At 61.6% G+C, this 56,895-nt stretch carries 49 protein-coding genes, 1 tRNA gene, 1 other RNA gene and 1 pseudogene (2 of these 52 running past the window's edge); 35 read left to right on the top strand and 17 right to left on the bottom strand.

Going from position 1 to position 56,895, the window contains the following annotated elements:
- On the bottom strand, positions 1-415 hold the 5' portion of the coding sequence (locus AWT76_RS08730; RefSeq protein ID WP_072246003.1) for a hypothetical protein. Its footprint begins 200 nt before the window's first position; the window shows 415 of its 615 coding nt (coding positions 1-415); the start codon lies at positions 413-415; its stop codon lies beyond the left edge, outside the window.
- A 148-nt stretch (positions 416-563) separates the two neighbouring features.
- Here AWT76_RS08730 and AWT76_RS08725 point away from each other — a divergent pair, with 148 nt between their 5' ends.
- The gene (locus AWT76_RS08725) at positions 564-986 is read left to right on the top strand and encodes a MarR family winged helix-turn-helix transcriptional regulator (RefSeq protein ID WP_072246002.1); all 423 of its coding nucleotides are present in this window, start codon (positions 564-566) and stop codon (positions 984-986) included.
- 51 nt (positions 987-1,037) lie between these two features.
- On the opposite strand, the gene AWT76_RS16725 is transcribed toward AWT76_RS08725, so the two are convergent.
- The gene (locus tag AWT76_RS16725; protein ID WP_141655917.1) at positions 1,038-1,688 is read right to left on the bottom strand and encodes a hypothetical protein; all 651 of its coding nucleotides are present in this window, start codon (positions 1,686-1,688) and stop codon (positions 1,038-1,040) included.
- Between the two features lie 164 nt (positions 1,689-1,852).
- Between AWT76_RS16725 and AWT76_RS08720 the strand changes: the two genes are divergently transcribed.
- Positions 1,853-3,079, top strand: coding sequence for an IS256 family transposase (locus AWT76_RS08720; protein WP_072245038.1), 1,227 nt, complete (start codon positions 1,853-1,855; stop codon positions 3,077-3,079).
- A 3,384-nt stretch (positions 3,080-6,463) separates the two neighbouring features.
- On the opposite strand, the gene AWT76_RS08715 is transcribed toward AWT76_RS08720, so the two are convergent.
- From AWT76_RS08715 to AWT76_RS08705, 3 genes are read right to left on the bottom strand one after another with little or no spacing between them, the layout of a single operon-like run.
- The gene (locus AWT76_RS08715) at positions 6,464-7,933 is read right to left on the bottom strand and encodes a class I SAM-dependent DNA methyltransferase (protein ID WP_072246001.1); all 1,470 of its coding nucleotides are present in this window, start codon (positions 7,931-7,933) and stop codon (positions 6,464-6,466) included.
- Positions 7,930-9,255 (bottom strand): restriction endonuclease subunit S, encoded by a 1,326-nt coding sequence (locus AWT76_RS08710; protein ID WP_072246000.1) that lies wholly within the window; start codon positions 9,253-9,255, stop codon positions 7,930-7,932. Before AWT76_RS08710 ends, AWT76_RS08715 begins: the two co-directional genes overlap by 4 nt.
- Complete coding sequence (locus tag AWT76_RS08705; protein ID WP_218055476.1) at positions 9,252-12,092, bottom strand: type I restriction endonuclease subunit R; 2,841 nt, start codon at positions 12,090-12,092, stop codon at positions 9,252-9,254. The genes AWT76_RS08710 and AWT76_RS08705 overlap by 4 nt, the downstream gene beginning before the upstream one ends.
- A 323-nt stretch (positions 12,093-12,415) precedes the next feature.
- On the opposite strand from AWT76_RS08705, the gene AWT76_RS08700 reads away from it, so the two are divergent.
- Complete coding sequence (locus tag AWT76_RS08700) at positions 12,416-12,709, top strand: hypothetical protein (RefSeq protein ID WP_072245999.1); 294 nt, start codon at positions 12,416-12,418, stop codon at positions 12,707-12,709.
- Positions 12,699-14,168, top strand: coding sequence for a relaxase/mobilization nuclease domain-containing protein (locus AWT76_RS16720; RefSeq protein WP_141655916.1), 1,470 nt, complete (start codon positions 12,699-12,701; stop codon positions 14,166-14,168). Before AWT76_RS08700 ends, AWT76_RS16720 begins: the two co-directional genes overlap by 11 nt.
- Before the next feature lie 7 nt (positions 14,169-14,175).
- Here AWT76_RS16720 and AWT76_RS08680 read toward each other — a convergent pair whose 3' ends face one another.
- Entirely contained in the window at positions 14,176-15,258 is a 1,083-nt protein-coding gene (locus AWT76_RS08680; RefSeq protein ID WP_072247603.1) for a site-specific integrase, read from the bottom strand.
- A gap of 111 nt (positions 15,259-15,369) precedes the next feature.
- Between AWT76_RS08680 and dusA the strand changes: the two genes are divergently transcribed.
- Positions 15,370-16,377 carry a tRNA dihydrouridine(20/20a) synthase DusA gene (gene dusA / locus AWT76_RS08675; RefSeq protein WP_072245995.1) on the top strand — a complete coding sequence of 336 codons (1,008 nt, stop codon included), beginning with the start codon at positions 15,370-15,372 and terminating at the stop codon, positions 16,375-16,377.
- On the opposite strand, the gene AWT76_RS08670 is transcribed toward dusA, so the two are convergent.
- Positions 16,374-17,582, bottom strand: a complete 1,209-nt coding sequence (locus tag AWT76_RS08670) for a lytic murein transglycosylase (RefSeq protein WP_072245994.1) — start codon at positions 17,580-17,582, stop codon at positions 16,374-16,376. The genes dusA and AWT76_RS08670 overlap by 4 nt on opposite strands.
- Positions 17,583-17,698: 116 nt before the next feature.
- Here AWT76_RS08670 and AWT76_RS08665 point away from each other — a divergent pair, with 116 nt between their 5' ends.
- Complete coding sequence (locus AWT76_RS08665; RefSeq protein ID WP_072245993.1) at positions 17,699-18,934, top strand: lytic murein transglycosylase; 1,236 nt, start codon at positions 17,699-17,701, stop codon at positions 18,932-18,934.
- 27 nt (positions 18,935-18,961) lie between these two features.
- On the opposite strand, the gene AWT76_RS08660 is transcribed toward AWT76_RS08665, so the two are convergent.
- A complete protein-coding gene (locus AWT76_RS08660) occupies positions 18,962-19,678 on the bottom strand; it encodes a DUF3592 domain-containing protein (protein ID WP_072245992.1) in 717 nt (238 codons plus the stop codon).
- A 128-nt stretch (positions 19,679-19,806) separates the two neighbouring features.
- Here AWT76_RS08660 and AWT76_RS08655 point away from each other — a divergent pair, with 128 nt between their 5' ends.
- Positions 19,807-22,914 (top strand): valine--tRNA ligase, encoded by a 3,108-nt coding sequence (locus AWT76_RS08655; protein ID WP_072245991.1) that lies wholly within the window; start codon positions 19,807-19,809, stop codon positions 22,912-22,914.
- Here the strand turns inward: AWT76_RS08655 and AWT76_RS08650 are convergent.
- The gene (locus AWT76_RS08650; RefSeq protein ID WP_072247602.1) at positions 22,911-23,477 is read right to left on the bottom strand and encodes a MarR family winged helix-turn-helix transcriptional regulator; all 567 of its coding nucleotides are present in this window, start codon (positions 23,475-23,477) and stop codon (positions 22,911-22,913) included. The two genes, AWT76_RS08655 and AWT76_RS08650, sit on opposite strands and share 4 nt — an antisense overlap.
- Positions 23,478-23,576: 99 nt before the next feature.
- On the opposite strand from AWT76_RS08650, the gene AWT76_RS08645 reads away from it, so the two are divergent.
- Positions 23,577-24,437: an RNA polymerase factor sigma-32 gene (locus AWT76_RS08645; RefSeq protein ID WP_072245990.1), complete on the top strand. Its 861-nt coding sequence runs from the start codon at positions 23,577-23,579 to the stop codon at positions 24,435-24,437.
- Positions 24,438-24,487: 50 nt separating this feature from the next.
- Complete coding sequence (locus tag AWT76_RS17140; RefSeq protein ID WP_072245989.1) at positions 24,488-24,844, top strand: VanZ family protein; 357 nt, start codon at positions 24,488-24,490, stop codon at positions 24,842-24,844.
- Here AWT76_RS17140 and AWT76_RS08635 read toward each other — a convergent pair.
- Positions 24,821-25,693, bottom strand: coding sequence for a DUF2125 domain-containing protein (locus AWT76_RS08635; protein ID WP_072245988.1), 873 nt, complete (start codon positions 25,691-25,693; stop codon positions 24,821-24,823). The two genes, AWT76_RS17140 and AWT76_RS08635, sit on opposite strands and share 24 nt — an antisense overlap.
- Before the next feature lie 65 nt (positions 25,694-25,758).
- Here AWT76_RS08635 and AWT76_RS08630 point away from each other — a divergent pair, with 65 nt between their 5' ends.
- Together AWT76_RS08630 and AWT76_RS08625 are read left to right on the top strand one after the other, a co-directional pair.
- The gene (locus AWT76_RS08630; RefSeq protein ID WP_072245987.1) at positions 25,759-26,307 is read left to right on the top strand and encodes a gamma-glutamylcyclotransferase; all 549 of its coding nucleotides are present in this window, start codon (positions 25,759-25,761) and stop codon (positions 26,305-26,307) included.
- Between the two features lie 314 nt (positions 26,308-26,621).
- Complete coding sequence (locus AWT76_RS08625) at positions 26,622-27,152, top strand: hypothetical protein (protein ID WP_141655915.1); 531 nt, start codon at positions 26,622-26,624, stop codon at positions 27,150-27,152.
- 406 nt (positions 27,153-27,558) lie between these two features.
- Here AWT76_RS08625 and AWT76_RS08620 read toward each other — a convergent pair whose 3' ends face one another.
- Positions 27,559-28,353 carry an inositol monophosphatase family protein gene (locus AWT76_RS08620; protein ID WP_072245985.1) on the bottom strand — a complete coding sequence of 265 codons (795 nt, stop codon included), beginning with the start codon at positions 28,351-28,353 and terminating at the stop codon, positions 27,559-27,561.
- A 62-nt stretch (positions 28,354-28,415) separates the two neighbouring features.
- A complete protein-coding gene (locus AWT76_RS08615) occupies positions 28,416-29,504 on the bottom strand; it encodes an ABC transporter ATP-binding protein (RefSeq protein ID WP_218055475.1) in 1,089 nt (362 codons plus the stop codon).
- A gap of 130 nt (positions 29,505-29,634) precedes the next feature.
- Here AWT76_RS08615 and deoC point away from each other — a divergent pair, with 130 nt between their 5' ends.
- The gene (gene deoC / locus AWT76_RS08610; RefSeq protein WP_082700151.1) at positions 29,635-30,600 is read left to right on the top strand and encodes a deoxyribose-phosphate aldolase; all 966 of its coding nucleotides are present in this window, start codon (positions 29,635-29,637) and stop codon (positions 30,598-30,600) included.
- Between the two features lie 9 nt (positions 30,601-30,609).
- Positions 30,610-32,892, top strand: a complete 2,283-nt coding sequence (locus AWT76_RS08605; protein ID WP_072247599.1) for an aldehyde dehydrogenase family protein — start codon at positions 30,610-30,612, stop codon at positions 32,890-32,892.
- A gap of 35 nt (positions 32,893-32,927) precedes the next feature.
- Here the strand turns inward: AWT76_RS08605 and AWT76_RS08600 are convergent, their stop codons facing one another.
- On the bottom strand, positions 32,928-33,662 hold the full coding sequence (locus AWT76_RS08600; protein ID WP_072245984.1) for a dienelactone hydrolase family protein: 735 nt from the start codon (positions 33,660-33,662) through the stop codon (positions 32,928-32,930).
- 177 nt (positions 33,663-33,839) lie between these two features.
- Complete coding sequence (locus tag AWT76_RS08595; RefSeq protein WP_072245983.1) at positions 33,840-34,460, bottom strand: GcrA family cell cycle regulator; 621 nt, start codon at positions 34,458-34,460, stop codon at positions 33,840-33,842.
- 132 nt (positions 34,461-34,592) lie between these two features.
- On the opposite strand from AWT76_RS08595, the gene AWT76_RS08590 reads away from it, so the two are divergent.
- Positions 34,593-35,396, top strand: a complete 804-nt coding sequence (locus tag AWT76_RS08590) for an ABC transporter permease (RefSeq protein ID WP_072247598.1) — start codon at positions 34,593-34,595, stop codon at positions 35,394-35,396.
- A 55-nt stretch (positions 35,397-35,451) separates the two neighbouring features.
- Positions 35,452-35,850: a c-type cytochrome gene (locus AWT76_RS08585; RefSeq protein WP_072245982.1), complete on the top strand. Its 399-nt coding sequence runs from the start codon at positions 35,452-35,454 to the stop codon at positions 35,848-35,850.
- Between the two features lie 53 nt (positions 35,851-35,903).
- Here AWT76_RS08585 and ggt read toward each other — a convergent pair whose 3' ends face one another.
- Together ggt and ffs are read right to left on the bottom strand one after the other, a co-directional pair.
- Positions 35,904-37,697: a gamma-glutamyltransferase gene (gene ggt / locus AWT76_RS08580; RefSeq protein ID WP_072245981.1), complete on the bottom strand. Its 1,794-nt coding sequence runs from the start codon at positions 37,695-37,697 to the stop codon at positions 35,904-35,906.
- Between the two features lie 95 nt (positions 37,698-37,792).
- Positions 37,793-37,891, bottom strand: an RNA gene (ffs, locus tag AWT76_RS08575) — signal recognition particle sRNA small type.
- A 97-nt stretch (positions 37,892-37,988) separates the two neighbouring features.
- Here ffs and AWT76_RS08570 point away from each other — a divergent pair.
- A complete protein-coding gene (locus AWT76_RS08570; RefSeq protein WP_072245980.1) occupies positions 37,989-38,624 on the top strand; it encodes a TetR/AcrR family transcriptional regulator in 636 nt (211 codons plus the stop codon).
- 78 nt (positions 38,625-38,702) lie between these two features.
- On the opposite strand, the gene AWT76_RS08565 is transcribed toward AWT76_RS08570, so the two are convergent.
- Positions 38,703-38,777, bottom strand: a tRNA-Thr gene (locus AWT76_RS08565).
- Between the two features lie 85 nt (positions 38,778-38,862).
- Between AWT76_RS08565 and AWT76_RS08560 the strand changes: the two genes are divergently transcribed.
- From AWT76_RS08560 to AWT76_RS08470, 19 genes and pseudogenes are all read left to right on the top strand, one after another.
- Positions 38,863-39,045 (top strand): hypothetical protein, encoded by a 183-nt coding sequence (locus tag AWT76_RS08560; protein WP_072245979.1) that lies wholly within the window; start codon positions 38,863-38,865, stop codon positions 39,043-39,045.
- Positions 39,046-39,058: 13 nt separating this feature from the next.
- Entirely contained in the window at positions 39,059-40,327 is a 1,269-nt protein-coding gene (murA, locus tag AWT76_RS08555) for a UDP-N-acetylglucosamine 1-carboxyvinyltransferase (protein ID WP_072245978.1), read from the top strand.
- Positions 40,324-40,803: a DUF2948 family protein gene (locus AWT76_RS08550; RefSeq protein ID WP_072245977.1), complete on the top strand. Its 480-nt coding sequence runs from the start codon at positions 40,324-40,326 to the stop codon at positions 40,801-40,803. The genes murA and AWT76_RS08550 overlap by 4 nt, the downstream gene beginning before the upstream one ends.
- Before the next feature lie 8 nt (positions 40,804-40,811).
- A complete protein-coding gene (gene hisD / locus AWT76_RS08545; protein WP_072245976.1) occupies positions 40,812-42,113 on the top strand; it encodes a histidinol dehydrogenase in 1,302 nt (433 codons plus the stop codon).
- A gap of 114 nt (positions 42,114-42,227) precedes the next feature.
- A pseudogene (locus AWT76_RS08540) lies at positions 42,228-42,911 on the top strand (haloacid dehalogenase type II).
- A gap of 1 nt (position 42,912) precedes the next feature.
- On the top strand, positions 42,913-43,731 hold the full coding sequence (locus AWT76_RS08535) for an alpha/beta fold hydrolase (RefSeq protein WP_072245975.1): 819 nt from the start codon (positions 42,913-42,915) through the stop codon (positions 43,729-43,731).
- Positions 43,710-44,702: a threonine ammonia-lyase gene (locus AWT76_RS08530; RefSeq protein ID WP_072245974.1), complete on the top strand. Its 993-nt coding sequence runs from the start codon at positions 43,710-43,712 to the stop codon at positions 44,700-44,702. The genes AWT76_RS08535 and AWT76_RS08530 overlap by 22 nt, the downstream gene beginning before the upstream one ends.
- Positions 44,683-45,528, top strand: coding sequence for a 3-oxoadipate enol-lactonase (gene pcaD / locus AWT76_RS08525; RefSeq protein WP_072245973.1), 846 nt, complete (start codon positions 44,683-44,685; stop codon positions 45,526-45,528). The genes AWT76_RS08530 and pcaD overlap by 20 nt, the downstream gene beginning before the upstream one ends.
- A gap of 60 nt (positions 45,529-45,588) precedes the next feature.
- Positions 45,589-47,325 carry a DNA polymerase III subunit gamma/tau gene (locus tag AWT76_RS08520; protein WP_072245972.1) on the top strand — a complete coding sequence of 579 codons (1,737 nt, stop codon included), beginning with the start codon at positions 45,589-45,591 and terminating at the stop codon, positions 47,323-47,325.
- Entirely contained in the window at positions 47,322-47,999 is a 678-nt protein-coding gene (locus AWT76_RS08515; protein ID WP_072245971.1) for a hypothetical protein, read from the top strand. Before AWT76_RS08520 ends, AWT76_RS08515 begins: the two co-directional genes overlap by 4 nt.
- 2 nt (positions 48,000-48,001) lie before the next feature.
- Complete coding sequence (locus tag AWT76_RS08510; protein ID WP_072245970.1) at positions 48,002-48,592, top strand: hypothetical protein; 591 nt, start codon at positions 48,002-48,004, stop codon at positions 48,590-48,592.
- 22 nt (positions 48,593-48,614) lie between these two features.
- Entirely contained in the window at positions 48,615-48,959 is a 345-nt protein-coding gene (locus tag AWT76_RS08505) for a YbaB/EbfC family nucleoid-associated protein (protein WP_072245969.1), read from the top strand.
- 6 nt (positions 48,960-48,965) lie between these two features.
- Positions 48,966-49,565, top strand: coding sequence for a recombination mediator RecR (gene recR, locus AWT76_RS08500; RefSeq protein WP_072245968.1), 600 nt, complete (start codon positions 48,966-48,968; stop codon positions 49,563-49,565).
- A gap of 99 nt (positions 49,566-49,664) precedes the next feature.
- Positions 49,665-51,572, top strand: a complete 1,908-nt coding sequence (locus AWT76_RS08495; protein WP_176699372.1) for a glycosyltransferase — start codon at positions 49,665-49,667, stop codon at positions 51,570-51,572.
- Between the two features lie 104 nt (positions 51,573-51,676).
- On the top strand, positions 51,677-52,321 hold the full coding sequence (locus AWT76_RS08490; protein WP_072247596.1) for a hypothetical protein: 645 nt from the start codon (positions 51,677-51,679) through the stop codon (positions 52,319-52,321).
- A 52-nt stretch (positions 52,322-52,373) separates the two neighbouring features.
- A complete protein-coding gene (ade, locus tag AWT76_RS08485; RefSeq protein ID WP_072245967.1) occupies positions 52,374-54,062 on the top strand; it encodes an adenine deaminase in 1,689 nt (562 codons plus the stop codon).
- Between the two features lie 112 nt (positions 54,063-54,174).
- Positions 54,175-55,437, top strand: a complete 1,263-nt coding sequence (fabF, locus tag AWT76_RS08480) for a beta-ketoacyl-ACP synthase II (RefSeq protein ID WP_072245966.1) — start codon at positions 54,175-54,177, stop codon at positions 55,435-55,437.
- A complete protein-coding gene (gene mltG, locus AWT76_RS08475) occupies positions 55,437-56,591 on the top strand; it encodes an endolytic transglycosylase MltG (RefSeq protein ID WP_072245965.1) in 1,155 nt (384 codons plus the stop codon). The genes fabF and mltG overlap by 1 nt, the downstream gene beginning before the upstream one ends.
- A 21-nt stretch (positions 56,592-56,612) precedes the next feature.
- A protein-coding gene (locus AWT76_RS08470; RefSeq protein ID WP_072245964.1) for a TrgA family protein crosses the window boundary here: on the top strand, positions 56,613-56,895 show its 5' portion. 185 nt of this gene lie beyond the right edge of the window; 283 of the gene's 468 nt are visible here — the first part of the coding sequence; its start codon is at positions 56,613-56,615; its stop codon lies beyond the right edge, outside the window.

The following is a 56,895-nucleotide window of genomic DNA, read 5'->3' as shown; positions in this document are numbered from 1 at the left end:
CAATGTCGAACGCATCCGCACCGTAGCGGCATGTGCCGTTGGGATCACCGGAGTTTCCACGGGTCATGCGGAAGTGGTATTTGCCGTCACGGCCAGGGCCGACGGTGGTTTTTGTCTGCAGCCGGATCAGGTGCTGGCCGACCGTGAAGATATGGTCAAACTGCGCTCCCGCAGGCGCAGTGACAGGATGCAAACCCCGCCGAGCCGCCCACGACGACACCAACGCCTCCCCCGCATTGCCAATCTCGGGGGCATGACGGCAGACATCAGCAGATGACAGGTTAGGAAAACGATTGAGGGTCATGAAGCTGTTGCCGAGACTGGCGGCAAGATCGGTGCGGTCAGCAGAGGGTTGGATCGGGTTGCGGGTATGAATGAGCGGCAGGGTGAGTTGGTGGGTGTTGTGCAGGGGCATATCTTTGTCCTTATGGGCTAGTATGCTAGCAATATGAGGGCAAAGCTTTGCACTTCAATAGCATGCTAGTAACTTTTCCAGAAATAACGTATCTTTCCTTGAAGATTGAGGAATCATACCGATCTCTCAGGGCTGAAAGAGGGTGACCATGTCTCGTGAACACGATTTTCTGACCAGGGTCGTGTTGCCGGCGGCCCGCATTGCAACCCGTGAAATCGCGGCTGCCCTCGCTCCCTTGGGGCTCGCTCCGGCACAATTCGCAATGCTTGATCTGCTGGGCCGTGAAGGTGATATGCGCCCTGCTCAGATCGCCCGTCGTCTGGACATCGAAACCTCAACCACCACGAATACCCTCAGCCGAACCGAACGGGATGGCTGGATAGAGCGCAGGACTGACCCCAATAACAGCCGGATGGTTACCATTTCCTTGTCGCCGAAGGGGCGTGCGATCCTGACAGACGCCCGCACTGTCGTTCAGATCGTGGAGGATAAAGCTGTCAACGGCGCTGATGAGGCGGACCTCAAGACAACAAAGGCTGTCCTGATCAAAGCTATGGGAAACCTGAAGTAGACGGTTGCACCGTCGAGCAAACAGGCTAGTCAACGAGTTGGTTAAACGCGATCATTCAAATCGCTGTTCGCGATCCTCATCTCTTTGTCTGTCCCGTATCCGTTCACGTTCGATTTCCATAGCCAGCCGATTTGATGTAGATCTTGCGGCGTCAGATATATCTTGCCTCACATGCAGAGAAAGTTCTGCAATGGCATCAGCTCTTGGTTGCATCGTATCGGCACGGCTTCCGGTCCATCCTGAAGGTGTTACACGATCTGCATATGCGTGCAGGACAGGCTCGGGATCCGGTGCGGCCTCAAGAAACGTAACTGCAGATGTCGTTAAGAAATAGCCATTTTCGTTGGCATCCGCCTTTTCCCAAAGCATGATGCCCGAAGCGACCAAGCCCCAAATCTCCGGTGTGTTCCGTTGTTGGCACCACGCAATCAAGTCGGTCACGTCAATTTTTGAAAGCGGGCTACGCCGAATTCCACCGTGACGAATGAAAAAAGAGCGTCGATTCTGCTGTTCTTCTGTCCCCTGAAAAACGCGGTTGAGAAATGCCTGAGGCATTAACCCTGCCGTCGTCTCGATTGCTTTCTCAAACGAGTTACTGTAGCCGTAATGTCTGTCAACATCAGAAAAAATGGCATCCAACCATTCAGTCTTTTGTGTTTCATTGCCATCGAAGCAAAGTGCTGCATTGATGACCTTTTCCATGCGGTAGTCTTTGTTGCCACCGGGATCGCTGTCTTTTGACAACAGTGAAATGGTTGCTGCTTTCGGTCGTGTCTCGGAGTTGGTGGAAATTCGAGGGCGGCGTAATCTCCGGGTGAACTGACACCCACCCAACCGGCGGCTGCAACCGCCAGGGAGATCACGCCATGAACCAGATTACCGACACTGCGAGCTTTGCGCTACTGGCCCATGAGGCCGGGTTTGACCCGATCGAGGATCGGTTGCGGGCGAACGTCCGTGCGACCATCGAAGCCGTGTTCGAGGAGGAGCTTGCCAGCTTCCTCGGCCGTCTTCGCTATGACCGGGGCGATGGAGTCACGAAAGGGTATCGCCACGGGCACCGAGAACGGCAACTCACCGGCACCTTCGGGACTGAGACGGTCATCGTGCCTCGCGCCCGCGTTGCAGATGAGACAGGCAAGGTAACGGAGTGGCGGTCGAAAGCGCTGCCCCGATACCAGCGGCTGACGAAGAAGGCCGAGGCCCTCATCGCAGCGGTCTATCTCGCAGGTACGAACACCCGGCGCGTCAAGCGAGCGCTGTTCGGGCTGTTCGAGGGTGCCGTCAGCAAGGACGTGGTCAGCCGTGCCTGGCGCAAGGTGAAGGTCGACTGGGACGCCTGGTCCGCGCGTAACTTGGCCGACGAGGATATCGTCCGGCTGATCCTCGATGGCACCGTGATCAAGACCCGGCTGGACCGGAAAGCCACGAACATCTCGGTGCTGGCCGCAATCGGGGTGCGCCGCGATGGTCAGAAGGTGCTGCTTTCCATCAGGAATATGGGCGGGGAGAGCAAGGCCGCATGGCGGCAGTTCCTCGATGACCTCGATGCACGGGGCTTGAAGCGGCCCGAATTCGTGATCGTCGACGGCGCCCCGGGACTGGAGGCCGCCCTCGTGGCGCTGTGGGGCGAGGACCTGCCGATCCAGCGCTGCACGGTTCACAAGCATCGCAACCTCCTGGCCCATGCCCCGAAGCACCTCCACGACGAGTTGACCGAGGACTACCGCGACATGATCTATGCCGACACCGCGGCCGAGATTGAGACGCGCCGAAAGGCCTTCCTGCGCAAATGGCGGCTAAAGTGCCGTGCGGTCGCTGACAGTCTGGAGGAAGCCGGAGATCGGCTCTTCACCTTCACCCGCCTCGACCCGTCACAATGGAAATCGGCCCGGACCACCAACGCCATCGAGCGCCTGAACGGGGAATTCCGCCGCCGCATCAAGACCCAGACCGTGCTGCCCTGCGCAGAGACCGTGCCCATGCTGCTCTGGGCGCTGCTCGCCTCCGGCCAGATCCAGATGCGCAAGGTCGATGGCTGGGAAACCTTGTCTCAGCCCCTCGAACCCATGCCTCTTGACCTCGCCGCCTGAGAAACCGAAAGATCACATGCCCGGAGATGGCCGCCAGGAAATTTCCACAGCATTCGCGACACGACCCTGCTTTCAGTCCAAGTTTTCTAAATTCTAATCCTAATACATCTTCCGTGGAGTTTTTACCGTGCAGCTTCATACTCAATGCTTCGAGCAATGTTTCATCGCCGTTTGCCTTGGATAGCAATTTCTGTGCAAGCTCCAGCAAACGTTCGGACGGTAAGTGTGCGTAGTTGTCCCTCCAAAGAATAGGTCCAAACATCCAAGTCCCTACCTCTTGGTTATCGAGTAAGGCCATGCATCGATCCAGATCTGCCTCCGTAAAGCTATTTGACGGGTGAAGGGCAACAAGGACCGTCCGCAGTTCCGAATGGGCTGCGCATTCATCCAAGAGTTCTTTCGAAAGCGTATAATCTTGAGCAGCAACCTCTTCTATAAAGCCGCCAATCACCGAAAAGTCGTGGTGTGAACCGGTTGTGCGGGCAAGTTGTTCCAGTAAGTCTTTCCAGCTTTCACGGAAATTGTGCGAGCCCTTCGCAAGGCCTTTTCCGAATGCCCTGCGATAGGGCATCCATTCGGTAGAAAATAATTCAGAACCCAAATCATTGAGTTTATGGTCTGACGTTGCAAAACTCTCTCCCAAATCTATTGCCTTTGCGGCCAATCGATTTTCGGCATCCCGATACTTGTTATCGCTGCTGTCGTCGAACGCATCATCCAGTGTCCAGCAGTCATGACCTTTGCCCAGAACGTATGTTTTGATCTTTGCAATCAGGTCATGAGGTTCCAGGTCACGATCCAGATCGGCGAGGCTTCGTGGGAGTGGCTCTGGCTCAGCTTCGTCCTTTTGATTTCTGTAATCGAAGTAGATGATTGACCGAACGGCCTTCCAGCCTTCGCCCCATGGCATGTGATCATTGATTACCCGTGCCGCTTCGACCAATTTTTCCCTCATTGCTTCATGATGCCAAAGACCGCGAAACTCATTTGCCAAAACCCGTCTTGCACGTGTTTTCATGTCTTGGTCATCTGAATTTGCAAGTCGCACCGCCAGATTGACGAAAGACGTCCGCCAATCGACGAGCTGGTCATGGTTCGGACAGTAGCCATAGTCCCTGGGGCGTGCCCCGAACTCGTTGAGCCCAGAGCCTGTCCATGAAGGGCCGTCCAACGCCGTGGAGAGTAACTTGATACCCAACGAACGCCGCCTGATATCCTGAGAGCCAAGGCAATCCTCAACCACTGCAAGGCGCTGCCCCAATGAAGCATGGGTGCCAGACAGATAGGGCTGGAAGAATCCTGAAATCTTGCTCCTGACTGCGTCATAGTTGTTATTTTCATCCTCATGATCAGCAATGCAGATCAAAAGTGATACACAGCGATCGAAGGCGTGTGGTTCGTATGCCAAGGATTTAAGCAGGTTTAAGATCGTGGTCCTTCGAGGGTTATGCCTTGGCTCCATTCCCCGAAAATCTGGCGCGGTAAGTTCGGCTTCAATCCGATCAAGCAGCGCATCTGGTGCGACTGGTCCGACATAGTCCAGTATCCGCGATCCGTTCTCATCAAGCTGTGAAATATGCCCAAGCAGATTGCCTGGCTGTAGCCATGCCTCCACAATCTCCTTGGCCACAGGATGATCATGCATAAGGCCAAGCCTGTGAGCGAACGACATCAGAAGCCGACCATTCCCGGGGGCTTCAAACGTCGACCTAAGGTTTGTTACGGGGACACTTCCAAGCGCCGTGCGGGCCAATCTGTTCGCTACTGCGTGCGGTAGGATCGCCCTCCAGTGCGCTCTTTTCTGCACTATGTGCCGGTCTGCCAGTTTGTTCACGGCTCGGAAAAGTTGCCCCTTGCTGTGTCCTGAAATCGAACCCAGGACTTCGAGCTCGTTCCGACCTACCTCAGGATCAGACACCGAGAACGAATATACAAGCGACAGAGTTTCGGCCTGTTCACGTAGATCGCCATCTTCGCCCTTGCGTTGCTGAAAAAGACGATTGAACAGCTCTTCGTCAGAAAGATCAGCCAGACTTTCACCTTGTTCGACCCTTTCAGCAATGGCCAACGCTACCCTTGCATTACCGTCGGAAAATTCGGCAACGCGCCGAGCGTTGCCTTGTCCAATACTGGGAAAACGCCTCAGGAGCAGTTCCTCGGCGACTTCAGGCCCAATAGCCTCGATATGAATCACCTCGGTGGTTTGGGGCTTGTCGTCCCTGATATCGTATTCGACCGTGATCAGACTTACATTGCCACTTGCAGCCGATACTTTGCTCGCCAACGCTGAATGCAGGTCGGACGGACAGTTGTCGAGAATCATTATGGCACGGCGCCCCTCTGCAATCAGACGGTCAAGCATTGCGGATGCTGAGGGATCAGGGTTTTGTCCAGTATCCACATAGACAGCAATTGTCCTGTCCAGTGGATCAACGCCCACGGTTTCGTCGAAAAGAGCCTGAACAATCCGTGTTTTGCCAACGCCTGAAAGCCCTGTGATCCGGGTCGCCTTTTTTGAAGTGCGAATGAGACGCCGCATAGGCTCAATTGCGTCTTCGATTGAGAGTTTCTGCCCCCGTTCGGTTGGCAGATGAACAGCGACGCCCGGAGCAGAAATGAGTGTATCAGGTGATCCCTTTGGAGGATTGCTCCATGCACCGTATGGTTGCCAGCCGGAATAACCCTGTCCGAGCTTTCCTTTCACCCAAAGTAAAACTGATGGATGTTGTCGTAGCCATTGGGCCAACTTCGAACGGTCGAAGAAATCGAGGTGTATATTGTTCGCATTCGGATCATTCGCGACAACCGCTCGCATTTCATCCAGGCGGTCCTTTTTCATTGGTGGTGAGCAATCGTCAGCGAGGCTTACGATAACATAGCCGCCCCTGATCTTTGCCTGGTTCGATATCGTCGAAGTAAGTTCGCCGTTTTTCATCATCTCCGCAGTGATCGCGGACTTCGGCATCGAGTCCTTTTTGGACTGGAGGATCGTATCTGGACGGCAAAGGAAACCAGTGTTCAGCTCAGGCGTGTCAACCTGCACATGGATGTCGATACCTTCATCCCGAGCCTTGATGGAGCCCGACCAACTTACATTCGCCGGGCTATGGCCTTGTGCCGCAACTTCAGCCTCCGCAAGTCGCGCAATCAGCTCTTCCAAAAGAACATCAGACAGCCGTAGCAGGTCATCTTTCTCAATATCAAAAATCGCCATTGCAGAGCCTCGATGCAACATGTTGACAAAAAAGTACTATAATTCGCAATATTTAGTAATACAATACTTCCCGAGCATAGCGACAATAACTTGGGTAGACCCATTCTCTTTTTTTCGGATACGGGATCCATGCAACCACCATCTATGGTGTCGGCGGCCCCAACCCAGCCTCACCCCCGCAATTCCCCCAACACCGACCGCAAGCTCGCCAACCCCGCCTCCAGCCCCTCGATGATCTCCTCCGCCAGATCATCCGGCTCGGGCAGGTTGTCCAAGTCCGTCAGGCTCTTGTCCTTCAGCCAGAACAGATCAAGGCTGGCCTTGTCCCGGGCCAGAAGTTCCTCCCGGGTAAAGGATCGCCACCGTCCCTCAAGATTGTCCTCGCCCCATGTGGCCACCCGCTCAAACCGGTTATCCGGATTATAAAGCCGCACGAATTCGGCGAGGTCCTCTTGCCGCAGGGGTTTTTTCTTCAACGTGTGATGCACATTCGTGCGGTAATCGAAATACCACACCTCCCGGGTCTGGGGGTCCTTGGACGCAGGGCGGTTGTCGAAAAAGATCACGTTCGCCTTGACCCCTTGGGCATAAAAAATCCCCGTGGGCAGGCGCAGGATCGTGTGCAGGTCGCAGGTCTGCAATAGCTTGCGCCGGATTACCTCGCCCGCGCCGCCCTCGAACAGCACGTTATCGGGCACCACCACCGCCGCCCGCCCCGTGGTTTTCAGCATCGCCCGGATGTGCTGGACGAAATTCAACTGTTTGTTCGACGTGGTCGCCCAGAAATCCTGCCGGTTATAGGTCAGCTCGCCCTCGGCCTCGCCTTCATCCGTGGTGAAGGTCATGGAGGATTTCTTGCCAAAGGGCGGGTTGGCCAGAACGTAATCGAAGGTCTGGGACGGTGGGGCGATCAAGGCATCTGCGGGGGAAATCGGGCTGTCGCCCACCATATCCCCGATATTGTGCAAAAACATGTTCATCAGGGCCAGACGGCGGGTGCCGGCCACGATCTCATTCCCGAAAAACGTCGCTTCTTTCAGAAAAACCTTTTGTTCCCGGTCCATCGGGCGGGCGACAAGGTAATCATAGGCCGACAGGAAAAACCCGCCCGTCCCGCAGGCGGGGTCGGCGATGGTGCGGCCGGGTTCGGGGGCCATGCAGTCCACCATGGCCCGGATCAGGGCGCGGGGGGTGAAATACTGACCCGCGCCGGATTTCGTATCCTCGGCGTTGCGCTCCAGCAGGCCTTCGTAAATGTCGCCCTTCACATCGGCGTCGAGGAGGGTCCAGCTTTCTTCATCCACCAGCGCGATCAGGCGGGACAGCTTCGCGGGGTCCTGGATCTTGTTCTGCGCCTTGGTGAAAATCTGGCCAAGGATACCGGGGCGGGTGCCCAGTTCGCGCAGGGTGTCGATATAATGCACCTCCAGCTCGGCCCCTTTCAGGCTGCGCAAGGCGGCCCAACCATAGCCCGAAGGGATGCCCACATCGCGGTTGCGGGGCGGGCGGGATACCTCATCCGCCATTTTCAGGAAGATCAGGAAAGTCAGTTGTTCCAGATAATCACCATAGCCCACCCCGTCATCACGCAGGGTGTTGCAGAAATTCCAAACCTTCTGGACGATAGGGGCGCTGGTCATGCTTTGGTCTTTCGGCGGGGTGTGGGGGTGGTGTCGCGCAGGCGGGTAAGCAGGGCGCTGGCGGGTTCGTCCGAGGGGTCTTGCGGGACAAGCTGGCCCGAGAAGGCCTTTTTCAGGATGGATTGCCGCAGGGCGACAATCTTTACCTTCTCGTCAGTCAGTGCATCGACGAGATTATCTGCATTAGATAGCAAAGCATCAACTCGCTCAATTACGGCATCTTGTTCTTGTAAGGTTGGTAGTGGAATTTGAACATTTCGGATATTTTCAAGATTAAGGCCAGGTTTACCCGCGCCATAAGCAGCGGCGTTTAATTGCCGCCTTCCCCCTGTTTCTGACAATAAAAACAGGTAAAGAAATTCAGGACGCAGTCGCCCGCTCGGCCTGCAAAGGGCCACATGCTGGCTGACATACGCCAATCCAAGATCGTTTTTGACTAAACCTGACTTCGTTACGTTTGCACCGGTAATGGTCACCAGAACATCGCCCAGTTGAACACGTGTTCTTGTCCCTTCCTTTGCCGATTTTGGCAGACGAACGAAAGCAATATCAGACAAGTCTAGCCTGTCATGTTTAAGGTTTTGCGCCCGAATGAACGTATCGCCCTTATCAGAGTAGTAGTCTGCCCATCCGCGTGAACCCGAAGTCAAGAAAACAAGTTCATCCCCAAGGCGCACAACTGGCCACCCTTCATTTTTGGAACGGGCGGTCAGGCGGCCCTGAAAGGCGGCTTTCAGCAGGGATTGGCGGTAAAGCTTCAACTGCGCCTGCGCCCGCGTCAGGCTGTCCTGCCCTGCATCCAGTTCGGAAAACAGGGCCTCGATTTTCGCAACGATCCGGTGTTGTTCAGGGAGGGGGGGGAGAGGAATTTCAAATTCCATCAGCGCCGGAAGCTCGATGCTGTGGACCGTTGTTCCGTCCTTCACGCATTCATTCAGGATCGCCCGCTCAAAAGCCTTGAGGGCGAGCCGGATAAATTCAGATGACAGGCCGGATGACGGCGCCAAGGCCTTGAGGTCTTGGTTCACTGTGACCTCGACCGCATTGACAGCAGCCGGAAAACTATGAGCCAGTATGCCTGACCGTGTTACGATCAGGATTGATCCGGGCGGGACAAGATTGGCCGCCGATCCCGCTACGGCTTGCGGCGTGATCCTGTCAATGGTTGTGGTGATCGTGTTTGTTTTCATATCCTTGGGAGATACCCAAGGTATTGATCCGCCCCAGAACTCTGGCCGGGCTTTGGACGGCGTTCCGCCCCCCTGCCATTTCCCGAGATCGCGCAACTGGACGCTTATCCACCCTTCCGGCAATTCCGTCATGCCGACAGCGCCTCATTCATCTCGTCCATCACGGCCCCATATCCTTCGCCGAACAGGGCATACATGCGCCCCAGCCCCCCTTGGGCGTCAAAGGGGGCAAAGTCCAGATCCTCGGCCTCTATCCGGATACTCGTGGCGATATGGTCGCGGATCAGGCGCAGCCAGTCCATCTGGGGGTCGGTGAATTTTTCGCCCGCGCCGGAATGGCGGCGCAAGACCCAGTTCTGGAAATTGCGGCGCACGCGGTCCTCATTCGGGGTCAGCTGCTCATCCAGCCCCGCCACCCGACGGATCAGGGCGACAAGCTGGGTCAATTCGCTGATGGGGGTTGTGCCGGTGAAATCATCCAGATGCGCATAAGCCCGCCAGACATAGGCCGGGGCCAGACGCGGGCGGTCAGATTTCAGGGCGGCCAGCGTTTCCTTGATCATGGCATAGGTGATCTGACTGCGCCGTGCGGGCTGGGTGAAATAGATGCTCAGCGCCTCGATCCGGTCGCGGTTGTCTTCCATCCAGTCGGTGAATTCCCTGGCGATGGCCTGGGCGTTTTCGGTCGCATCCCCCGCCCAGCCGATATTTGTGACGGTATCAAGCGTGTCATGGTCGATGATCTGTTCATGGTCGCGGCGGATGGTATCCAGCATCGTGATCAGTTCGCCGGTAAAGACATTCGCGGCATCCCTGACCAATGTGTCACGGGCGGCATCCATGGCGGCGTCATCCGGGGCGGGGTTGCCAGTGGTCTGGATGGCGAGGGCTTCGATCCGGTCGCCGTCGATGGCATCGAACAGGTCACGGACGATGGTTTGCAGGGGTTTTCCGGCCTTGTCGGCAATGCGGGCCTGTTCGGCGGGGCCGAGTTGCTTGTCCAGCCGCGACAGGCGGGATGCGAGGGAGGACACGGTGTCTTCGTCCGTGGCGCCCATCATCACCTCGTATGCCAGATCCTTGAACGGGATCGAGGGTTTGGTGTCGAGCGGTTGGCTGGCGGTCTTGACCGAGCGGGTGACACCCACGGCATCGACAATCACATAATGGGTTTTCGCATGGGCAGACGGGGTGACCTTTTTCAGGTCATCGGGTTTGACCACACGGGTGCCGCGGCCCTTCATCTGTTCAAAGTAATTGGCGGATTTCACATCCCGCATGAACAGCAGGCATTCCAGCGGCTTCACATCGGTGCCCGTGGCGATCATGTCCACGGTCACGGCGATACGGGGGTAATATTCGTTGCGGAATTGTTGCAGGACAGACTTGGGGTCTTGCTTGTCGGTCTTTTGGGTCTGGTTCGTGATTTTCTTGCAGAACTGATTGCTTTCCCCGAATTCCTGCCGGACGATCTGGATGATGTCATCGGCATGGCTGTCGGTTTTCGCGAAGATCAGGGTTTTGGGAACCTCGGTGCGGTTCGGGAAGATCTCTGGCAGTTTGTCGCGGAAGGCGCGGATCACGGTGCGGATCTGGTCGGGCACCATGACAGAGCGGTCGATTTGGGTGGCGGCGTAGATCAGGTCTTCGTCCTGCGCCTCCCAGCGCTTCTTGCGGGTCTGGCGTTCGCGTTTTTCCACCATCTGACGGGCGGCAACCTTGCCGCCTGCGGCGGTGACCTTGGTGTCGATCAGGTAGACCTCGTTGCCGACATTGACGCCATCGGCCACGGCCCGTTCATGGGTGTATTCGCTGACCACGTTTTTCTGGAAGAACCCATAGGTGCGGGCGTCGGGCGTCGCGGTCAGGCCGACCAAGAAGCTGTCGAAATATTCGATCACCTGCCGCCACAGATTGTAAATGGAGCGATGACATTCATCGATGATGACCACATCAAAGAATTCCGGCGGGACCTTGGGGTTATTGGCAACCGGGAGCGGCTCCTTGCGGCTGTGCATGCGTTCGGCGGGATGTTCGTCTTCGGCGCCTTCGGGCAGGTCTTCGCCCTTCAGGATCGAATACATCCGCTGGATGGTGGAAATTATCACCTCGGCATGGGGTGAGATGTGGGACGAGGACAGGCGCTGGACGGTGTAAAGCTCGGTGAATTTCCGGCTGTCGTCATTCGGGACAAATGCCATGAATTCCTGTTCGGCCTGCTCCCCGAGGTTCTTGGTGTCGACGAGGAACAGCACCCGCCTTGCGCCGGCATGTTTGAGCAGGCGGTAAACCTGGGTGATCGCGGTGAAGGTCTTGCCCGATCCGGTGGCCATCTGGACCAAGGCACGGGGGCGATCCTGCTTGAGCGAGGCTTCCAGATTGGTGATCGCGGTGATCTGACACTCGCGCAGACCGTCGGTGATCAGGGCTGGTAGGTCTTGCAGGGCCGTCCGGAATGAGCGGGGTTGCCTCGACCATTCAAGGAGGGTCTGGGGCTGGTGAAAGGTGAACACCTCTCGCGACCGGGGCTTGGGGTCACGGCAATCGGTGAAGCGGGTGATTGCGCCTGTGGCCTCATAGACGAAGGGCAGGGGTTCGGGGTTTTTCACCCATTTCAGCTGCGCGGTCGCATAGCTGGAAGATTGGGTCTCGACCGTTGTCAGCCGTTCGCCCCAGGCGTCCGGTTTCGCCTCGACCACGCCCAAGGCACGTTTGTCCGCAAACAGGGCATAGTCGGCAGGGCCGATGCTGGTCTGATACTCCCGGACAGCGATGCCGGTGCCTGCCGTGTGTGAGATCTCGGACGTTCCCTGCACGACCCAACCCGCAGCCCGCAAGCGGGCATCAATCTGATCGCGAGCGATCTGTTCCGGGGTCTGGTTGGGGTCGGGCAAGGGGCACTCATCGGAAAACTCGGCGTGTCGATATTCTTGCAGGATTACCATGACTTGTGCAACCAGAGAGGTCATCCGGGACGGCGCATACGGGTTCTGCTTCGATTGCTCCTTGGTGTGTACTTGGTTGGCAATCGGCTTTTGTCTGACGGATGATTTGACTGAAACTGGAAATCCGCGCCAATTCACCGCCCAAAGCACTTATTGCGTTTAATTATCGTTCAACTTCAGAAGGGCGGCCTTTGATTATTTCGGGGTTTTCCTGATACCCGAACATAAAGAGAGAGTGCTGCAAACTCTGATATTTCGAGGCGATCCGACAACATTGTGGATAACCGGTCGAAGAAAATTCGGGCGTTGCTATATGCAAGTGCAAGGATGGAAATACGAGGCCTTGCATGAGCAAAACAAGTTATTCTGTGCGACTGACGGAAGAGCAGAATTTGGTGTTGCAACGCCGAATGCGCAACCTTGGTTATCAAAAAGCCGCTCCGTTTTTGACGGATGCAGCCCTGGGGCATCTGGGCCGGGACGCGGCGGATGGTGACCTTGGATGGCGCCATGATGTGCTTGAACGGCTGAATGATATTCTTGCGGCTCAAGATGACCTGACTGTCCGGAAAAAGCTTTTGGATGTGGCAAGGCGGATCGAGCGGGCCGTGGATGCAGGCGGCGACCCAGATGCGGATTGATCTGCGACAGGCGCAGAACACAGTAACGGTTGCGGACTACCTGCAAAATGGCGGCGTGTTGATTGGGGGCTCTATTCTGGCTGATCGGCCAAGCCGGATCGTTGAACACCTGCGCAATCATCATGAAAAGGTCGGGGCGTCGAGCGATAACAAAATCTGGCATATGACTGTCAGCCTTGCCCCCGGGCAATTCCTGTCACAAGAAAAATGGAAAACGGCGATCCGGGAAATCGGACGGCGAATCGGCGCCCCGCTGCATGTGCTGCCTTATTTGATCTATCGTCACGTTAATGCTGCGCATGATCACGCCCATATCCTTTTCAGTTCATGGACGTATTTCCGACATAAAATAACGCCCGTTCTGCCAAGGGACGTCTTTACGCTTGGCAACCGAATTGCAAACCGTGTCGGCCTGCCACAACCCTTTGACGATACCTCCGGCGGCCCCGTGAAAATCCTGGCGCCGATCCGCTCTGGCAAATCCGATGACATCAGGACGATGGCTGCCGCCCAAGCGGGGGCTGCGGTCAACGATGTGATGGCCCAGGACAAGCCTCATGGGCTGGATCGCCTGAAGGCTGGTTTGAAAAGCCGCGATGTTGTCGCAACACTGCGCAAGCATGACAAAGGCCCCGATGGCATGGCCTTCACGCTTAGCATTCCCACCCCCGGAATGGCCAAGTTGCACAAACGTAAAGTGTCAATTTCTGGCGGGCGCATCGGGTCGCAATTCACCCTTCGCGGCCTCGAGCGCCGGATCGTGATGCTGAGGTACCTGTCCGACTTGCCAGCACTCCTGATGCTGCGCCACCTGTTCCCCAATAATGCCGAACAAATCATGCAAGAGATCGAAAGGAAGAAAGACGATGACCACACCCGAAAACCAAGCGGAGGCGGAAGCCATCGAGGCCCTGTGGCAATTGGTGGATCGATTGAGGGCAATAGCCGACAGTCTGGACCCGATCTCAGCGGAACTGAACAAGGTTCCGAGCGGCGCAGGCGCATTGATGATGAAGCTGTTCGCACAGTTGGACGACATCCAGACACTCGGAACGGACACCCAAGTGTCTATCAAGAACCTCTTGAAAATGCACCAGCCGCAGGACGACCGGGTCTTGAAGCTAGAGCGGATGGTAACCCAGCTTCACCAGCGTCTGATGGCGACGGTCGCCTCCGACTAATTGATGTGATCGCACGGCTGGGTGACATCGAAACGCTCACGAAAGAGCGCACCCAACTGCGGCTGATGCCGGGGGGCGGATTTCAGGTGGAAATGATGAGCATCCCGGCGGTGGTATTCGATGGTCACAAAGCAAGACCCGCATCACCAGAGTTCGCGGGGATTGCGAAAGGCTTGGCAAAGGGTATCGGTTTGCCCACTGCCCAAGAGTACATTGAACTGGAGGCCGATCAGATGGACAGTGAGGGGCCACCCGCCACGGACGGCCCTGATTTTTGACCCCGCCTCACTCTGCCTCAAGCTTATCCCACCATGCCCAACCCGCGAATTTGTCGCCCGACATGCGCAGGTGCGAATAGCGTTTCAGGGATTGCCAGCTGCGATGGCCGGACACAGCGGCGACTTGCGGAATGGTGCAGCCCATCTCGAACAACCGGGAAATCCCTTCGTGTCGCAGGTCATGAAAATGGAGGTCTTCGATTTCCAGAAACTTGCAGGCTCGGGTGAATCGGGTGCTGATCGTGTCTGAGTTATAAGGAAAGATCCTGCCGCTTCGGCCAGGCTGTAGCTGCATGACCCTCAGGGCTTCAGGCGTGACCTCGCATAAAACATCGTTACCCTTCTTCTGCCCGGGGTGCTTCATGTCCCGCACCATCTGGCGCATCTCGTCCTCGTTAAAATCCTCCCATGTGATAAGGGTGATCTCTTCCTGGCGCCTTGCTGAAAAGATCGCAAAAGCCATGATCCGGTGCATCGGCAAGGTACGGGAAACGCGGGCGCTGGCCTCTGCAAAATGGGTCATCAGAGCGTCAATTTCGGCAAGTGTCGGGCGTCGGTCACGGCAGTTGGATTTGCCAGCCAGGTCCAACTGACGACAAGCGGTAACCCCATCTTCAACGACATTCCGATCCAGATCATAGCCCCACGCCGTGCGCCCCATCGACAGAGCCGCACTCAGGTGACTTAGATAATTCTGAACGGTAGACGGGCTGCGCCCACCACGGCGCAGGCCGCGGGCAAAATCCACGATATGTTTCGGCTGAAGATCTGACGTCGGGATATCCGAGATCAAGTGACTTTCGCAGATTGAACGAAGCACTTGCGTCTTCGTCCGCCCCATCCCTCCCTCTTTCTCGAGGATATAATCCTTGATGACGTCACCCACCGTGCCCACCTTGCGCCGCGCGGCCTCCAGCCCGCCGGGTGATTTCAGTTCTTTCTCACGGCGCTTCATCCACGCCTCAGCTGTGCTGCGGCGGTCAAAGGTCTCCGAGCCGCGATAGACGACCTGACCATTTGACTTTATAACGATCTGTGCCCTGTAAGCTGTCGTGCCGCCTGTCCGTCTGCGTTCGGTGATTGTGCCCATTTTCGGTATTCCAAACGTGGTTCTCTGGTACTCCATGGCGTACCAAGGTGGATGTATCCGTCCAAATATGCCATTTCGGCACCAAATATGACGATGTGAGATCTAGTATATATGCTTGAAAAGCCAGTAAAAAAAGGGGATATCCACAATTCCCGCCTAAGTGTCGCCCCGATGATGGACTGGACCGATCGGCATTGCCGATATTTTCATCGCCTCATGAGTGCGCGGGCGTTGCTGTATACGGAAATGGTGACTGCCCCTGCCTTGGTGCGCGGCGGCGCGCTTCACCTGTTGCAGCATGACCCGGATGAGCACCCGGTCGCCTTGCAGCTTGGCGGCTCTGACCCGGTCGAGCTGGCGCAGGCGACACGGCTTGGATGGCAGGCGGGCTACCCGGAGGTGAACCTGAATTGCGGTTGTCCGTCCGACCGGGTGCAATCGGGCAGTTTCGGTGCCGTGCTGATGGAGCGGCCCGAGCATGTGGCCGAAATTTGCGCCGCCATGATCGCCGCCAGCCCCGCCGAAGTGACCGTCAAATGCCGCATCGGGGTGGATGACCAGAATCCGGCCCAGATTCTGCCGCGCTTTTTAAGTGCAATCCGCGCGGTCGGGGTGCTTCGCGTGACGATCCATGCGCGCAAGGCATGGCTGCAAGGGCTTAGCCCCAAGGAAAACCGCGATATTCCGCCGCTGGATTACACGCTGGTTGCAGCCATGAAAACCGATTTCCCGGATATGCACATTTCCGTCAATGGCGGGGTAGAGGATCTGGATGCAGCACAGGGCTTTCTGGCGCAAGGATTGGACGGGGTAATGGTTGGCCGCGCGGCCTATCACCGGCCATGGGATATTCTGGCGCAGGCGGATAGTCGCATCTTCGGCCAGCCCGACCCGGCGCATTCGCGCGCCGAGGTAGTGGCGCGGATGCTGCCTTATATTGACGCGCAGATGGGGCAGGGCGTGCGTCTGGCGCAGATCACCCGGCATATGTTGGGGCTATTCGCAGGCCAGCCCGGCGCGCGGCACTGGCGGCGGGTCTTGTCGGAAAACGCCCATAGGCCCGGCATGGGACCAGAGCTGTTGCAACAGGCGCTGGATGCCGTGGCGCAGGCCGCCTAGCGGCGCAAGCGGGACAGAAGGTCTGCGTTGATGTAGCCATCGGGTGGCAGGCCAGCCGCGCGTTGCCACGCCTGCACGGCGGCAATGGTCGCGGGGCCATGGCGCCCGTCAATCCCGCCCGTATCATAGCCTTGCGCGGTCAGAATGCGCTGCACCTCCAGCCGCTCGGCGCGTGTCAAGGCGCGGTCGCCGCGCGGCCATTGCCCGCGCAAAGGCCCAGCCCCGCGCAGCCGGTCGGACAGATGCCCCAGCGCCAGCACATAGGCGTCGGACATGTTGTATTCCTTCAACACATCGTAATTGTCCGTCGCCAAAAAGGCCGGGCCACGCGCGCCGCCGGGCAAGAGCAACCGCGCCGGGGCATCGGGCAGGCGGCCTTGCACCGCTGTCACGCCCAAGTCGCCCCAGTCGCTGCGCCGCTGCCCGGTCTGGCCAAGGTCAAACTGGTCTGGCAAGCGCACTTCCACCGCCCATGGCTGGCCCCGCATCCAGCCCCGGCGCTCAAGGTAATTGGCCGCTGATGCAAGCGCATCTTCCGGCGTGTCGGCCCAAACATCGGCCACGCCATCGCCCGACAGGGGCAGGGCATAGGTCAGGTAACTGCTGGGCATGAATTGCGTATGCCCAAACGCGCCCGCCCAAGACCCGTTGAACCGCGCGGGTGCGACCTTGCCCTGTTGCACCATGCGCAGCGCCGCGATCAATTCGTCCTCGAAAAACGCCGCGCGCCGCCCGTCCTTGGCCAAGGTTGCCAAGGTTGCCAGAATGGGGGTGCGCCCTCGGTTCGCCCCGTAAGAGGTTTCGATCCCCCAGATCGCGGCGACGATTTCGGGCGGCACACCGAAGCGCGATTCTATCCGGTCCAGCGTGGTCTTGTGCCGCGCCATGGCCGCACGCCCGGCCCGAATGCGCTCTGCGTTCACGGCACTGTCCAGATACTCCCAGACCCGCGCGCCGAATTCACTTTGGCGGCGGTCCAATGCCAGCGTATCGGGTAGGGGGCGCAGATAAGGGCGCGCGCTGGCCAAGGTGTCTGGCGTAATGCCTGCGGCGGCGGCGCGCCGCTCGAACCCGGCGCGCCAGGTTGCGAAATCGGTTCTGACCGGGGCGTCGGGCCGCAGTTCCGGGCGGGGCGAGCGATCGACATTGGCGGCACCGCAAGCGGGCAACAGGGCCATGACAAGGACAGGGATAAACGCGCGCATACTGCCTCCGACGGATGTAGGAAGGTTAGCGGCTTCGCGCAGATTCACCAAGCGTCGCTTAACAAGGGCGCAGAAATCCGCTACTCTTGGGCAAAACCATAGAACAGAGCAGTCCGATGATTTTGTCCCGCAGAGCCTTTGCCGCAGGTAGCGCGCTTTTGTCCTTGTCCGCCTGCATGGGGGGCGGGGTGCCCATGCCCGTCACCCGTGGCGGCAGCCCGATGCGGCCACAGGCAAACCCCGCGTTCGATGCGTGGTTGGACGCCTATGCAACCCGCGCGCGCGCCGAGGGAATCGCACCCGGCGTGGTATCGCGCGCGCTGGCGGGGGCCGGGTTCCTGCCCGATGTGATCGCCCGCGACCGCCGCCAGACGGAATTCACCCGCACGCTGGAAGATTACATGGCAATCGCCGCGTCGGATGAGCGGATCGCGGCGGGCCGCGCGGCACTTGCACGCTATGAGGCGACCCTGCGCGCAATCGAAGGCCGCTACGGTGTGCCCGCCGAAATCCTGACGGCCATCTGGGGGCTGGAATCGCGCTATGGCACGGAAAAAGGCGATATTCCGGCCATTTCCGCGCTGGCCACGCTGGCCTTTGACGGGCGGCGCGGCGAATTTTTCGAAAGCCAGTTGACCGCGGCCCTGCGCATTCTGGAACGCGGTGATACCACCTTTGCCAACCTGCGCGGCTCTTGGGCGGGGGCGATGGGGCATACCCAGTTCATCCCGACCACCTACCAAGCCTATGCGGTCGATTTTACGGGGGACGGGCGGCGCGACATCTGGGCCGATGACCCCACCGACGCGCTAGCATCTGCGGCCAATTACCTGTCGCGCATGGGCTGGCAAACGGGTGTGCCCTGGGGGCAGGAAGTGATCTTGCCCGCGGGCTTCGACACCGGGCTGGCCGGGCGCGGATTGACCCACAGTGGTTGGGCCGGGCTTGGGGTGCGCGCGGTCAGCGGCGGCCTGACCTCGGCGTCTGCGTCGCTTATTCTGCCGGATGGGCCAACCGGCCCGGCCTTTCTGGTCACGCGCAATTTCGATGTCATCCTGCGCTACAATAATTCCGAGCTTTACGGCCTTGGTATTGGCCATTTGTCCGACCGTCTGCGCGGGCTTGGCCCGATACAAGGCAATTTCCAGCCCGATGCCAATGGCTTGCGGCTGGCGGACCGCAAGGAACTGCAAGACCGTCTGACCCGCGCAGGCTTTGACACCCAAGGCACTGACGGCGTGATCGGCCCCAATTCCGAAGCCGCGATCCGCGACTATCAATCCGCGCGCGGTTTGCCGGTTACCGGCCAGCCATCGCGCACGCTGTTGGAACGGTTGCGGCGCGGGGGCTAAAGGGCGCGCCAGAGCAAAACGGCAGCGCTAGATCTGCTTTTGCCACCAGCCGCGGCCGTTATCCGGGTCCACATAGACCACGATCACATCGCCGGGCGCATGCGCCTGCGCAAGACCGGCCGATGCCAGAAGCGATTTGCCGTTGACCCCGGCGGCATCGGTCCATGATACAACAAAACGCGGCTTTTTCTTTCCTGACAGCGCATATGGACGGATGCCTGTGATGCGCGCCTCGCGCACTTCGCCCAGCAGCAGCGCGCGCCGGGCAGACGCAACGCGCCCCCAGCCCCATATAATGCCCCCAAGGGCCACAAGCAGCGCGATACCCCCCGCCAACCCGAAAAACACCACGCCGGCCACGTCGCGTTTGGGGTCAAGCGTGTTTCGCTCGGGATCATTCCAAATATAGGTGACGGGCAGCAAATCCCCGATTTCCGTGGCCTTGTAAAGCGCGGGGCTAACCGCTTCGCGTGCGGTCACGTCGCCGGAATACCCCTCTGGCCGGAACTGGTGGCTCAGGTAATAGGTCAGCTCTCTATCCCCGTCCGAATTGCGGGATTGGACGACATCGCGTGCAATCACCACTGTTTCGCCCTGCACGCCGTCGCGCAGCAATTCCCGGTAATCGGCCAGAAGCGACAGCGCGAACCCGACAAGGGCCACCCCCAACAAGAGCGGCACGACCACCCAACTTAGGCCAAGCCGCCAGATCATGCGCGGAAACGATACGGGTTTGCGGTCCATCTGGTCGACATACTAGGGGCATATTTTGTCAGCAATATTGCCGAGCGGCGCGCAAATGCCAAGCGGGGCTTTTCCTTGGCGCGCGCGGGCGCTACACACGCATCCAAACCGCAAAAAGGGTGTGTGCTATGGGCATGGACAAGACATTCGACGCGCAGGCCGCCGAGGCGCGGATCATCGCCAAATGGCAACAGGCCGGGGCCTTCAAGGCGGGCGCCAACAAATCGCGCGACGAGAGCTTCTGCATCATGCTGCCGCCCCCGAATGTGACGGGCGCGTTGCATGTGGGCCATGCGTTTAACCATACCTTGATGGATATCCTGACCCGCTGGCACCGGATGCGCGGCTTCGACACGCTTTGGCAGCCGGGCCAAGACCATGCCGGGATTGCAACGCAATTGCAGGTCGAAAAGAAACTGCTGGCCGAGGAAGGCAAACGCCGCGCCGATCTGGGGCGCGAGGCGTTTCTGGCGCGTGTCTGGGAATGGAAGGGCCAATACGGCCAGACCATCATTGACCAGATGAAACGCTTGGGCAATTCCTGCGACTGGGAGCGCAACGCCTTTACCATGTCTGGCGCGCCCGGCGCACCCGAAGGCAATGATGGCAATTTCCACGACGCGGTCATCAAGGTGTTCGTGGATATGTATAACAAGGGCCTGATCTATCGCGGCAAGCGGCTGGTCAACTGGGACCCGCATTTCGAGACCGCGATTTCGGACCTTGAGGTCGAGAATGTTGAGGTCGACGGGCATATGTGGCATTTCAAATACCCGCTGGCGGGTGGGGCGACCTATCGCTACGTGGAAAAGGACGAGGACGGAAATGTCATCGTCGATGAAGAACGCGATTACATTTCCATCGCCACCACGCGCCCCGAAACCATGCTGGGCGATGGCGCGGTTGCGGTTCACCCATCGGATGAACGCTATGCGCCAATTGTCGGAAAATTGTGTGAAATCCCGGTTGGGCCGAAGGAACACCGCCGCCTGATTCCGATCATTACCGACGAATACCCGGACCCCGATTTCGGCTCTGGCGCGGTCAAGATCACCGGCGCGCATGACGCCAATGACTACGGCGTTGCCAAGCGCGCGGGCATTCCGATGTATCGGTTGATGGACACGCGCGCCGCCATGCGGGCCGATGGCGCGGCCTATGCCGAGGCGGCAGAGATTGCGGGCGCGGTTGCGCGCGGCGAACGCAGCTTGTCCGAAGCAGAGGCGGATGCGCTGAACCTTGTCCCCGACCACTTGCGGGGTCTTGACCGCTATGAGGCGCGCAAGGCCGTGGTGGCAGAGATCACCGCCGAGGGGTTGGCGATGATGACTCGCGCCGATGACCCGCGCTTGGGCCGCAAGCTGGGCGAGGAGGATGACGCCGCCGCACAGGTGCCGCTGGTCGAGGCGAAGAAGATCATGCAACCCTTTGGCGACCGGTCGAAAGTGGTCATCGAACCCATGCTGACCGACCAGTGGTTTGTTGATGCGCAAAAGGTCGTCGGCCCCGCTTTGGACGCGGTGCGCAGCGGGCGCACCAAGATCGTGCCGGAGAGTGGCGAGAAGACCTATTTCCACTGGCTGGAGAATATTGAGCCGTGGTGTATCAGCCGCCAATTGTGGTGGGGGCACCAGATTCCTGTGTGGTATGGCGCTGACATTGGCAGCGATGGTTTTATGCGCCAAAGTTCTGAACTTACAGATCAAGGTTCGGCGGAATACCCATATGGCGTTCAGTATGGGTTTGTGACCCGTCAATTTTGCGTATCCTCAGAGGAAGAAGTAAGGGCAACCGCTCAACGCTATTATGAAACAAAGTTTTCTGAACCGGTAGAAATAAGGCTCTCATCCTTCATACCTGATCCGGGTGCTGTAATCATGAAGCGTCCCGATCTGGATGATAAACCAGGGGCGGTAATAGTAACGCTTTGGCGCGACCCCGACGTGCTTGACACATGGTTCTCGTCCGGGCTGTGGCCCATCGGCACGCTGGGCTGGCCAGAGGCGACCGAGGAATACAAGCGCTATTTCCCGACCAGTGTTCTGATTACCGGGCAGGACATTCTGTTCTTCTGGGTCGCGCGCATGATGATGATGCAGCTTGCGGTTGTGGATGACGTGCCGTTCCGCGATGTCTATCTGCACGGGCTTGTGCGCGACGCCAAGGGCAAGAAAATGTCCAAGACGCTGGGCAACGTGGTCGACCCGTTGGAGATTATCGACGAATACGGCGCCGACGCCTTGCGCTTTACCAACGCGTCCATGGCAAGCCTTGGGGGTGTCCTGAAGCTCGATACCCAGCGCATCGCGGGCTATCGCAACTTCACCACCAAGCTGTGGAACGCCTGCCGTTTTGCCGAGATGAACGGGGTCTGGGAGAACCACGCTACCCAGACCGCCGCCCCGCATGCGCAGGCGACGGTGAACCGCTGGATCATATCGGAAACCGCGAAGGTGCGCGAAACGGTGGACTCCGCGTTGGCAGATTACCGGTTCAACGATGCCGCAAGCGCGCTTTACGGCTTTGTCTGGGGCAAGGTCTGCGATTGGTATGTCGAATTCGCCAAGCCGCTTTTCGATGGCGAGGGCGCCGCCGAGACCCGCGCAACCATGGCTTGGGTGCTGGACCAGTGCATGATTTTGCTGCACCCGTTCATGCCCTTCATTACCGAAGAACTGTGGGAGCTGACCGGGCAACGCGCGAAGCTGTGCTGCCATGCCGATTGGCCCGAATACGGGGCGGGTCTGGTCGATGACGCGGCGCTGCGTGAAATGACTTGGGTCATCAGCCTGATTGAAAACATCCGCTCTGCCCGTGCGCAATTGCGCGTGCCGGTGGGGTTGAAGCTGAACATGGTGCAGCTTGATCTGGACGATGCAGGCCGCGCCGCGCTGTCGCGCAACATGGCGCTGGTGATGAAACTGGCGCGCATTGCCTCCTTGGAGGAAGTTGCGGAACTGCCCAAAGGGTCCATTACCGTGGCAGTTGAAGGGGGCAGTTTTGGCCTGCCGCTGGATGGCGTGATCGACATTGCCGCTGAACGCGCGCGGCTGGAAAAGACGCTTGCCAAGGCGGAAAAGGAACGCGCGGGCATTGAGGGGCGGTTGAAGAACCCGAAATTCGTGGCCAGCGCCCCCGAAGAGGTGGTGACAGAAGCGCGCGACAATTCCGCGCTTCTGGCGGATGAAATCGCACGCCTGACGGATGCGGTCGTTCGCCTGCGCGAGATCGGTTAGGATTCTGCCGCGTTCGCGGGGCGAAAATCGACGCAGAAAGCCGCCATATCGGGTGTGGCAAGCAGGGTCTGGGTGCAGTGGCAATAGGCCTGTGCACCGCCCGGTTCGCAATGGTCGCAATCGGAACAGGTGCCAAAGGTCGGGGCACCACGCTGTGCGGCCAGTTGCGTAACCGCCCGGCGCACCGATCGGGCCAAGCTGTCGCGGTCGTCTTGAGGCAAATCCGCCAGAACCTGCCGCAACCCGCCCAACGGGTCATGCGCCAGCATGGCGTGGCCTTCTGCCGTCACCTCCATCACCGCGCTGCGGCGGTCATGGGCATGGGCCTTGCGCGTCAGCAGGCCCATATCGACCAGCGCCTTGACCGTTTGCGAAGCCGTGCCGCGCGTGGTCGCGTGGAATTCGGAAAACGCCGAAGGGGTGCGCGAAAATGTATTGGCCCGCGCGAAATAGCGCAGGGCTGTCCATTGTGCCGCCGTCAACGGGCTGTTGGCTGCGTTTTGCGCAAGCCGGGCCAGATGCACCAACAGGTCGGCCAGATCGTTGGAAGGTGGGTATGTCATGGCAAGGAAGTAATCCGGGTGCGCATGGTTGACAAGATGCTCCGCCAAATGATAGCGATACGAAACTATATCGGAAAGCTACCAAATGGAGGCGCCAGCATGACCCCCGCCCGCGACCCGCATACCAGCCGGTTCATCCGCACCGCCATGGCCGAGGACATGTTGGATGCCGATACCGAACACGCTTTGGCGCTGGCTTGGCGCGACGAGCGCGACGAACGTGCGCTGCACCAGTTGATTACCGCCTATACGCGCTTGGCCGTGTCGGTCGCGGGGCGCTTCCGGCGGTATGGCTTTCCGTTGGATGACCTGATTCAGCAGGGCAATCTGGGCCTGATGCGGGCAGCAGAGAAATACGATCCTGAAAATGGCGCGCGGTTTTCGACCTATGCGGCATGGTGGATTCGGGCCTCGATGCAGGAATATGTCATGCGCAACTGGTCGGTGGTGCGCACAGCGACCAATGCCGCGCAGAAAAAGCTGTTCTTCCATTTGCGCCGGACGCTGGCCAAGCTGGATGATGGCGAAGTCCGGCGCGAGGATGTCTCGGCCAGCGTGGCCCGCGCGCTGGATGTGCCTGAAGAACAGGTGCAGATCATGCTGGGCCGCATGGCAGGCCATGACCTGTCTTTGAACACACCGCAATCGGGCGCGGATGACGGGCGCGACTGGATGGATGCCATCGCAGACGACACCGCACCGACCGAGGACCGTGTGCTGGAAGATCTGGAAGAGCGCCGCCGCCGCAAATTGCTGTATGGCGCGGTGCAAAGCCTGCCTGCGCGCGAACAGCGCATCATTGTCGAGCGCCATCTGAGCGACAGCCCGCGCACGCTGGCAGAGATCGGGACCGATCTGGGCATTTCCAAAGAGCGCGTGCGCCAGTTGGAAGAGCGCGCATTGCAACGCGTGACGCGCCATGTCCGCAATTCGGGCAGGCCAGAGGTGCTTTCGGCTTGACCTTGGCCAAGCCGCGCGGGACATCCGGGGCCTGACCTCGGAGGAATGTCTTGACCCGAACCGCCCGGCGCGGCTGCGCCCTTTCTGCTTGTCTGGCCGTGATCGTCGCGGTGTTGCTGCTGCAACCCTTGCCCGAAGCCGTCGATTTTTCGCTGCCGCATCTGGACAAGCTTGTTCACGCCGCGATGTTCTGCACGGTCGCTTTGCCGGCCATGCTTGGCCTGCCGCGACGGTGGCATGGGTTGGTCTGGGGCCTTGTGCTGGCCTATAGTGGCCTTATAGAACTGGTGCAGCCCTATTTCGGGCGCGGGGCAGAATGGGCCGATCTGGCCGCGAATGGGCTGGGCGCGGGTATTGCGCTGTTCTTGGCGCGGGTCTGGCGCCTAAAGCGGGCCAAGCTCCAGTAGCGCCAGCGGCCCCAGAGAGACGACGGAATCCTTCAGCGTCAAGGGCAGTGACAGCGTGTCGCCCTGACCCAGTCTTTCTGCCATCATCTGTAGCATCAGGGCTTGATCTGCCGGAACAAGGCCGTTTTCTTGCAGCATCCGCAGCAAGGCGCGCCAATTTGTGACGGTCAGGGGCAGGTTGCCGGACAGCCGCCCGTCGGGCGCGCGGTCCAGCGTTCCGCTGGCGGTTACGGTGATCTCTGCCATCGTGATCTTGGCGCGCGACAGGTCGATCTGCTTCACCCGGGGCGGGCGCGGCGCATCTGCCATGTGAAGCACGGCGCGCAAGGATGCGCGTGGTATCTCCATCTTGCCCAAGGCCAGCCCGGCCATATCCAGCGCCACCGCGCGCGACGCAGGGTCGCCGGCCTTGTCCACTGCCAGCGCGGCGCTGTCCAGCCGACCCGAAACCGGGCCAAGCAGTTGCAAATCGCGCGCGTCCAAACGCGCCATGGTCAGCTCCAGTCCCGGCGTCAGGGCGAAGGACACCGGCATATCCGGCCCATCCAGGCGCCAATCCACGCCGCGCCATGTCAGCTCTTGCGGGCCGGACAGTGTGCCCGTGGCCGCGAACGGCCAGTAGCTGGGCAGCGACAGCGACAGCCCATCGGCGGACCAGCCGCGCGCGGGCAGGGCAGGGCGATCCACCGCGATGTCAAAGCGCATGGGAAAGCCCGTGACCGCGATCTGATCGGCCTGAACCGAATCTGCGGGCAGGTGGGCGGGGGCCATGCGCAGGGCTACGGCTGACCCGAACCAATAGGCGCAGAACATGCCGCCAAGAATAACCACTCCCAGAAATCCGCGCATTCCGCACCCTTTTGACCTTGCCGCGATTCCTGTCTACACCGCGATCCAAGACAGGAGCCAGCCCAATGCCCAGAAAACCGTCCAATACGCTATGGATATTCGGCTACGGATCGCTGATCTGGAACCCCGGTTTTGCGCATGGGCAAACCCGTATCGCGCGGCTAGACGGGTATGAGCGCAGCTTTTGTATGCGCTCCATCCACCATCGCGGCACGCCAGAGGTGCCGGGGCTGGTTCTGGCGCTGGATGAAGGGCCGGGCGGGTGCGAAGGCGTGGCCTTCGAGGTGGATGGCCGCATCGCCGACGAAACGCTGGAATACCTGCGGGCGCGCGAACTGATCTCTGCGGCCTATCTGGAACGCGAGGTTCCGGTGCATTTGCAGGGCGGGGAACAGGTGCAGGCGGTGACCTATGTCATCGACCGCGCGCATGGGCAATATTGCGGCGGGCTGCCTTTGGAAGAACAAGCGCAGATCATCGCCCGCGCGGTAGGCGGGCGCGGCACGAACCGCGATTATTTGGTGAACACGGCCCGCCACTTGGCGGAACTGGGCCTGCGCGACCCCGATCTGGATTGGCTGGCCGCGCGGGTGGGGGCTTTGGGTCGGAAATAGGGGTAGGGGCGGTGGACGGTTTTGAGCACGGGGTGACCGATGCTGCAGTCTCAACGAATCTCTATGATCGAAAGCAAGCCGGAGCTTCTGCCTAGTAAAAGCGGTTTTGCCAAGGATTTGTGGCACATGATCTTTCAGCAATTTCGGTTATGGCGCGACGAGTGACGAAAACGACCGTTTGCGGAACCCCTGCCGTGTCGAATAGCAAGAGCGAAAAATAGTTTTTTTTAGCACTAAAAAACACTATTGCGCTTGCGTAGAGGTGCTATTTTTGTATACTAAAAGTGCCTAGAAGCAATCTGATGGTGCTACAAATGACTACAAACTACATCTACATCCCGTTTGATCGGCAGCTCTACAACGACATCGTCCAGTTCTCCGATGGTCGGCTCGACCCCGTGTCCTTGGCTGAAGAGCAGGTACTGGATTTGATTGAGCGTAACTTGGACAATAACGCAAATGACTGGTTCGGCGACCGTTTGATCGACTTCGTCAAAGCTCATTTTCCTTATCGGACGAAGGAATTTGAGGAACGCCTGAAAGAAATCGACGCTGATGATAACTTCTGTGCCCCCCTGATCTGGAAGGAGGTTTCGGTGCCTTCTGGAACGCATGTGCGAATGCACTATAACGGTGTTCATCATTTTGCACGCGTAAAGAACGGGCACATTGAAGACGCCGATGGAAGATTCTCGCCGTCAGAATGGGCGCGAAAGGTCGCCAACAACACGAGTCGGAATGCCTGGCGTGACCTCTCCTTTAAGGCACCTTTGGAAAGTGTGTGGGTTCCCGCTGAACTCCTTCGTTCACAGGCTAAGGCTCGCCTGCAGAAGTCGGAGGTTTGAAAATGCGCAAGGTCGAGCGCGAATATGTCAAGCTTTGTCAGGCTGAAGGCTTTGATCTCATTGGCATTGAGCGATCACACCGTCATTTAAAGCTCCGGTTTGAAGTCGGAACCGTGCTCTGTGCTGGCACACCGTCGGATTGCAGAAATCGATTGAATGTCAGAGCGCAAATCAGAAGGCTTCACAGCTGATAAATAGCTGGAACACTTCCCGACGGACGTATCAGGAATGTGATCGTCCCTTTCGTCCGTCTCTTCAGCTCCTAGGTTGGCAGCAATGTACGTGACGCACCCTTTGCGCCACGAGTGTGGTCATTGGCTGATCGGCCGCTTTGTCTGTATAGCCGCCGACCAGAGCATTTTGTCGTGTGCGTATTGCACCGTTTATCGCGACGCCCAAGCCCGCGTCACGCGGGTCGCGTGCGGATGATCTTGGCGAATTTGTCGAATATCTCGGCATTGGCGGCGATGATCTCGCCACGCTCGAAAATGCCCTCGCCCTCGCGGATCGGGCCGGTAAAGCCGCCCGCCTCGCGCACCAGCACAAGCCCGGCGGCGATGTCCCATGGCTGCAATTCACGCTCCCAGAACCCATCGTAACGCCCGGCGGCCACATAGGCCAGATCAAGCGCCGCTGCCCCCCAGCGGCGCACACCGGCGCAGGCGGGCATAAGTTGCGCCAGATCGTGCAGCATGGCGGGCAGGGTGCGCTTGGCGCCAAAAGGCACGCCGGTGGCAAACACGCATTCTGACAGGGTGTTGCGGTTTGACACGCGCAACCGTGTGCCATTCATGAAGGCGCCCATGCCTTTTTCGGCGATGAACATTTCATCCTTGGCCGGGTCGAAGATAACGCCCGCGACGATTTCGCCCTTGAATTCCAGCGCGATGGACACGGCCCAATGCGGCATCCCGTGCAGGAAATTGGTGGTGCCGTCCAACGGGTCCACGATCCAGCGGCGGGTTGGGTCCTTGCCCTCGACCGGGGCCGACTCTTCGCCCAGCCAGCCGTAATTCGGGCGCGCTTCGGTCAGGATTTCGCGGATCGCGGCCTCTGCGGCAATATCGGCGCGGCTGACGAAATCGCCCGCCGATTTGGACGACACTTGCAGGTTCTCAACTTCGCGGAAATCCTTGACCAGCAAGCGCCCAGCCTTGCGCGCGGCTTGAATCATGACGTTGAGATTGGCGCTGCCTTGCATTTTGTCCGCTCCGGTATCTGGGTTGGCCGGGCTTTATACCGCCTGAACCGGGAAGGAAAGCCCTATGCCAAGGGCACAACGCAATCGCAAATCCGCAGCCGCACGCGCGCGCCCACATCCAGCGTGGCCCCCGCGCCAGAGATGACCTGCAAGCAGCGCTCGCCCTCTTGCACCCAATACAGTTGGTCATGCCCGCGAAATTCGCGCCCAACCACAGAGGCAGAGCCATCCGGGTCCGCTTCCAGCATGATCTGTTCGGGCCGCACCGACAGCATGACCGCCCCATTGGCCGCCCGCGACAGCGGCAATTTGCCGAATTCGGTCGCCACTTCCATGCCATCGGCCTTGCCGTTCAGGATGTTCGAGCGCCCGATGAATGACGCCACAAAGGCCGATACCGGGTAGCGGTAAATCTCGTCTGGGGTGCCGATCTGAACAATCCGGCCCGCTTCCATCACGGCAATGCGGTCGGCGACGGCCATCGCCTCTTCCTGGTCATGGGTCACGATAATGCCCGCAGCACCGGTTTGCTTCAGCAGCTTGCGCACCTCTTGGCGGGTTTCCACCCGCATCGCGGCGTCAAGGTTGGAAAACGGCTCGTCCATCAGCACCAGCGGCGGAGCCATGGCCAGCGTGCGCGCCAGCGCCACGCGCTGCTGTTGCCCACCCGACAATTCATGCGGGCGGCGCGCGGCCAGCCCGGCCAGACCCACCATGCGCAGCATTTCTTCCGCGCGTGCCGTGGCCTTGGCCCGCGTCAGATTGCGCAGGCCGAATTTCACATTGTCCAGCACCGTCAGATGCGGGAACAGCGCGTAATCCTGAAACACGAAGCCAATGCCGCGCGCCTCGGGCGCGGTGTGGGTTATGTCTTGGCCGCGCAGCCGGACATGCCCGGCATCGGGCACTTCAAAGCCCGCGATCATGCGCAGTGTCGTGGTCTTGCCACAGCCAGAGGGGCCAAGAAGCGCCAGCATCTCGCCCTGTCCCAGTTCGAAACTGGCGCGTTCCACCGCCGGGGCATCGCCCAAGGCGAAGCGCTTGCGCAACCGGTCGACCGTCAGGATCACGTTCTTGGGGGCCGGACGAAAGCCAAGCGGCGTGGCCTCTGCCGGCATCTTGAAGCTGAGCGATTTGGGCAATGTGTTCATGGCGCACACTCCTTGCTAGGACAAACCCTAGCGCCCTTGTCGGATATGACGATTGTTCCCGAAGGTCAACTGCCTGCCGCCCCGTCAAAAGGCCATTGCCCGGCCCGGTTTGCGCGGCCATAGTAGCGCCATGACACAGCCAGACCCCATCCTGAACCACCCGACAAACCCCGCCACCGCGCTTGATACGGGCGCGTTCCATGCCGTCAACCGGCCTGCGGCAGAGCGGCGCGCAGCATCGCTTGTGGCGCGCCGGTCGATCAAGGGCGCGCATCAGGCCGCATGGTTGCTGAACGCGATTGCCTGCATGGACCTGACCACGCTGGCAGGGGATGACACCGAAGATCGCGTGCGCCGCCTATGCGCCAAGGCGCGCCGCCCCTTGGCCGATCATATCGTGGCGGGGCTGGGGCTGGTGGATATGCCCACCACCGGCGCGGTCTGCGTTTACCCCACCATGGTCGGCGCGGCGGTGCGCGCGCTGGATGGCACGGGCATTCCAGTGGCATCGGTTGCCACGGGTTTTCCGGCGGGGCTGATGCCGTTGGACCTGCGGCTGGCGGAAATTCGCTATGCCGTGGACCAAGGCGCGCAGGAAATCGACATTGTCATCACCCGCGCGCATGTGCTGGGGGGCGATTGGGCCGCGCTTTACGACGAAATCGCCGCCATGCGCGCGGCCTGCGGGACCGCCCATATGAAAGCCATCCTTGCCACGGGCGATCTTGTCACGCTGAGCAATGTCTATGCCGCGTCCATGGTCGCCATGCAGGCGGGGGCCGATTTCATCAAAACCTCGACCGGGAAAGAAGGCGTGAACGCGACCTTGCCCGTGGGCCTGACCATGTGCCGCGCGATCCGCGACCACCGCGCGGCGACGGGCAACATCGTGGGTTTCAAGCCCGCAGGCGGCATGAAAACCGCCAAGGATGCGCTGAACTGGCAAGTGCTGATGGCCGAGGAACTGGGCCGCGACTGGCTGCGCCCGGGGCTGTTTCGTTTGGGCGCCTCGTCTATGCTGGCCGATATAGAGCGCCAGCTAGAGCACCATGTCACCGGGCGCTACGCCGCCAGCCACCGCCACGCGCTGGCCTAAGGAATGATGATGACACAGATTGCGGAGATTCTGGAAACCATGGCCTATGGTCCCGCCCCTGAAAGCACGTCTGCAGCCCGCGACTGGCTTGCGCGCGGCCCGTTTGGCCTGTTCATCGGTGGCAGCTTTACCGCGCCGGGCACGCTGTTCGATGTGCGCGACCCCGCGCGCGATGTGGTGCTTGCGCAGGTCACACAGGCGGGCGCGGCCGATGTGGACGCCGCCGTTCAAGCTGCGCGCGCCGCACATCCGGCTTGGGAGGCTGACGCCGCCCTGCGCGCCCGCGTGCTTTATGCACTGGCGCGGCAAATCCAGAAGCGTGAACGCTTGTTTGCGGTGCTCGAGTCGCTCGACAATGGCAAACCCATTCGGGAATCGCGCGATATCGACCTGCCCTTGGTTTCGCGGCATTTCACCCACCATGCGGGCTGGGCGACGCTGCTGGCCGATGAATTCCCCAATGCCCGCGCGCATGGTGTTTGCGGGCAGATCATTCCGTGGAATTTTCCGCTGCTGATGCTGGCGTGGAAAGTGGCGCCCGCTTTGGCCGCAGGCAATACAGTGGTGCTGAAACCGGCAGAAGATACACCGCTGACCGCGCTGTTATTTGCCGAAATATGCTTGGAAGCAGGCGTGCCGCCGGGTGTTGTAAACATTATCACCGGCGACGGGGCGACGGGCGCGGCCTTGGTGGCGCATGACGGCGTCGATAAAATAGCCTTCACCGGCTCGACCGAAGTGGGGCAGATCATCCGCCGTGCGACCGCTGGCAAGGGCCGCGCGCTGACGCTGGAATTGGGTGGCAAATCGCCCTTTATCGTGATGGGCGATGCCGATTTGGATGCCGCTGTCGAAGGCGTGGTTGATGCGGTCTGGTTCAACCAAGGCGAGGTGTGCTGCGCAGGCACGCGCATTCTGGTGGCCGAAAGCGTGGCAGAGATGTTTCGCAAGCGCCTGATTTCCCGAATGAAAACGCTGCGCGTGGGCGACCCGCTGGATAAATCGACCGATATCGGCGCGATTGTGAACACGGCCCAACTGGCGCGCATCCGTGATCTGGTGGCGCAAGGTGTGGCGGCAGGGGCTGTCGCGCATGAAGGGACCGCCCCCGAAGGCTGCTTTTGCCCGCCGATCCTGCTAGATCAGGTGTCGCCCGCAAACCCTTGTGCAAGCGAAGAAATCTTTGGGCCTGTGGTCACGCTTCAAACCTTTCGCACCCCGCCAGAGGCGATTGAACTGGCCAATGCCACCCGCTACGGGTTGGCAGCCAGCATCTGGTCGGAAAACCTGACCGTCGCCATGGATATGGCCGCACAGGTGAAGGCGGGGGTTGTCTGGATCAACGCCACCAATATGTTCGACGCGAACGCGCCTTTCGGGGGGATGCGCGCATCCGGTTTTGGCCGCGAAGGCGCGCGCGAGGGGATGGCCGCTTATTTGCGCAAAAACGATGCCGCGCAAGGGGCCGCCCCCGGCACGATTGACCCGCTTCCGGGCACAGGCGCGCCCGAGGGGTTGGACCGCACCCACAAGCTATATATCGGCGGCGCGCAAAAGCGCGCGGATGGCGGCGCAAGCTGGTCGGTGCTGCGCGATGACACGCGCCTTGGCCATGCGCCTTTGGGCAACCGCAAGGACATTCGCAACGCCGTGGAAGCCGCGCACAAGGCGAGCGGCTGGACCCGGATGAGCGGGCATCAGCGCGCGCAGGTGCTGTATTTTCTGGCCGAAACGCTGGATCACCACCGAGATGGATTGGCGGCGCTGGTGCCAATGGCGGAAATCGATGCCAGCATTGCCCGCACGCTTTACTATGCCGCATGGGCCGACAAGCTGTCGGGCGCGGTGCACAACACGCAAAGCGCGCATGTGACACTGGCCATGCGCGAGGCCTTTGGCGTGATGGGCCTGATCTGCGCTGAAGAAGCGCCGCTTTTGGGCGCGCTCTCGCTGATCCTGCCTGCGATTGCCATGGGCAACCGGGTTGTGGTCGTGCCCTCGCAAGCCAACCCCTTGGCGGCGCTGGAACTGGGGCCAATGCTGGGCGCGTCGGACGTCCCCGGCGGGGTGGTCAATATTGTGTCAGGGCCAGTGGCCGAATTGGCCAAAACGCTGGCTGGCCATGATGATGTTGCCGCCTTGGCCTGCGCGCAACCCAGCGTGGCGCAGTTGATCGAGGCCGAGAGCGCGGGCAATCTGAAACCCGTCTGGCACGCGCCGACGGGTCAGGGCCGCGACTGGCTAGAGGCCATGGTGCAGATCAAGACCATCTGGGTGCCGTACGGCGCTTAAGGGTAGGGTGCGTGCGACCACGCACCCCGAGACTGTCAGAACCGCGCATCCAGAAACTCGCGAAAGGCGGCTTGCGCGCCGGCATTCGCCGTTTCGTCAAAATCGCGCGAGCCGGGCACGGTAAAGGAATGCCGCGCACCGCCGAAGATGCGCGCTTCATGCGGCACTTCTGCGGCTTGCAGTTCATCCATCAACGTGGCCAGTTCGGCCATGCCAGAGACCGGATCGGCAGAGCCATGCAGCACCATTACCGGCGCAGGGGTGGCGCTGTAATCCTGCCCCTCTGGTGTTTCCAGCCCGCCATGGAAGCTGACGAAACCCGCCATATCCATGCCTGCGCGCGCGGCTTCCAGCGCCGCAGCCCCGCCAAAGCAATAGCCTGCGATCACCATCTGGCCCGCGCCGTCTAGGGCACGCGCAGCCTCTGCGCCCGCCATCATCCGCGCGCGGAATTCGTCGCGGTCGGCATAAAGCGCGCCGGTTTCGCGGCGGTAATCATCCATGCTGTCCAGTGTCGCATTGGTGCCAAACAGGTCCAGCGCCACGGCCAGATAACCGTCCGCCGCAAGCGCATCGGCCTGCGCGCGTTCATGTTCGGTCAGCCCGTCCCAGTCATGCACCAGCAGCACGGTGCCGCGTGGGGTGCCATCGGGCGTGGCGACATAGGCTTCGAAATTGGTGTCGCCATGAGTGTAGACCATGGGGTCTGCAAGGGCTGGGCCGCCCAGAAGCGCCAGCAATGCCGGGGCAAAGATCAGCGAATGTTTCATGGTCTCTCCTATGCCTATGTTGGGTCAGGCACAGGTAGTGCAGAAATGCCCAGCGTCACATCCGCAAGGCGCAGGCTCAGTCGCACCCGCCAAGCTTTGCGCGCGCCTCTTGCACGGGGAAGGGTGGCGCGGCGATCGGGTCTTGCCAAGAACACGACCGCGCCCAGTGCCTTTGCCTTAGCGTTTGCGGTCGCGCCGCGTGCTCATGGGTTGAAAGGCGACGGCGACATGCGCTTCGCAATAGGGCTTGCCGGGTTTTACGGGCAGGCCGCAGAACCAGAATTCGCTCGTAGCCGGATCACCGATGGGCCATTTGCAGGTCCGCTCTGTCAGTTCCAGAAGCGACAATTTCATCGCCGTCTTCTCGACCTCGCGGACATTTGCCAGCGCCTCTGGGTCTATTTCATTCGCAGAGGGTTGCGGGGGCAAGGGCTGCCCGGCCGGAATGATCGGTTTGGGCATATAGGCGGGTTCGGGCGCTTCATCTGCCGGTTCGGGCGCGGCTTGCGGTGCGGGCTCTGGCGCGGGGGCGGGTTTGGGCTTGGCGCGTTCTGCCTTGACCTGCGCAAGATCGACCACGGGGGCGGCGGGTTCGGGCACTTTCGGGGCCGAGGGTTCGGCAGGCGCAGGATCTGCGGCCGTTTCCGGCCCGTTCCGGTTCGACAGGCCCAGCCGATGGACCTTGCCGATCACCGCATTGCGCGTCACACCGCCCAGTTCCTTGGCGATGGTCGAGGCCGAATGCCCCTCGTTCCACATTTTCTTTAGCAGCTCGACCCGCTCATCGGTCCATGACATGGCAGACCCCTTGGAATTGCATTGCCCCAAGATTAGGGACAGAGGGGTGAAATACAAGCCGCAGGGCTTAATTACAATGCAGGAACGACACGCTTGGCGGCAGAGCAGACGAATATGGGGATGAAAATGGATATGGCAGGGTTCCGCGACATAGGCGCGCGGCGGTTCGGGCGGGTCAATTGGCTGGGGCTGGGCGCACTGGCCAAGCGCGAGGTCATGCGCTTTTTGGTGGTTTGGACGCAGACTCTGGCGGCCCCCTTGGTCACAGCAGGGCTGTTTCTGGCGGTGTTCACGCTGGCCATCGGCCCCATGCGCGGAGAGGTGATGGGGGTTAGCTTTGTCACCTTCCTTGCGCCCGGCATCCTGATGATGACCATTATCCAGAACGCCTTCGCCAACACCTCGTCCTCCATCGTCATCTCGAAAGTGCAGGGCAATATCGTCGATACGCTGATGCCGCCGCTGTCGGGCGGGGAACTGGTGCTGGGCTATATGGCGGGCGGCGTGGCGCGCGGTCTGATGGTGGGGGTGGTCATTCTTGCTGCCGAAGCGCTGGTGCTGGGGCAGGGTGTGGCCCATTCGGTCTGGCTGCTGGTCTTTGTCACGCTGGGCGCTGCGCTGCTGTCGGCCATCGGGATCGCGGCCGGCATCTTGTCGAACAAGTTCGACCAGATCGCAGCGATTACCAATTTCATCGTGGTGCCGCTGTCGTTCTTGTCGGGCACCTTCTATTCCATCTCGGCGCTGCCGCCCTTCATGGCGGCGCTTAGCCGCGTGAACCCGGTCTTCTACCTGATAGACGGGGCGCGCTATGGGATGATCGGGCAATCCGATGCGTCGCCTTGGTTGGGGCTGGCGGTGGTGTTGGCGGCATTGGTGGCGGTGTCGGCACTGTGCTGGCACTGGCTGCGCACCGGCTACCGGTTGAAACCATGATCGCGCTTGCACGCAATTAGGGGCATGATACCCTGTTCGAAAGGGGTCTGAACATATGATGAAACCGTTTTTTCTGGCCGCAGCATGCCTTGGCATTGCTTCTGCCGCCCAAGCCAGCGATCCGCAATGGCCCGATTGCCGCACCTGCCACCAAGTGCAAGCCCCCGACGGCACGGTGGTGGCGCGGGGCGGGCGGGCTGGGCCGAACCTATATGGTGTGGCCGGGCGTGCGCTGGCCGGTGACGCCGATTTCCGCCTGTATTCCGACGGGTTGCTGGCCGCCGCCCAAACCGGCGCGCGCTGGACGCTTGAAAATTTCAACGCTTATCTGGCCGGGCCGGACGAATTTTTGCAACGCTTGACGGGGGATAGCGGCCTTGAAAGCGGCATGCATGTGGCACTGCGCGGCGATGGCGCGGCGCTGTATGAGTGGCTGCAAGAGGTTTCGCAATAACGCAAACGGGCAGGCGCTTGGCCTGCCCGAAGGTTGTGCGCGCAAAGCGGCGGTCACTCGCCCAGCGCGATGCCTTCACGGCGCGGGTCTGCCCCGCCGCGCAAACCCTCGCCGATTGCAATCGCTTGCAGGCCAGAGGTCAGCGCCATCACGCGCGTCTGAAAGCCCATCTCTTGCAGCGGGCCGTCCAGGTCTTCCGCCCAAGTGCCCTGTTCCAGCGCATAGGTGCCAAAGCTGTTGACCAGATGCGGCATCGACACGGCCGCTTGCACATCCATCCCCCAATCCAAATGCGCGATAATCGCCTGCGCGGTAAAGCCGATGATCGTGGCCCCGCCGGGGCTGCCGATGGCCAGAACCGGCGCACCATCTTGCAACACGATTGTGGGCGACATGCTGGAGCGCGGGCGCTTGCCCGGTTCCACCCGGTTGGCAATGGGATAGCCGCCCGCATGGCTGCGGAACGAGAAATCGGTCAATTCATTGTTCAGCAGAAAGCCGCGCGTGAACAGGCGCGAGCCAAACCCGCTTTCGATCGTGGTGGTCATGGACAGCACATTGCCCTCGCCATCGACAATCGAGATATGCGATGTCGCGGGCCGCTCCACGCTGGTATCATCCCCCCAGCGAATAGCATGGTCCCAGCTTGGCTCTCCGGGTGCGACTTCGGGCAAGGCATCATCCCCGCGCAACAAGTCGGCGCGCGCGGCCAGATAGGCCCGGTCGGTCAGCCCTTTGACCGGCACCGGCACGAAATCGCTATCGGCCAGGTAGCGGCCCCGGTCGGCAAAGGCCAACCGCGTGGCATCGCCCATCAGGCGGCGGGTTTCCACCGCCTGCGGGTCCATGGCGGGCAGGTCGAAATTTTCCAACATGCCAAGGATTTGCGACACTGCCACCGCGCCTGACGAGGGCGGCCCCATCCCGCAGACATCGCGGCCCCGATAGGTGTAGCAGACCGCCGGGCGCTCTATCACCCGGTAGCGGGCCAAGTCGGTCAGCGACAGCAGGCCGGGCAGGGCGTCGGTGCGTGTGGCTGCAACAATATCGGCGGCAATGTCGCCGGTATAGAAGGCCTGCGTGCCCTGCGTTGCGATCTGGCGCAGCGTGTCGGCGTAGTCGGCATTCACCAGCGTGTCACCTGCGGCGACCGGCGCGCCATCGGGCAAGAAATAGGCGGCTGTGTCGGGGAAGACCGCCAAGGAATCTGCCGCGCCCGCAACCGAATCCGCCATGCGCGGCGAAACGGTGAAGCCCTCTTCGGCCAGTGCAATCGCATCATCAAACAGTCCGGCCCAGTTGGTGCGGCCCCAGCGGCGATGCGCGTCCTCCATCAGGCGCGGCGTGCCCGGTGTGCCGACCGACCGGCCCGACACAACTGCCGTGCCGAAATCCAGCGGCTCGCCCGCTGCATCCTGAAAATAGCGCGGATCGGCGGCCAAGGGCGCGGTTTCGCGCCCGTCCAGCGTTGTAACTTCGCCTGTCTCTGCGTCATACCAGACAAGAAATGCGCCGCCGCCCAGCCCAGAGGATTGCGGCTCTACCAGCCCCAGCACGGCTTGCACGGCGACCATGGCATCCGCTGCCGTGCCGCCCGCGCGAAGCACCTTTGCACCCGCTTCCACCGCCAAGGGGTTCGCGGCGGCAACCATCCAGTTTTCCGCCGTCACGCTATCGCCCGCGGCCTTGGCTGCCAGCGCGGCTTGGCCCGCATCGGACAGGCCGGAAAAGGCCATGGCAACATCGGTCGCGATTTCCGGCACGATGGTGTCAGAGGCCTGTTGCGCAAAACTGGGGCTTGCCAGCGCAAGCGCCGCCAAAGCCGGGGTCAGGTAATGTCGTGTCATGTCTGTACTCCCTTCCGGGCACGGAACGCGCCCGCAACCTACGGTAGCGCGCGACCGGATGACATGTCACCTGTTAACTAACAGTGTGGGAAAAACGGTGAGAGACTGGACAGCGACCCGAACGGAAAATGCTGCGGCTGCTTCCTTCCGGACCTGACCGGGTTGGCAAGGCGTTCGCCCGCGCCAGCCCCTCACGCCTGCATCTAGTCGCTTCGCGCGGGCTGTGCAACCCCTGCGCCACCCTGTCGAAACGGGTTTCGCACCCGCGCTTTCCCCGATAAAACCCCTTTCATGGCAAAACGCGGCTACCATCATGGAAATCTGAAACAAGCGCTGGTCGAGGCCGCGCTGACCCTGATCGCAGATCGGGGGCCGCAGGGCTTTACCATGGCAGAGGCCGCGAAACTGGCCGATGTTTCGGCCGCCGCACCCTATCGGCACTTCACGGGCCGAGAGGAGTTGATTACCGAACTTGCGCGGCAAGGGTTCATCCTATTCGCCGATTTGCTGGAATTTGCCTATAAGGATGGCCAACCCTCGCCCCTGACCGCGTTCGAGGCTGTGGGCCGGGCCTATCTGGCTTTCGCGCGGGCGCATCCGGGGCATTATGTGGCCATGTTTGAATCGGGCATCTCGCCGCGCGCAACGCCCGATCTTGCCGCAGCGTCGCAGCGCGCCAATGCCGTGCTGTTGCGCGCTGCCGCTGATCTGTCGGCGCGAATCCCCGAAGCGCAGCGCCCCCCCACAGAAATGTTCGCCGCCCATGTCAGCGCCATGAGCCACGGGATCGTGGAACTTTATGCGCGCGGCACACCGGGCGCGCGCGCGCCGTTTTCGCCCGAAGACCTGCTGGAAACGGGAATCGGAATTTACCTGCGCGGACTGGGCCTATTGGCCTGCGATACCGACCGGGATGAGCGTGGCTGACAGCCTTCGCCGTGCCGCAAAGACGCGCCGCAATTGCGATGCGTCACGCGGCGGCGATCTGGTCGGGAAAATCGGAAATGGTGCTGCTGGACAGGATTGAACTGTCGACCTCTCCCTTACCAAGGGAGTGCTCTACCACTGAGCTACAGCAGCAGCATGGCGCGCTGAGTAGTCCGAAACTTTCGGGGGTGCAACCCCTATCTGGACGCATTTTCAAACTTCCGCTAACAGTTGGCGCATGACCTCTTCCAAGCCGCGCACCCCGCCTCAGACAGCCCCGAAAGCCGCCGCTGCACCAGACCCGCGCGCAGCACGGTTGAAAGCCGCGCTGAAAGCGAATATCGCCAAACGCAAGGCGCAGGCGCGTGCGCGCGATGGGCAGACCGGCGCGACGGAAGACGGCGAACAGGCCAAAAAGTAAAAGGGCAGTTTAAATGGATTCGATCGTTATTCGGGGCAATGGCCCTTTGAATGGGCAAATCCCGATTGCGGGTGCAAAGAATGCCTGCCTGACGCTGATGCCGGCGACGCTGCTGACCGACCAGCCGCTGACGCTGACCAACGCGCCGCGCCTGTCGGATATTCGCACCATGACCGACTTGTTGGGATCGCTGGGTGCCGAAGTGGCCAGCCTGCAAGGCGGGCAGGTGTTGGCGCTGTCCAGCCATGACCTGACCAGCCACCGCGCCGATTATGATATCGTGCGCAAGATGCGCGCCTCTATTCTGGTGCTGGGGCCGATGCTGGCGCGCGATGGTCATGCGGTTGTCTCGCTGCCCGGCGGCTGTGCCATTGGCGCGCGGCCGGTGGACCTGCATCTGCGCGCGCTGGAAGCGCTTGGCGCAGAGTTGGACCTGCGCGACGGCTATGTGCATGCCAAAGCGCCGGGCGGTCTGAAGGGCGCGCGGTTCGAATTTCCGGTCGTCTCTGTCGGGGCCACGGAAAACGCGCTGATGGCGGCCAGTTTGGCCCGCGGCACAACGGTTCTGGAGAACGCCGCGCGCGAGCCCGAGATCGTGGACCTTGCGCAATGCCTGCGCCGCATGGGTGCGCAGATCGAAGGCGAGGGCACATCAACCATCACCATCACCGGCGTGAACAGCCTTGGCGGCGCGACCCATGCCGTTGTCACGGACCGAATCGAGCTGGGCACCTATATGCTTGCGCCCGCGATTGCGGGCGGGTCGGTCGAATGCCTTGGCGGGCGGCTGGACCTTGTGCAGTCCTTTGCCCGCAAGCTGGAACAAGCGGGGGTCGAGGTCGTCGAGACCGCACGCGGCCTGACAGTTACACGTCAGGTCGACCGGCTGCGCGCGGTCGATGTGACGACCGAACCTTTCCCCGGTTTCCCGACCGATCTGCAAGCGCAATTCATGGCGGCAATGTGCACCGCCGAAGGTGTTTCGGTGCTGAATGAGACGATTTTTGAAAACCGTTTCATGCACGCCCCGGAACTGATGCGCATGGGCGCGAAAATAGAAGTGCAGGGCGGCATGGCCCGTGTGACGGGCGTGGAAAAACTGCGCGGCGCACCGGTCATGGCGACAGACCTGCGGGCCTCTGTGTCGTTGATTTTGGCGGCATTGGCCGCCGAGGGCGAAACCACGGTCGCACGCGTGTACCATCTGGACCGCGGTTATGAGCGGGTCGAGGAAAAGCTGGGTGCCTGCGGCGCAATGATAGAACGGGTTTACGGAAAATGACCGAAGACGCGCGTTTCGAGGATGGGGCAGACCGCCCGGTGCGGCTGGCCGCGCTTGATGCCGAAGATCTGCGCGTGATTTCGGCGCTGGTGCAGGATTCGGTCCTGACCGGCACCGACATGACCTTCGATGCCCCGCGCCGCCGCTTCGCATTGCTTCTGAACCGCTTTCGCTGGGAAGACCGCGCGCGCGCCGAAAAAGCAGGCGATTTTGAACGCGTGCGCAGCTTGCTGGTGGTGCATGACGTGCTGGCGGTCGTGCGGCAGGGGGTGGACCCGACCGACCGCGACGCGGTGCTGTCGCTTTTGGCTGTGGATTTCGCGCCCGGCCCGGATGGCACCGGCGATATCACGCTGGTTTTCGCAGGCGATGGCGCGGTCAAACTGTCGGTTGAATGTGTCGATGTCGTGCTATCTGACGTGACGCGCCCGTATCGCGCGCCCGCGCGCCGCGCCCCCAAGCACGAAACCGAATAGGACGGACCATGCCTGTTTTCCTGAATGCGTCAGCGCCCGAATTCGAGGCCGCTTTCACCGCGCTGTTGTCGGCCAAGCGCGAAGAGGCGGTCGATGTCGATGACACGGTCGCCGCGATCATTGCCGATGTGCGCGCGCGTGGTGACGCCGCCGTGATCGAGCTGACCGCGAAGTTCGACAAGCTGGAGCTGACGCCGGACAGGCTGGCCTTTTCACCCGCCGAAATCGCCGCCGAAGTGGCCAAGGTGCCCGCCGACGAACGCGCCGCATTGGAACTGGCCGCCGCGCGCATTCGTGCCTATCACGAGCGCCAACGCCCCGCCGATGCCCGCTGGACGGACGACACCGGCGCAGAACTGGGCTGGCGTTGGGGGCCGGTTGCGGCGGCGGGGCTATATGTGCCGGGCGGTCTGGCCAGCTACCCGTCCTCGGTGCTGATGAATGCAATACCCGCGCAGGTCGCGGGCGTGGAACGCTTGGTCATCTGCGCGCCCACGCCGGGCGGGGTGGTCAATCCGCTGGTGCTGCTGGCCGCGCAGATTGCGGGGGTGGACACTGTTTACCGCATTGGCGGGGCGCAGGCCGTGGCGGCCATGGCCTATGGCACCGACACCATCGCGCCAGTGGACAAGATCACCGGGCCGGGCAATGCCTATGTTGCCGCCGCCAAGCGCCGGGTGTTCGGGCGCGTGGGCATAGACATGATCGCGGGCCCGTCCGAGATTTTGGTAATTGCCGACAAAGACAACGACCCAGACTGGATCGCGCTGGACCTGCTCAGCCAAGCCGAGCATGACGAATCGGCGCAATCCATCCTGATTACCACCGATGAGGGCTTTGGCCGCGCTGTGGCAGATGCCGTGGGCAAGCGTTTGAAAACGTTGGAGCGCCGCGCCATTGCCGGGGCAAGCTGGCGCGATTATGGCGCGGTGATCGTGGTGCGTGATCTGGCGCAGGCCGCCGCCCTGTCGGACCGGATTGCACCCGAGCATCTGGAACTTTGCGTGGCCGATCCCGATGCGCTTTTGGCGCAGATCAAGCATGCGGGCGCGGTGTTCTTGGGCCATTGGACGCCAGAGGCCATTGGCGATTACATCGGCGGGCCGAACCACGTTCTGCCCACGGCGCGTTCGGCGCGGTTTTCCAGCGGGTTGTCGGTGCTGGATTTCATGAAACGCACCACGCTTGCGAAAATGACCCCCGAAGCGCTGCGCGCGATTGGCCCTGCCGCCGAACAGCTTGCCACCAGCGAAAGCCTGCAAGCGCATGGGCTAAGCGTGCGGGCGCGGCTGGACTGCCTGAACCGCTAAGCGCTGCGCCGCCCGTGCCGGGTTCCGGGGTATTTTGGGCAAGATGTGGGGCAGGGGCTTTTCTTGGCCTGTCCCGCGTGCAAGGTTTCGGGCAGCGGTTGAAAGAGGCTTTGCATGGTCACGCTGTGTGTATTCGATGCTTATGGCACGTTATTCGATGTCGATTCGGCTGCACGACAGGTGGCATCTGAACCCGGCGGCACGGCGCTGGTCGCGCATTGGCCGGGCCTGTCCGCAGATTGGCGGCGCAAGCAGTTGGAATATACTTGGCTGCGCTCCTTGGCGGGCGCGCATGTGGATTTCTGGCAAGTGACGCAAGACGCGCTCGATTGGGCGTTGGACGCAGCAGGGCTGCAAGACGCGGGCTTGCGCGCGCGGTTGCTGGACCTGTATCGCCGGTTGGCGCCATTCGCGGACGTGCCCGATGTGCTGCGCAACCTGCAAGGGCAAGGCATGCGTCTGGCCATATTGTCGAATTGAAGCCGCGATATGCTGGACGATGCCGTCGCCTCTGCCGGTTTGGGCGGCCTGTTCGACGCGGTGCTGTCGGTGGATGAGGTGGGTATCTTCAAACCCGCGCCTGCCGCCTATGACATGGTGGGCGCGCGGTTCGGCACCGCGCGGGCAGAGGTTCTGTTCGTGTCCTCGAACGGCTGGGATATCTGTTCAGGCGCGGCCTACGGGTTCCGCACGCTCTGGGTGAACCGCGCGGGCGCACCGATGGACCGGCTGCATGGCGCACCGGGCCATGTGGCCCGCGACCTGCGGGCACTTCCCAACCTGATCGGGGGGCTGTGACATGCCGTTTTTCACCGCCGCAGATGGCGCAGAGCTGCATTATACCGACGAAGGCCATGGCCGCGCGCTGATTTGTCTTGCCGGGCTGACGCGCAACGGCAGCGATTTCGACTATCTTGCGCCGCATCTGCCGCCCCTGCGATTGATCCGGCCTGATTACCGGGGGCGCGGGCGCTCGCAATGGACGGGCGCGGCAACCTATACCGTGATGCAGGAAGGCGCCGATGTGCTGGCGCTGCTAGACCATCTGGGGCTGGAACAGGCGGCGATCCTTGGCACCTCGCGCGGGGGGCTGATCGGCATGTATCTGGCCGTTATTGCCAAGGACCGCCTGCGCGGGCTGTTCCTGAACGACATCGGCCCGGTGATAGAGCCGGAAGGGCTGGACCGGATTGACGCCTATATCGGGCGCAACCCCGCCGCGCGCAGCCATGGCGAAGCGGCGATGGCGCTGGCGCGCGCCATGCCGGAATTCGACGTGCCGGCCAGCCGCTGGGCCGAGGAAGCGCGCAAGCATTTCATAAAGACCGATCAAGGATTGCAGATCAATTACGACCCGGCCCTACGCGATGCTTATCTGGCCGCGCGCGCGGGCGGCGCGGGCGATCTGTGGCCGATGTTCGCGGCGTGCGAAGGCTTGCCCTTAGCCGTGATCCGGGGCGCAGACTCGGCTTTGCTAAGTGCGACGACCTTGGCAGAAATGACCCGCCTGCGCCCCGATATGGTGGTCGAAGAGGTTCCGGGGCGCGGGCATGTGCCGTTCTTGGACGAAGCAGAATCGCTGCGCGCGATCAACACATGGCTGGGAATGTGCTTGTGAATATTGACATGATAGATGCTGCCGCCGCGCGGCTTGCTGGCCATGCGCGGCAAACGCCGCTTCTGTCCTCGCCCTTTCTGGATGCGGTTGCGGGGCGGCGCGTGCTGGTCAAGGCGGAATGCCTGCAACATACGGGCAGCTTTAAATATCGCGGGGCGCGGGCGGCTTTATCGGCCCTGCCAGATGGGGTGACGGGGGTTCTGGCCTGCTCTTCGGGCAATCACGCGCAGGGCGTGGCTCTGGCGGCGCGCGAATTGGGGCGCGCTGCGGTCATCCTTATGCCGTTGGATGCGCCACGGGTGAAGCTGGACAACACAGCCGCCCTTGGGGCCGAGGTCGTGACTTATGACCGCGCCACGACCGACCGCGACACTTTGGCGGCGGAACTGGCGACCGCGCGCGGGCTGGACCTGATCTTGCCCTTTGACAACGCCCAGGTGATCGCAGGCCAAGGCACGGTGGGGCTGGAAATTGCCGCGCAGGCCGCTGACATGCTGGCCGATGTGCTGGTGTGCTGCGGCGGCGGCGGGCTGACGGCAGGCATTGCGCTGGCGCTAGAGGCGCGCGCGCCCGGGCTGCGCGTGCGCCCGGTCGAACCCGAAGGCTTTGACGACACCGCGCAATCGCTGGCACAAGGCCGGATCGTGACCAATCCCGCCCGCGCCGGTCTGTGCGACGCTATCCTGACACAAGCGCCCGGCAAGCTGACATTTCCGATCTTGCAGCGCCTCTGCGGCCCCGGTCTGGTCGTGTCGGACGCGCAGGTCTTGGCGGCAATGGCGCTGGCGCAGGACCGGCTGAAACTGGTGTTGGAACCGGGGGGCGCCGTGGCGCTGGCTGCGGCCCTGTTCCTGCCCGACGCCGTGCCGGGTGACACGGTGATCGCGGTTGCCACCGGCGGCAATGTGGATCGCGACGTGTTCATCCGCGCCCTTGGCGCAGGAGCGTTCGATGCCAACCGCGCCGCTTAACGGCGTGGACCTGCATTACCAAGTGACCGGCCCCGAAGATGGGCTGCCATTGGTGCTGTCCAATGCGCTTGGCTGCACGATGGACATTTGGGATCCGCTATTGCCGCATCTGCCCGAAGGTTTGCGCGTTCTGCGCTACGACCGGCGCGGGCACGGGCGCTCGGGCGTGCCGCAACCGCCATATTCCATGGGCCAGCTTGTGCGCGACACCGAGGCGCTGCTGGACCATCTTGCGCTTGGCCCATGCGTGTTTCTGGGCCTTAGCCTTGGTGGTATGGTGGCCCAAGGGCTGGCGATCAAACGGCCCGATCTGTGCCGCGCGCTGATCTTGTCGAACACGGCGGCGCGCATTGCCACCGCCGAAATCTGGCGCGACCGTGCGGCAAGCGCAGGCGCCAAGGGGTTGGGGGCGTTGGCCGATGCCACGATGGCGCGTTGGTTCACGCCCCGGTTCCGCGCCACGCCCGAATTCCAGACTTGGCGCGACATGTTCCTAGCTACGCCCGTGGATGGCTGGGTGGGCTGCGCGCAGGCCATTGCGGGCACCGATTTTTACACCACCACGGCCACGCTGCGCCTGCCATGCTTGGGGATCGCGGGCGACCGCGACGGGTCGACCCCGCCCGATCTGGTGCAAGAGACAGTCGCGCTTATCCCCGGTGCAGAGTTTGCCCTGATCCGCCACGCAGGCCATTTGCCGCAAATCGAGAAGCCCGCAGACTATGCCCAAGCGATCACGAACTTCCTGACGCGCCACAACCTTCATCTTGCCAAAAATGCGCGCTGTTGCGGCGCCCGCCACCATGGGCATGGTCCGGGCGCGTAAAACGTCGTTTCCCTTGCGCGCGTCGCGCGCTAGACTACCGCCAAACCAGACGGAACAGGCATGAGCGAACAGTATCAGGTTCTGGCGCGCAAATACCGCCCCGAGAGTTTTGCCGATCTGATCGGGCAAGACGCCATGGTGCGCACCCTGCGCAACGCCTTTGCCGCCGACCGGATTCACCATGCCTTTATCATGACGGGCATTCGCGGCACCGGCAAAACCACCACCGCGCGGATCATTGCCAAGGGGCTGAACTGTATCGGGCTGGACGGACAAGGCGGGCCAACCACGGAACCTTGCGGGCAGTGCGAGCATTGCCGCGCCATCATCGAAGGCCGCCATGTCGATGTGATGGAAATGGACGCCGCCTCGCGCACCGGTGTGGGCGATATCCGTGAAATTATCGATTCTGTCGCCTATCGCGCGGCGTCGGCCCGTTACAAGATCTATATCATCGACGAAGTGCACATGCTGTCGAACAACGCGTTCAACGCGCTGTTGAAAACGCTGGAAGAACCGCCCGCGCATGTGAAATTCATTTTTGCCACGACCGAGATTCGCAAAGTGCCGGTCACGGTGCTGTCGCGCTGCCAGCGGTTTGATCTGCGCCGGATTGAACCCGAAGTGATGATCGCGCATCTGGACCGCGTGGCCCGCGCCGAAGGCGGGCAGGTGGCCGCGGACGCGTTGGCGCTGATTACCCGCGCCGCCGAAGGGTCGGTGCGCGATGCCATGTCGCTTCTGGACCAAGCCATCAGCCATGGCGCGGGCGAAACCACCGCGGACCAGGTGCGCGCCATGCTGGGGCTGGCCGACCGCGCGCGCGTGCTGGATCTGTTCGACCATATCATGCGCGGCGATGCGGCATCCGCCTTGTCTGAACTGGCCGCGCAATACGCCGATGGGGCCGACCCGATGGCGGTGCTGCGCGATTTGGCAGAGATTACCCATTGGCTGAGCGTGACGCAGATCACCCCCGATGCGGGTGACGATCCGACCATCAGCCCCGAAGAACGCGACCGGGGGGCGGCCATGGCCGCCGCGCTGCCCATGCGGGTGCTGACTCGGACTTGGCAGATGCTGCTGAAAGCGTTGGAGGAGGTGGCGAGCGCGCCCAACGCCATGATGGCGGCGGAAATGGCAATCATCCGCCTGACTCATATGGCCGACCTGCCCAGCCCGGAAGAGATTTTGCGCAAATGGCACGACCAGACGCCGCCCACAGGTGGGGCGGGTGCGCCCGCGCCGCGCGGCGCGCCGATGGGGGGCAGCGCCCCGCGCGCTGTGTCGCGGGGCGCGGCCCATGGCCCGCAAGCGGCCCTTGCCGGGGTGGCCCCTGCGCTGTCCGACTACCCCGATTTCGACAGCGTCGTGGCCCTGATCCGCGCGCGGCGCGACATGACCTTGCTGGTCGAGGTGGAAACCAATCTGCGCCTTGTGCGCTACAGCCCCGGCCGGATCGAATTTCAGCCAACCGAAAGCGCGCCGGTTGATCTGGCCCAACGCCTTGGCGCGCGGTTGCAAGGCTGGACCGGCGCACGCTGGGCGGTGTCGGTGACCAATACGGGCGGCGGAGCGACGATTGCCGAGAGACAGGCGGAGCAACATAGCGTTAATGCAGCAGAAGCTTTGCAAAACAGCATTGTATTGGCCGTTCTTGAAGCGTTCCCCAAGGCGAAGATCGCTGAGATTCGCTCTCTGACGTCGCCAGAGGACGAGGCCGCTTCCGCAGCACTTCCCGAGGTGGAAGACGAGTTCGACCCCGACTGGGACCCGTTCGAGGAGGATGACGGGTGACACGCGACAAGTTTTGGAAGGTATTTTTGGCGGTGGGAGCCCTTGTGCTTGGCGGGATTATCTCCGAGACGACCGCGTTCACATTTGGCACTATCTTCTTCAAGAAAGAACCACAGGTCATCGTTATCCAACCCGGCCCGGCCTCGGCGCCCGCAGCGGACGCGGTCCCGCCCTCTGAACAATCTGCGCCCCAGGCGCCAGATCCCGCGCCGCAGAATGCCAGCGCGGCGGCGGACCCAGACCAGCCCGAAGCAGAAAACCAGCCGCCTGCGCCCGGCCCGGATGCGTCCGAGCAGTCTCCGCAGCCCGTATCCGCCACCTCTGTCGCCCCACTGCCGCCGCAGTTGCGCCCCAAGGGCGAAGACGACACCACCACGCCAGACACCTCGGCGACCCCCGAACCCAGTGCCAGCCCGCCGCCCTTGCCGACAGAGCCGTTCCGACTGGACGCGCAACTTCAGCATTACATTTGTGCGGGTGCGGTGCCGTTCCGGTTTACGGTCGACAAGCTTGGGTCACGGGCGGATGATTTCATTCGCGTGGCGGATGCCTCTGGCGGGTCGACACGCGTGGCGGTCGGTGCCATTATCGAATTGTCCGAAAGCTGCCGGGTGAAACTTGAGGCGACCGGCCGCACACTGACTTTTTTCGCCCAATTCAGATACATGGAGTAACCATGCTAAAATTTGTTTTGCCCGCCGCCCTTGCCATTGCCGCGGCGCAAGCCGCCTCCGCTTGTGAAGATCGCGTGACCATCGACCCCATGCAGGCACGGGAGTTGCTGAGCACCATTGCCAATGGCGGGGCTGACCCTCTGGACCAGTTTTTCGCCTTCGACACGCTGATGTGCGCCGATCAGACCGGCATCCGCGATCTGGCTTTGCGCACGGGGGCCGCGTCGTCGAATGCCACCATCAAGGGTCAGGTGCTGCTGCGCAGCCTGTTCGAGATGGAAACCATCGCCGTGCAACTGTTGCCGGCCGAAGGGTTGAGCACCGAGCATTACAAGGCCATTGAGAAAACACCCCAGCTCAATTTCGCAGTGCGCTACCGTGATCTGGCCGCGGGGTGCCTGTCCTTGGGCCATGACCGTCGCTGCGACGTCAGTTCCAACCTGTCGGTGACCGGCACAAAGGCCATTCTGCACATTGACCACAACAACGATATCATCGGGTCTTTCAGCGTTGTTGACGGTAGCCTGATGGGTAGTGTCAGGGTCGATGCCCTGAATGGACTTGTCTTTCCGGCCCAGATAGATCTGTTCTGACACATGAAGAAAGGACGCTTACATGTTCAAAGGTTTGGGTGGCATGGGCGACATGGCCAAAATGATGAAGGCCGCGCAGGAGATGCAGGGCAAGATGGCGCAGCTTCAGGAAGACCTGAAGGGGATCACGGTCACGGGCGAATCCGGGGCCGGGCTGGTCAAGGCCACGGCCACCGCCAAGGGTGAATTGACGGCGCTCGACATTGACCCGTCGATCTTCAACTCGGATGACAAGGAAGTGGTGGAAGACCTTATCCTTGCCGCGATAAAAGACGCCCAAGCCAAGGCGGAAGCGCGCTCTCGCGAGGAGATGGGCAAGATCGCGGAGAGCATGGGGCTGCCGCGCGACATGAACCTGCCGATGTAAGCGCGCATGGCCGATGCACGGGATGAAATTGACGCGTTGATCGGTCAGTTCGCGCGGTTGCCGGGCCTTGGGCCTCGGTCGGCGCAGCGCATGGTATTGCACTTGTTGCAGCGCCGCGACCAGGCGCTTCGGCCTTTGGTTATTGCGCTGGACCGCGTGGCGCAGACCGCGCAGCCCTGCACCCGTTGCGGCAATATCGCAACCGCGCCCATTTGCGATATCTGCGCCGACCCGAAACGCGCAACCGGCGAGATTTGCGTGGTCGAGGATGTCGCTGATCTGTGGGCGATGGAACGCGGACAGGCATTCGCAGGGCGCTACCATGTGCTTGGGGGCACGCTGTCCGCGCTCGACGCGGTGGGTCCGGACGAGTTGCGCATTCCGCAGCTTGTGGCGCGGATCGCCACAGAAAGCGTGACCGAGGTGATCCTTGCCTTGGGGGCCACGGTCGATGGTCAAACCACGGCGCATTACATCGCTGAAGCGGTCGAGCAGACCGGCGTTACGCTGAGTGCGCTGGCCCAAGGCGTGCCGGTGGGGGGCGAGCTGGACTTTCTGGATGATGGCACGATTGGCGCCGCGTTGCGGTCGCGGCGGGCATTCTAGCGGTGAGAAAATCCGCCGCCCCATTTTGTTAAACCTTCCTTAACCAATATCATGCTTCGATCGCCTTGGGCTGGAATGGCCCGGGCGAGGGGCTTTGCCATGGCGAATGCGGCGGTTCAACATCTGGTAGCAGCGCCGCCGCCGCGCCAAACGCAACTGCGGGTGCTGTCGGGCGACGGCCCGCCGCGCAAGCCCTTGGGCGAGATCCTGCGCGAGATGGGCGCGCTCAGCGCCGCGCAGTTGATGCGGGCCATTCGCCAGCAAGATGGGCGTGCGGCGCTGTTAGGCGAAATCCTTCTGGCGCGCGGCTGGATCACGCAAGACCACCTGATGCAGGCGCTGTCCCTCCAGTTCGGAACGCGCTTTCTGACCGCAGCCGACCCGCCCCCCGACCCGCGCTTGCTGGATCGGCTGGGCGTGGTGCGGGCGCTGACGCTGAAATGCCTGCCGTGGCATGCGGCGGGGGGTATGACCGTGGTCGCCAGCGCGCGCCCGGCAGAGTTCGAGCGCCACCGCCCAGAGCTGGAAGCCGTGTTCGGCCCTGTCGTGATGATGCTGACCTCGGAAGCGCATCTGCACGCGCGTATCCTTAGCCTGCGTCGCAACCGGCTGCGGCTATGGGCGGAAACCTGCGTTGCCGAAAAGGAAAGCTGCCGCATGTTGCAAAACCGCTGGTTCAGCCGCGTGCTGGCGGCGTTGCTGGCGGGGCTGACGCTTTTGGCGGTGCTTTGGCCGTTGGGGGTGCTGATGGCGCTGACCGCGGTGGCGGTTTTCGCGCTGGTCCTATCGACCCTGCTAAAGCTGGCGGCGGCATTTGCCGCGCTGCGCTGCGGGCCTGTGGACACGCCGTTGGTGCATGACACGCGGCAGGATCCCATCGTGTCGGTCATGGTGCCGCTATACCGCGAACCCGAAGTGGTGCCGCGCTTGGTCAACCGGCTGGCGCGGCTGACATGGCCGCGCGAATTGACCGATATCCTGCTGGTGGTCGAGGAAAACGACCATCTGACCCGCGACGCACTGGCCAAGCAGCGCCTGCCCAATTGGATGCGCGTCATTCTGGTGCCCGATGCCAAGCTGAAAACCAAACCGCGCGCATTGAATTACGCCATGGCCTTCGCGCGCGGCGATATTATTGGGGTTTATGATGCAGAGGACGCGCCCGAACCCGACCAGATACATCGCGTTGTCGCGGCCTTCGCTTTGGGGCCGAAAAATCTGGCCTGCGTGCAGGGTGTGCTTGATTTCTACAATCCGGCGGTGAACTGGCTGTCGCGCTGTTTTACCATTGAATATGCGACATGGTTCCGGGTTATCCTGCCGGGAATGCAGCGGCTGGGGCTGGCGGTGCCGCTTGGCGGCACGACGCTGTTCTTTCGCCGCGATGTGCTGACCTCGCTGGGCGGATGGGATGCCCATAACGTGACCGAAGATGCCGATCTGGGCATCCGTCTGGCCCGGCATGGCTATGTCACGCATTTGTTGCCCACGGTCACTTTCGAGGAAGCGAACTGCCACGTTCTGCCTTGGATCAAGCAACGTTCGCGCTGGCTGAAGGGCTATGCCATTACATGGCTGGTGCATATGCGCCAGCCCGCGCTGCTCTGGTCGCAACTGGGCGCGTGGCGGTTTTTCGGCGTGCAGGTTCTGTTCTTGGGCACGCTGGTGCAGTTTCTGCTGGCCCCCTTGCTGTGGAGCTTTTGGCTGATGCTGTTGGGCTTGGGCCATCCGTTGCAAGATACTTTGCCGGGGCAGGCCTTTAGCGTGCTGGCCGCAGTATTCTTGCTGGCAGAGGCCACGACGCTGGCACTGGGCGCGATTGCACTGCGCGCGCGCCACCATGCCGGGCTATGGCGATGGTTGCCGGCGCTACACCTCTATTTTCCGCTGGCCGTTCTCGCCGTCTACAAAGCGCTGTGGGAGCTGATCTCTGCCCCGTTCTACTGGGACAAGACCGCGCATGGCAAATATGCCGGGGCGCGGGAAGCGCAAGTTATACAGGCATAAGCTGCATTTCTATTCGCTTGCCCATCTTTGGATTGTGGACCGGGACGATATTCGATGCTAGACTACAACCTTAACGGGCATACACCACGGTAGGAGTGCGCGGCGTGCTGGTATTCATGAAGCAACGCCTTGTAATGTTCTCGACCCCCAAATGCGGCAGCACCGCTTTGGAAAAAGCGCTGGCGCCGATGTCCGACCTTGTGTTGCAGGGCGACCCGCGCATCAAGCATTGCACGTTTCACCGCTACAAATGGCGTTTGGAGAAGTTTCTTCAAATCTTCGATCAGACCCCGATGAGCACCACCGCGCTGATCCGGCATCCGCAAGATTGGCTGGGCAGTTGGTATCGCTACCGGCACGGGGCGTGGCTGGATGGCACGCCGCAAAGCACCAAGGGGCTTAGCTTCGATCAATTCGTCGAGGGCTATCTGGCCGAAGAGCAGCCCACCTTCGCCGCTGTCGGTTCGCAAGCGCGGTTTCTGACCCATCCCAAAACTGGCGAAACAGTCGATCACCTGTTTCGGTATGATGCCTTTGACGAATTTCGCGCCTTTCTGGAGCATCGGCTTGGCCAAGGTCTTGCGCTGGACCGGCTGAACGCGTCGCCCCAGATGCGCCTGTCGCTCGCCCCCCATTTGGCCCGCCGTCTGGACACCACCTGCGCGGCGGATTTTGCCCTTTATGAACGCGCCTGCGCAGCCAAACCGCAGGGCCGGATCCGCAGCCTGATACGCGCCCTTGCAAGCTGACGGGGTTCGGGTGCAGTCTGGCCCCTGACGCAATTTGCAAACGGGGTGGAACATGGGCCTAGAAGACCGCATTGCCGTGGCACGGGGCGAAGCGCCTGCCGATCTGGTGCTGCGCGGGGCCGAAACCCTGTGCATGGTCACGGGCGCGCGCCTTGCGGGCGATGTGGCCATCCATCAGGGGCAGATCGTGGGGATGGGCGCTGAGTACGACGGCGCGCGGGTCATTGACCTGACCGGGCAGGTGCTGGTGCCGGGATTCATCGACACGCATCTGCACATCGAATCCTCGCTGGTCACGCCGTATGAATTCGACCGCTGCGTGGCCCCGCGCGGGGTTACGACCGCCATTTGCGACCCGCATGAAATTGCCAATGTCGCGGGGGCTGACGGCATTCGCTATTTCCAGCGCGCGTCCGAACACACGGTAATGGATATCCGGGTGAACCTGTCATCCTGCGTGCCCTCTACCCATATGGAAACGGCAGGTGCCGCGCTGGATGCGCAGGCGCTTTTGGCCCTGCGCGATCACCCTTCGGTGATCGGTCTGGCCGAGTTCATGAATTTTCCCGGTGTCATCCACCGCGATCCGGGCTGTATGGCCAAGCTGCATGCTTTTGCAGGCGGCCATATCGACGGGCACGCGCCGCTTCTGTCGGGGCGCGACCTGAACGCCTATTGCGCGGCAGGTATCCGCACCGAGCATGAGGCGACCAGCGCCGAGGAAGCCCGCGAAAAGCTGCAAAAGGGCCTGCGCGTGCTGATCCGCGAGGGGTCTGTCAGCAAGGACATGGTAGCACTTGCCCCGCTGCTGACACCCACCACCGCGCCCTATATGTGCCTGTGCACCGATGACCGCAACCCGCTGGACATTGCCGAGCATGGCCATCTGGACCACATGATCCGCAGCCTGATCGCCATGGGCTGTGACGCATTGGCGGTCTACCGCGCGGCCACGCTCTCGGCGGCCGAAGCCTTTGGGCTGAAGGACCGTGGCCAGATCGCACCCGGCAAACGCGCCGATATCGTGGCGCTGCCCGATTTGGCCGACTGCCGCGCCAGCCTTGTTATCTGCGGCGGGCAGGTGGTGGAGGGTGCGGCTTTTGCCGCGCGGCAGGTGGTCGCCCCGGTTGCGCGCGACTCGGTGCGCGCGCCGAAAGTTCAGCCCTCTGATTTCCGCCATGCAGGCAACGCGCCCGACACGCCGGTCATCGGTATTCTTGAAGGCAAGATCATCACCGAACACTTGCGCATCGACATCGCGCCAGAGGGCGGCGACAAGCGCCCCGATCCCGCGCGCGACCTGGCGCGGGTGGCTGTGATCGAACGCCATGGCAAGAACGGCAACATAGCGACCGGCTTTGTGCGCGGTTTCGGCATGGGGCAGGGCGCCATTGCCGCCACGGTCGCCCATGACCACCACAATATCGTGGCCGTCGGCGTGGAGTATGACGATCTTGCGCTGGCCGCGAACCGCCTGTCCGAGATTGAGGGCGGTTTCGTGGTTGCGCAAGGCGGTCGCGTCTTGGCAGAACTGCCCTTGCCGGTGGCGGGGCTCATGTCGCTGGACAGCTACGAAGACGTTCATGCGCGTTTGGTCGCGTTGCGCGCGGCGGCGAAATCTTTGGGCGTAACCTTGGAAGAGCCGTTTTTGCAATTGGCCTTCATCGCGCTGCCGGTCATCCCGCATCTGAAGATCACCGATTACGGCATGGTCGATGTGGACCGGTTCGAGGTGATCTGACGCGCCCGCCGACGCAAATCCCTGCCCATGGCGTGTTTGCGCCTCTTTCCCTATATTGGAATTCTGGGTATCAGACCCAATGTAGGGACCGGATCACGAATTGAGGGGCCAAATGCGCAGGGTAGTCGTCACAGGGTTGGGAATGGTCACGCCGCTGGCTTGCGGTGTGGAAGAAACTTGGACACGCCTGTTGCAAGGCCAATCCGGCGCAGGCCCCATCACCCGCTTCGACGCCAGCCATCTGGCCACGACCTATGCCTGCGAAGTGCCGCGCGGCGACGGGTCTGACGGCACGTTCAACCCCGATGACTGGATGGAACCGAAAGAAGCCCGCAAGGTTGACGAGTTCATCCTTTACGGCATTGCCGCCGCGGACCAAGCCGTGAAGAATTCCGGCTGGATGCCAAAGGATGAGGCCGCGCGCGAACGCACCGGTGTCATGATCGGGTCGGGCATTGGCGGGTTGCAATCCATCGCGGATACAGCGGTGCTGCTGCGCGACCGCGGGCCGCGCCGGGTGTCGCCTTTCTTCATCCCGTCGGCGCTGATTAACCTTGTGTCCGGGCAGGTCAGCATTCGCTACGGGTTCAAGGGGCCGAACCATGCTGTTGTGACCGCCTGTTCCACCGGGGCGCATGCCATTGGCGATGCCGCGCGGCTTATTCAATGGGGCGACGCGGATGTGATGGTCGCCGGCGGGGCCGAAAGCCCGATCTGCGAAATCGGCATTGCCGGGTTCAATGCCTGCAAGGCTTTGTCCACCAAGCGCGGGGACAACCCGCAAGCGGCTTCGCGCCCCTATGACGTGGACCGCGACGGGTTTGTCATGGGCGAAGGCGCCGGCGTTGTGGTGCTGGAGGAATATGAGCACGCCAAGGCGCGCGGCGCAAAAATATACGCCGAGGTGATCGGCTATGGCATGTCGGGCGACGCCTATCACATTACCGCGCCCGCCGAGGATGGCGATGGCGCGCTGCGCTCTATGCAGGCCGCCGTCAAGCGCGCCGGGGTCGCGGCGGCAGATATCGACTACATCAATGCGCATGGCACCTCGACCATGGCCGATACGATCGAACTGGCCGCGGTCGAACGGCTGCTGGGGGATGCGGCGGCACAGGCCACCATGTCCTCCACCAAATCGGCCATTGGGCATTTGCTGGGGGCAGCGGGCGCGGTCGAGGCGATTTTCGCGATCCTTGCCATTCGTGACCAGATTGCCCCGCCCACACTGAACCTGGACAACCCGGCCGTGGAGACCCCACTGGATCTGGCCCCGAACCAGCCGCGCCATCGCAAGATTGACGTGGCGCTGTCCAACAGCTTCGGCTTTGGCGGCACCAATGCCAGCCTGATCTTGCGCAAACTGGAAAGCTGATGATCCGTCACATTGTCGCCAATACACTTACCCTGATGATCGTGGGGCTGATCGGGTTGGCTGTTGTCATCGCGGCAGGCCAACGCCAGTTCACCGCGCCGGGGCCCTTGACCCAAGCCATTTGTTACCGGGTGGCACCCGGGGCCAACCTGCAACAGGTTTCCGCCCAGTTGGCGGAAATGGGGGCAATCGGCTCGCCGCAGGTGTTCCGCATCGGGGCGCGCTATACTGACCGCGCTGACCAGTTACGCTTTGGGTCGTATCTGGTGCCTGAAGCGGCCTCTATGGACGAAATCATGGACCTGCTGACGCGTGGCGGCGCATCCACCTGCGGATCTGAAATTCAGTATCGGATTGGCGTGACCCGCATTGACACGCTGGTGCGCGAATTGGACCCGGCCACGCAGACATTCGAAACCGTTGTGCAATTTGACGCAGGCGAAACCCCGCCCGCCGACTATGCCCGCTACAGCGCCATGCCCGATATCAGCTTGCGCATTACCGTGGCCGAGGGGGCCACAAGCTGGCAGATCTGGGATGGGCTGCGGCAGGCCGAATTCCTGTCGGGCGATGTGGGCGAGCAACCCGACGAAGGCTGGCTGGCCCCCGACAGCTACGCGGTAACGCGCGGACAGGACCGGGCCGAATTGCTGGCCGAAATGCGTGCGCGGCAAGAGACGATCTTGGCCGAGCTTTGGGAAACCCGCGCGCCGGACCTGCCCTATGACAGCCCATACGACGCGCTCATCATGGCCTCTATCGTGGAAAAGGAAACCGCCGATCCAGAAGAACGCCCGCAGGTGGCAGGCGTTTTCGTCAATCGGCTGGGCATTCCCATGCGGCTGCAAACCGACCCGACGGTGATTTATGGCATTACCATGGGCGAGGGCACTTTGGGCCGTGGGTTGCGCCGGTCGGAACTGGACGCGGTGACACCCTACAACACATACCGTATTGACGGAATGCCACCCACCCCCATTGCCAACCCCGGACGAGAGTCGATTGCAGCGGCGCTGAACCCGGATGCCACGCCTTATCTGTATTTTGTCGCAAATGGCACCGGCGGTCATACTTTTAGCACAAACTTGGCCGATCATAACCGTGCCGTGGCCCGCTGGCGCGAGATCGAAGCGGAGCGCGCGCGCGACGATTAAGTATTGCCCAAGAGAAGTGCCATGTCTGCCCAACCTACGCTGACGCGCCTGTTCGCCATGCTCGTCTTTGCCGCGATGGCGGTTTACGTCGCCACCAGCTTTCAGGCGCTGCAAGAGGGCGCGCGCGTGTCCGGCAGCGCAAATGCGGTTGCCGGCACGATGGGGGCGCTTTCGGGCTGGCTGGTTGCCGGTCCGCGCATTGACGGGCGCTGGGTGCAATCGGTTTTTGCAATGGTCCAAGGCGTGATCGTGGCGACCTTGCTGACCTTGGCGGCAGGCGCCACGGTCGAGACCTTTCGCTTAG

Source organism: Roseibaca calidilacus, assembly GCF_001517585.1.
Classification (GTDB): Bacteria; Pseudomonadota; Alphaproteobacteria; order Rhodobacterales; family Rhodobacteraceae; genus Roseinatronobacter; species Roseinatronobacter calidilacus.
This window is presented reverse-complemented; position numbering and strand designations above follow the sequence as displayed.

Excerpts from the sequence above, each read along its gene's own strand:
- AWT76_RS08725 (WP_072246002.1), top strand. The coding sequence starts at position 564 with ATGTCTCGTGAACACGATTTTCTGACCAGGGTCGTGTTGCCGGCGGCC.
- AWT76_RS16725 (WP_141655917.1), bottom strand. The coding sequence starts at position 1,688 with ATGGAAAAGGTCATCAATGCAGCACTTTGCTTCGATGGCAATGAAACA.
- AWT76_RS08720 (WP_072245038.1), top strand. The coding sequence starts at position 1,853 with ATGAACCAGATTACCGACACTGCGAGCTTTGCGCTACTGGCCCATGAG.
- AWT76_RS08715 (WP_072246001.1), bottom strand. The coding sequence starts at position 7,933 with ATGACCAGCGCCCCTATCGTCCAGAAGGTTTGGAATTTCTGCAACACC.
- AWT76_RS08710 (WP_072246000.1), bottom strand. The coding sequence starts at position 9,255 with ATGACGGAATTGCCGGAAGGGTGGATAAGCGTCCAGTTGCGCGATCTC.
- AWT76_RS08705 (WP_218055476.1), bottom strand. The coding sequence starts at position 12,092 with ATGACCTCTCTGGTTGCACAAGTCATGGTAATCCTGCAAGAATATCGA.
- AWT76_RS08700 (WP_072245999.1), top strand. The coding sequence starts at position 12,416 with ATGAGCAAAACAAGTTATTCTGTGCGACTGACGGAAGAGCAGAATTTG.
- AWT76_RS16720 (WP_141655916.1), top strand. The coding sequence starts at position 12,699 with ATGCGGATTGATCTGCGACAGGCGCAGAACACAGTAACGGTTGCGGAC.
- AWT76_RS08680 (WP_072247603.1), bottom strand. The coding sequence starts at position 15,258 with ATGGGCACAATCACCGAACGCAGACGGACAGGCGGCACGACAGCTTAC.
- dusA (WP_072245995.1), top strand. The coding sequence starts at position 15,370 with ATGCTTGAAAAGCCAGTAAAAAAAGGGGATATCCACAATTCCCGCCTA.
- AWT76_RS08670 (WP_072245994.1), bottom strand. The coding sequence starts at position 17,582 with ATGCGCGCGTTTATCCCTGTCCTTGTCATGGCCCTGTTGCCCGCTTGC.
- AWT76_RS08665 (WP_072245993.1), top strand. The coding sequence starts at position 17,699 with ATGATTTTGTCCCGCAGAGCCTTTGCCGCAGGTAGCGCGCTTTTGTCC.
- AWT76_RS08660 (WP_072245992.1), bottom strand. The coding sequence starts at position 19,678 with ATGGACCGCAAACCCGTATCGTTTCCGCGCATGATCTGGCGGCTTGGC.
- AWT76_RS08655 (WP_072245991.1), top strand. The coding sequence starts at position 19,807 with ATGGGCATGGACAAGACATTCGACGCGCAGGCCGCCGAGGCGCGGATC.
- AWT76_RS08650 (WP_072247602.1), bottom strand. The coding sequence starts at position 23,477 with ATGACATACCCACCTTCCAACGATCTGGCCGACCTGTTGGTGCATCTG.
- AWT76_RS08645 (WP_072245990.1), top strand. The coding sequence starts at position 23,577 with ATGACCCCCGCCCGCGACCCGCATACCAGCCGGTTCATCCGCACCGCC.
- AWT76_RS08635 (WP_072245988.1), bottom strand. The coding sequence starts at position 25,693 with ATGCGCGGATTTCTGGGAGTGGTTATTCTTGGCGGCATGTTCTGCGCC.
- AWT76_RS08630 (WP_072245987.1), top strand. The coding sequence starts at position 25,759 with ATGCCCAGAAAACCGTCCAATACGCTATGGATATTCGGCTACGGATCG.
- AWT76_RS08625 (WP_141655915.1), top strand. The coding sequence starts at position 26,622 with ATGACTACAAACTACATCTACATCCCGTTTGATCGGCAGCTCTACAAC.
- AWT76_RS08620 (WP_072245985.1), bottom strand. The coding sequence starts at position 28,353 with ATGCAAGGCAGCGCCAATCTCAACGTCATGATTCAAGCCGCGCGCAAG.
- AWT76_RS08615 (WP_218055475.1), bottom strand. The coding sequence starts at position 29,504 with ATGAACACATTGCCCAAATCGCTCAGCTTCAAGATGCCGGCAGAGGCC.
- deoC (WP_082700151.1), top strand. The coding sequence starts at position 29,635 with ATGACACAGCCAGACCCCATCCTGAACCACCCGACAAACCCCGCCACC.
- AWT76_RS08605 (WP_072247599.1), top strand. The coding sequence starts at position 30,610 with ATGACACAGATTGCGGAGATTCTGGAAACCATGGCCTATGGTCCCGCC.
- AWT76_RS08600 (WP_072245984.1), bottom strand. The coding sequence starts at position 33,662 with ATGAAACATTCGCTGATCTTTGCCCCGGCATTGCTGGCGCTTCTGGGC.
- AWT76_RS08595 (WP_072245983.1), bottom strand. The coding sequence starts at position 34,460 with ATGTCATGGACCGATGAGCGGGTCGAGCTGCTAAAGAAAATGTGGAAC.
- AWT76_RS08590 (WP_072247598.1), top strand. The coding sequence starts at position 34,593 with ATGGCAGGGTTCCGCGACATAGGCGCGCGGCGGTTCGGGCGGGTCAAT.
- AWT76_RS08585 (WP_072245982.1), top strand. The coding sequence starts at position 35,452 with ATGATGAAACCGTTTTTTCTGGCCGCAGCATGCCTTGGCATTGCTTCT.
- ggt (WP_072245981.1), bottom strand. The coding sequence starts at position 37,697 with ATGACACGACATTACCTGACCCCGGCTTTGGCGGCGCTTGCGCTGGCA.
- AWT76_RS08570 (WP_072245980.1), top strand. The coding sequence starts at position 37,989 with ATGGCAAAACGCGGCTACCATCATGGAAATCTGAAACAAGCGCTGGTC.
- AWT76_RS08560 (WP_072245979.1), top strand. The coding sequence starts at position 38,863 with ATGACCTCTTCCAAGCCGCGCACCCCGCCTCAGACAGCCCCGAAAGCC.
- murA (WP_072245978.1), top strand. The coding sequence starts at position 39,059 with ATGGATTCGATCGTTATTCGGGGCAATGGCCCTTTGAATGGGCAAATC.
- AWT76_RS08550 (WP_072245977.1), top strand. The coding sequence starts at position 40,324 with ATGACCGAAGACGCGCGTTTCGAGGATGGGGCAGACCGCCCGGTGCGG.
- hisD (WP_072245976.1), top strand. The coding sequence starts at position 40,812 with ATGCCTGTTTTCCTGAATGCGTCAGCGCCCGAATTCGAGGCCGCTTTC.
- AWT76_RS08535 (WP_072245975.1), top strand. The coding sequence starts at position 42,913 with ATGCCGTTTTTCACCGCCGCAGATGGCGCAGAGCTGCATTATACCGAC.
- AWT76_RS08530 (WP_072245974.1), top strand. The coding sequence starts at position 43,710 with ATGGCTGGGAATGTGCTTGTGAATATTGACATGATAGATGCTGCCGCC.
- pcaD (WP_072245973.1), top strand. The coding sequence starts at position 44,683 with ATGCCAACCGCGCCGCTTAACGGCGTGGACCTGCATTACCAAGTGACC.
- AWT76_RS08520 (WP_072245972.1), top strand. The coding sequence starts at position 45,589 with ATGAGCGAACAGTATCAGGTTCTGGCGCGCAAATACCGCCCCGAGAGT.
- AWT76_RS08510 (WP_072245970.1), top strand. The coding sequence starts at position 48,002 with ATGCTAAAATTTGTTTTGCCCGCCGCCCTTGCCATTGCCGCGGCGCAA.
- AWT76_RS08505 (WP_072245969.1), top strand. The coding sequence starts at position 48,615 with ATGTTCAAAGGTTTGGGTGGCATGGGCGACATGGCCAAAATGATGAAG.
- recR (WP_072245968.1), top strand. The coding sequence starts at position 48,966 with ATGGCCGATGCACGGGATGAAATTGACGCGTTGATCGGTCAGTTCGCG.
- AWT76_RS08495 (WP_176699372.1), top strand. The coding sequence starts at position 49,665 with ATGGCGAATGCGGCGGTTCAACATCTGGTAGCAGCGCCGCCGCCGCGC.
- ade (WP_072245967.1), top strand. The coding sequence starts at position 52,374 with ATGGGCCTAGAAGACCGCATTGCCGTGGCACGGGGCGAAGCGCCTGCC.
- fabF (WP_072245966.1), top strand. The coding sequence starts at position 54,175 with ATGCGCAGGGTAGTCGTCACAGGGTTGGGAATGGTCACGCCGCTGGCT.
- mltG (WP_072245965.1), top strand. The coding sequence starts at position 55,437 with ATGATCCGTCACATTGTCGCCAATACACTTACCCTGATGATCGTGGGG.